Genomic DNA, 57,671 nt, shown 5'->3' with positions numbered 1-57,671 from the left:
CTGCGGTAGCAGCGATTGAGAACATCTCCATGCACCCCTTGGCCCGTGCCATCGTAGATCAGGCGAACAAGGAGAACCTTACACTTCAGGAAGCGGAGCACGTACAGGCCCTAACGGGTTGGGGTATCGAAGGAACGGTAAACGATGTGGTCTGGCGCATTGGCAAAACAAATGGATTGGAATCGATGCAGTCAGAGAAGATGAAAGACGATAAAGATGATGCTTCAGATAAACAGGGGGTTAACCCTGTAAAGGTATCTTTGGAGTGGAACGATGTACGCTCCCGTCTTGAGGGGGAGGGGAAAACTGTATCCGTTGTTATGGCTGATGGTGAATTGGTCGGGCTGATCGCCATGCGGGATACGGTACGGCCTCAGGCAGCAGCTGCAGTGAGAAGACTGGAAGCGATGGGTATTAAAGTAGTGATGTTAACAGGCGATCGAGCCAAATCCGCCTCTGTAATTGCACGTGAAACGGGGGTAAGCATGGTCTATGCAGACTTGCTGCCAGAAGATAAAGTGAAGCAGGTCCAAACGCTCCGCAAACAGTATGGTCCAGTACTAATGGTGGGAGATGGTGTCAATGATGCCCCGGCACTTGCAGCAGCCACTGTGGGTATGGGGATGGGATTATCGGGTAGCGGAACTGCACTGGAGGTAGCTGATGCGGTGTTGATGAATGACAATATCGAAGAGATCGCTTGGGTGATTGGGCAGGCTCGTCGAGCACAGCGTACCGTGAAGCAGAATATGTGTTTTGCCATCACCGTTATTCTGGCCTTAATTGCTGGTAATTTCCTCCAAGACGTCGCATTGCCTCTGGGTGTGGTAGGTCATGAAGGCAGTACAATTCTGGTTATCCTGAATGGACTTAGGCTGCTACGGTAATCAGATTTGGAGATGAAATTGATTAATCGGTTTTGCTGGTTGTATACGACTGGTTGACCGGCTCACGTTTGAACCTTGGGTCAGCGGGTAATGGTTCGAAGAGAAAGTTGCAATAATTCGAGGACAAAGGGAGCTGTGAAATATGGGACGTTATGTACAAGTAGAACCGAATGTAAAAGTATATGTTGAAGATATCGGTGAAGGCACTCCGGTTGTCTTTTTGCACGGCTGGCCTGTTAATTATAAAATGTTTGAATATCAATTGAACGTACTTCCGAACCATGGCATTCGTGCCATTGCGATAGATTTTAGAGGATATGGCTTATCGGATAAGCCTTCCACAGGATATGATTATGATCGGATGGCAGACGATGTTCGTGCCGTTATCGATGATCTGGAACTGAAAGACGCGGTACTCGCAGGGTTCTCCATGGGCGGAGCGATTGCAGTACATTATATGGCCAGACATAAGGGACATGGTGTCTCCAAGCTGGCCTTGTTATCTGCGGCAGCCCCTGTGTTCACTCAGCGCGAAGGTTATCCGTATGGATTGACCCCAGAGCAGCTGAACGAGCAGATCATTGAGCCAATCTTTGCAGATCGTCCGAAGTTGCTGGAGACGTTTGGCGGCATGTTCTTCGCGAAGAAACACAGCCAACCATTCATGGATTGGTTCCACGCGCTTGGCATGGAGGCTTCATCTTATGGTACCATTCGCAGTGCAATTGCCCTGCGAGATGAGGACTTGCGAGGTGACCTGAGTTCGATTCAGGTGCCGACAGCCATTTTGCATGGGAAAAAGGATGAGATCTGTCCGTTCGAATTTGCGGAGCAGATGCATAAAGGCATCGCTTCGTCTCAATTGATTGCTTTTGAAGAGAGTGGTCATGGTGCATTCTATGATGAATTGGAAAAATTCAATTCGGAACTGATTCGGTTTATTCAATCCTGATCAGGAGAGGGCATCATGCTCCTTACAGCCCATCCCATTAATTTCATGGAATCTTCATTTGTGGCTAAAAAAAGAACCCGGTCGACAGCTTTAGGCTGTCCGCTCGGGTTCTTTTATCTGTACTGTAAGAGGTCTTAAACAAGGTTTAACGTGCACAGTAAGTATACGTTCTTCAATTAAAACAGTTCGGTCAGACCGATCATCGTGATGAGTCCGAGTAAAAACGAGATGGTCGCCACTCGTGCATTGCCGTCACCGTGACTTTCGGGAATGAGTTCTTTATAGACAATGAACATCATCGCACCGGCTGCAAATGCCAGACCATAGGGGACAAGGCCGGATACGAGACTGCTTAATGTATAACCAATCATCGCTGTAATAATCTCTACTGCTCCGGTCAGGGTGGCAATGCCCAGTGCTTTGAAGCGGCCAATATTCTGGTTCACTAGAAAGAGGGCGACCAGGAATCCTTCCGGCGCATTCTGCAATCCGATGGAGAAGGCAATAAGATTGCCCAGGTTCTCATCCGAGCTTGCGTAGCTGACACCAACCGATAACCCCTCCGGCAGGTTATGCATGGTAATCGCTGCAATAATCATGAAGGCTTTGGCTTCAATTTTAAAAGGCATTTTCTCGGGATTCTCCAGATCGACGTGTGGAATCTTCATCTCCAGCACCAGTAGAACCAGGCTGCCAAGCATAATACCAAATGCAAGTACAAAGAGATTCGATTGGCCGAGCGCTTCCGGAATGAGATTATAAACCGAAGCTGAGGTCATAATACCTGCAGCGTATGCCAGCAAGATATCACGCAGACGGTGTGATATTTTGCGCATAAATAGAATCGGTACGGCCCCTAGGCCGGTAGACATGGCTGATATAATACTGCCAATGAGTGCATCGTTCATGCTTCCATTTTCCCTCCTGATGAAGACTTCTTCATAATCGCTGCCGAGCATTGACACCGTACATAAAAGAGATCATAATGAACAACAGATTAGAATGATTATAAATTAGAATTCCGTTTCTGCATAGGATTATTGTCATTACGCAGGCAGGTCTTGTGGACATGATCTAGGCTTTTCGTTCTAGTGTATGCAAAAGCAACAGCTTTTGATGCCGGAGGGACTAACCTTTTTGCAGAACCCGGGGGAGGAACTATACATGTATAAATCAATTATTATTGGAACAGGCCCTGCAGGGCTGACAGCAGCGATCTATCTGGCACGTGCGAACTTGAGCCCACTCGTTATTGAAGGTCCACAACCTGGTGGCCAACTGACAACAACGACTGAAGTGGAGAACTTCCCAGGTTTCCCTGATGGCATTATGGGTCCTGAACTGATGGATAACATGCGTAAACAAGCAGAACGTTTCGGTGCTGAATTCCGCACTGGCTGGGTGAACAACATCGACATGAGCGAGCGTCCATTCAAGATTCAAGTTGAAGGTATGGGGGAACTCGTATCCGAAACATTGATCCTGTCTACAGGTGCATCTGCTAAATACCTGGGTATCCCTGGTGAAGAAACAAATGTAGGGCGCGGTGTCAGCACATGTGCAACATGTGATGGATTCTTCTTCCGTAACAAAGAAATCATCGTCATCGGCGGTGGTGACTCTGCTCTTGAGGAAGCAAGCTTCCTGTCCCGTTTTGGTTCCAAAGTAACGCTGGTACACCGTCGTGAAGAACTGCGTGGCTCCAAAATCATGCAGGATCGTGCACGCAGTAACGAAAAAGTAGAAATGGCTTTGAATCGTACACCACTCGAAGTACTTGCTGGTGACAACGGCGTAACAGGTCTGAAAGTATTGAACAACGAAACAGGTCTAGAAGAAGTGATTCCGGCAAGCGGCGTATTTGTTGCCATTGGTCACACACCAAACACTGGATTCCTTGGTGGACAGATCACTACGGACGAACACGGTTATATCCTGACTACACCAGGTACATCCGAGACAAACATCCCAGGCGTATTCGCATGTGGTGACGTGCAGGATACACGTTACAAACAAGCAATTACAGCGGCAGGTAGCGGATGTATGGCTGCTATGGACACCGAGAAATACATTGAAAGCTTGGAGCACAGCGCAGTTGTTCTGTAATAGAATGAGCTGATTCCACTGATTCCAACCAAACGATAGAATAATATAAACCATATGAGGTGAATTAAACATGGAAAACGTAATTGTATATACATCAACGAACTGCCCGAACTGCAAATCCGTAAAAACATTCCTGGCTGACAAAGGTATCACGTATGAAGAGCGCAACATCGAAACTAGCGATGAATTTGCACAACAAGTATGGGACATGGGTGTACGTGCCGTGCCTTTGACTGTCATTGGTGAACACCGTATTCTGGGTATGAACAAAACCCAATTTGCCAAAGCGTTGGACGCTTAAATTACGCTGATCATCTGGAACATGATGTGTTGAAGAACGTTTCAATTCATATGAAATTCCGGTTTTCGCGAGCCGTTAGGATATAGAAAGAACCGTACCCGGAAGGGTACGGTTTTTTGTGCATAAGGCAGCATATAATTTAGAAAAAAATGCTCATGAAAGTCTGAAACACAACATATACCAGCACTCCTGACAGCATGTACATGAAACCAGCCTTCTTTTTGCTCTGGAACAATCGGAGTATGCCAAGGCTGAACAGGGGCGCAAGCACAATCAGGAACAGGAGTACGGTGACAAACATTTGCGCCGAGATATCTGAAGTATCCACGTAGGTCACGCTTCTTTTCACTCCGTTTCGTTATCGGAATTAACACAGCTATATCCACACAGCCATGACAAAAATCACATAACCCCATTATACATCTGGATTTCTTTAACAAAAAGGGAGGAAATGGGGCGAAATGATGTCAATTTTCATCTGTTATTAGACGGAAACTCTTATTTTCCCTAAAAATTGGGATATTGCAGAGTAAGCGGCACCAACACGGGTGGAACGGCTGCCCAGAGCTGCCCATTCAATCTGCAAACTGCGGCGGTGATAAGGTAATGTACGTTCTTCGACAACTTGTTTTAACGCTGTTTCAATCCAGGGACCTGCTTCAGAGAGCGGACCGCCAATGATAATACGTTCCGGGTTAAAACTGTTAACGATATTGGTAATGCCGATCCCCAGTTTGCGTCCAATCGTGTTGTATAATTCTTGAACAGCCTCGTGGCCATGCTCCGCATGATGAATAAGCTCTCGTGTGGTATGAGCAGGTAATTTTAGCTGATGATCCGGGTGCTCGTAGGCTTTTTCCGATGCGTATAACTCCCAGCAACCACGATTGCCACAGGAGCAGGGCAGACCTTCCGCTTCAATGGACATATGGCCTGTTTCTCCAGCATAGCCCCACGCGCCTTTGTATAATTCACCATCTACCATGATGCCTGAACCAATCCCCATGCCTGCACTGATATAGATCATGTGACGGACACCGATGCCTGCACCAAAATTCAACTCTCCATGAGCGCCAGCATTGGCTTCATTATCGATGGTGACAGGCAGTTCGAATTCTTCTTCAAGCATGGAGCGCAGAGCTACCTTCTCCCAGCCCAAGTTGGGTGCAAAAAGGACCATTCCTGTCTCATCGACCATGCCGGGCACCCCGATACCGATGCCAATGATACCATGTGGGGAAGCAGGGGCTGCCTCGATAAGTTGCTGTGCTGCCAATTTTAATTGCTCCAGTACAGAGGAAACGTCATGATGTTCCAATGTCACTGCGTACTCTGTAATGATGTGTCCTTCCAGATCTGTAAGCACACCCTTCAAGTGGGTCACACTGAGTTCCAGGCCGACAGCATAGCCGGATGTCCCCCGAAACAGCAACATGAGTGGTTTGCGTCCGCCGCTGGATTCCCCAGGGCCAATCTCTTGCACCAGATCATCACTGATCAGATCAGCAACCAGGTTGGATACCGTTGCTTTGTTCAGTCCTGTAACCTCGGATACCCGCGCGCGAGAGAGGGGGGCATGACGCCGGATCGTATCGAGCACGATCGACTTGTTTATTTTTTTGACCAGCATCTGGTCTCCGGTAATTTTCATATGGTTAAGGCACTCCTATTCTTCTGATAAAAGGGTTCTGACCCACATCCGAAACAAGTTATTCGACTATTATAGCGTAAACAAGCGTGTAAAAAACAATTTTATTTTTACTTTGTTTAACCAATAGACAAAGTAAATTCGATGTGATAGGATAACGGTGTAAACGATTTCTTAAAACTATTGAGGAGGCATTTTACACATGGCCTATTTTGAATCCGTTAATAAAATTTCATTCGAAGGTAAAGATTCCAAGAATCCTTTTGCTTTTAAACATTATAATCCGGAAGAAGTGGTAGCCGGCAAATCGATGGAAGAACATTTCCGTTTCGGCATGGCTTACTGGCATACATTAACTGCAGGCGGCAGTGATCCGTTTGGTGCAGAGACAGCTGTTCGTTCATGGGATAAATACTCGGGTCTGGACCTCGCGAAAGTACGCGTGGAAGCGGCATTTGAATTTTTGGAAAAAATGAATCTCCCGTTCTTCTGTTTCCACGATGTGGACATTGCACCAGAAGGCAACAACCTGCGTGAGTTCTACAGCAACATTGATACAATCGTTGATCTGATTGAAGATCATATGAAATCCAGCGGCAAAAAACTGCTCTGGAACACGGCAAACATGTTCTCGAACCCACGCTTCATGTTTGGTGCAGCTTCCACTTGTAACGCAGATGTGTATGCTCACGCTGCGGCACAGATCAAGAAAGGTCTGGAAGTGGGTAAACGTCTGGGCGCTGAAAACTATGTATTCTGGGGCGGACGTGAAGGTTACGACACATTGCTGAACACAGACATGCAACTGGAGCAAGACAACATTGCTCGCATGTTCCACATGGCTGTAGACTACGCGAAGGAAATTGGCTTTGATGCACAATTCCTGATCGAGCCTAAACCAAAAGAGCCAACGAAACACCAATATGATTATGATGCAGCAACTTCCATTGCTTTCTTGCAAAAATACGGTTTGGACAAACACTTCAAACTGAACCTGGAAGCGAACCACGCCACACTGGCTGGTCATACATTCGATCACGAAATTCGCGTTGCTCGTACCAACGGTATGCTCGGTTCCCTTGATGCGAACCAAGGCGATATGTTGATTGGTTGGGATACAGATGAGTTCCCTGTTGATATGTATGATGCGACATTGACAATGTATGAAGTATTGAAAAACGGTGGTATCGGCCGTGGCGGTGTGAACTTTGACGCGAAAGTACGTCGTGGCTCCTTCGAAGCAGACGATCTGTTCCTGGCACACATCGCAGGTATGGATACGTATGCCAAAGGTCTGAAAGTAGCAGCGAAACTGATTGAAGATCGCGTATTCGATGACTTCATCGAAAAACGTTACAGCAGCTTCAGCGAAGGTATTGGTGCAGATGTGGTTGCAGGTAAAGCGACACTTGCTTCCCTTGCTGAGTATGCACTCAACAATGAAAACCCACGCAAAAACCAATCCGGACGTCAGGAATTGCTGAGAGCACAACTTAACCAGTACATTCTGGCTGACTAATAGTGGATTAGGCAGGAGTACGTCGACCACCGACGGTTACTCAACTCATATGTGTTGGATATTAGTATCCAAACCAGCCTATACACAAGATTAGCTTGTACCATGGAACGCCTGAACAAGCATGACATTCGGACCGTCCCCGACTTTCCCTTGGGAAGACGGGGGCGGTTTTTTGGTTAAACAAACAATGAGGTTTTTAAATTGCCGATATAAATGGTTGTCTAAAATGGTGCATGCAAAACGAAGTGAGCAGAAAGGACCCGAGGAAGCGAAGCGGTCGCATTTATCCCCGGATTTCTCCCCTTGCCAAAGGGATTAAGGGAAATCCGGGGGTAACGGCGATCCAAGGGTTTTCTGATCACGGAGTGGCCACATGAGCATCAAGGGTTTCATTTATAACCAATGACGAATCAAGGTCATTGGATCAATTTTTTTGCTACAAAAACGAGTACGTTTTTACTCGTTTCATATCCATGTGTGTCCAGGATCATGCATGCAAAACGAAGTGAGCAGAAAGGACCCGAGGAAGCGAAGCGGTCGCATTTATCCCCGGATTTCACCCTTGTTAAAGGGTATAAAGGAAATCCGGGGGTAACGGCGATCCAAGGGTTTTCTGATCACGTAGTGACTTTCATGCGTACTTGGATCTTTCGTGGATATAACCTGTGATAAACGAGAGGAGTTAACCTATGAGTTACGTAATTGGTGTCGATCTGGGAACCAGTGCGGTCAAAACCGTGTTGGTCAATCGTGAAGGAAAAGTGGCATTTGAAGCATCCGAGGCGTACCCGCTTTACCAGCCCAAGGCTGGATACAGTGAACAAAATCCCGAAGATTGGGTAGAGCAGACGATTGTTTCCCTGCGCAAATTGCTCGAAGTGTCTGGCGTACAGCCTTCGGAAATTGAAGGTCTGAGCTTCTCTGGACAGATGCATGGACTGGTCTTGGTAGATGCTGAAGGTAAACCGCTGCGGAATGCAATCCTGTGGAACGATACACGCACAACGGCTCAGTGCCGCCGGATCGAAAAAGTGCTGGATGGCAAGCTGCTAAGCATTGCCCGGAACCGCGCCCTTGAAGGTTTTACCTTGCCAAAAATTCTGTGGGTTCAGGAGAACGAGCCTGAACTGCTGCAGCAAGCATCCTTATTCCTGTTACCCAAAGACTATGTGCGTTATCGCCTGACAGGGGATTACGCCATGGATTATTCCGATGCAGCGGGTACCTTGCTGCTGGACGTTGCAGGCAAGCAGTGGAGCAACGAGATTGCAGAAGCATTCAAACTGCCGATCTCCCTATGTCCACGTCTTGTGGAATCGTTTGAGGAAGTGGGCACCTTGTTGCCTGAGATTGCGGATCAAACAGGTCTGGCAGCTGCGACAAAAGTATATGCAGGTGGCGCGGACAATGCATGCGGTGCCATTGGCGCAGGCATTCTGAGTGAAGGACAGACGATGTGCAGCATCGGAACGTCCGGGGTAGTGCTTTCCTACGAAGAGCGTAAAGATCTCGATTTTGAAGGCAAAGTACATTTTTTCAATCACGGCGAGAAAGATGCTTTCTATATTATGGGGGTAACACTTGCCGCAGGATATAGCCTGTCCTGGTTCAAGGATACGTTTGCAGCGGACAAATCATTTGATGTGCTTTTGCAGGGCATTGATCAGGTTCCGGCGGGCAGCAACGGATTGTTGTTCACACCATATATCGTTGGGGAGCGTACACCTCATCCGGATGCGAATATTCGTGGCAGCTTCATCGGTATGGATGCAGGACACAAGCTGGAGCACTTTGGACGTGCGGTGATGGAGGGCATTACCTTCTCGCTGCGTGAATCCATTGATATTCTGCGCGGCGCAGGTAAAACCGTCAATGAAGTCATCTCCATTGGTGGTGGTGCCAAAAATGAAGCTTGGTTGCAAATCCAGGCGGATGTCTTTAACGCCACGATTGTGAAGCTCGAGAGCGAACAGGGTCCGGCGATGGGGGCAGCAATGCTGGCTGCCTATGGATGTGGCTGGTTCCCATCTTTGCAGGAGTGCGCAACAGCGTTCATTCGTCCGGCGAAGTCCTATGAGCCCAACCCGAAAACGGTTGCTGTCTATGATGAATTGTTCGCACTGTACCAAGAAGTCTATGGACAGACACGTAGTCTCAATGATCGTCTGGCAGCATACCGTTAATTCATCGCATTAAACATTTATATCATACATGCAGAAGCATCCGCACAGGCGGGTGCTTTCTTGTCGTTCAACAAGATTAACCCCATGAAAGGTTTCCTTGTCCTGCATATCCGCATTCCGGCTCTGCATAGATTGAGAATAGAGGATTGTGATCCGTCCAGGCATCGTGTGTCCGACGTTTTTAATAGGAAGAAGCTTGAGAATGGGGGGGTGAAGCTTTGGATGAACATGAGGAACATGGAAGACCACATATTACCTTGTCGATGATCGTTCGTAATGAGGAGAATCGGTATCTCAGACAGGCTTTGGAGACACATCGCCCCTGGATCGATCGCGCGGTAATCATTGATGACGGAAGCACGGATGGAACGGTTGCGATGTGCCGGGAACTTCTGGACGGTATTCCACTTGTATTGGTGGAGAACTCTGCTTCACGTTTTGCAGACGAAGTAAGCCTGAGGAAACAACAATGGGAAGAGACAGTGGCGACCGATCCGGAGTGGATTTTGAATCTGGATGCGGATGAGATTCTAACCAGTGACTTTGGGGCTGTACGCGATCTGTTGCTCAGTGGCAACGAGGATGCGATTTATTTCAGATTGTTTGATATGTGGAGTGATACGCATTACCGGGAAGATGAGTTCTGGCGGGCGCATGCCTACTATCGGCCATTTCTGATTCGTTATCACCCGGGGATGAGCTATGAATGGAAGGAAACACCTCAGCATTGTGGGCGCTTTCCGTTAACGATCCAGCATTGGACTTATGGCTGTCATGCTCCCCGGGTGAAGCATTATGGATGGGCACGGGAAGAAGATCGCATCCGCAAATATGAACGCTATCAAGCACTGGACCCTGAAGCAAGATACGGCTGGAAGGAACAGTACGAATCGATATTGGATCAAGAGCCACGACTGTTGGCATGGGTCGAATAAGGAGAGGGGAGTGAGCACGTTGAAGAAAGACCCGTTACACCAATCGCAAGAGGAATCCAAACCTCCATTAGAGCCGAATTCCCAAGAAAATGAGAAACAGAAAGAGAAGCAACATCAAAACCAACATGAAAACCAACATGAAAACCAACATGAAAACCAGAAAGAGAGCCAGAGTAATCATCGACCGTCCAGACGTTCTGCTATATCACAGGAAACCCGCCAAACGGAAAATCTTGAAACGTTTGTCCAGGAAAGAATACTCATCGCCAGCCCGGTTCGTCAGACAACTCCAGTGCTCCGTGAATTTCTGGATTCTCTGCATGCACTGGATAGAACAACAGTGAAGACGGATTATCTGTTTGTCGACGATAACGAGGAAGAAGCTGCGTCGAATATATTACGTGAATTTGTGATCCAGCATGAAGGGACCGTTATTCAGGCAGATGAACATGACAGTGATAATCCTGACAACAAAGGGGCGTACACCAAGGATGAGGGAGGCCACTATTGGCAGGATGAACAGATTTGGCGTGTAGCTGATCTGAAAAACCGCATTTTGGACTATGCACGCGACAACGAGTACGATGCTGTTTTCCTGATAGACTCTGACCTGGTGCTGCATCCGCGTACATTGGAACAACTTGTATCGAGCGGCAAAGATATCGTATCCAATATCTTTTGGACCCGATGGCAGCCGGGGGCCAGGGAAATGCCTCAAGTCTGGTTGCAAGATGAGTATGCTTTGTATCGTCGCGGCGGCAAATCATCAGCCGGGAATGAAGCTGAAGACGAGGGCGCGCAAACGACTGCTTTTCTGAATCAACTGCGGATACCAGGTTGTTACGAAGTTGGAGGGTTGGGGGCATGTACGCTCATTCGCAAAAATGTTCTGGCAGCCGGGGTTTCCTATGACCAGATTCCGAATGTATCCTTCTGGGGTGAAGATCGTCATTTCTGTATCCGTGCGCAGGCACTTGGTTTTCGCCTTTTCGTTGATACGCATCTCCCGGCGTACCACATCTATCGCTTGTCTGAACTGCCGGGGGTAGCTGCCTTTAACCGCAGAGCCAGACGTGGCGAAGAGACGATCAGCATTACGCTCTGTATGATTGTGAAAAATGAAGAAGCTTCCCTCGCCAGATGTCTGGACTCGGTCAACGGCATTGCCGATGAGATTGTGATCGTTGATACCGGTTCAACGGATCGTACCCGTCAGATCGCTTCCAGATATACGGATCGTATCGTTGATTTTGAATGGGTGGATGACTTTGCAGCAGCACGCAACTTTGCCTTCGATCAGGCGAAGAGCGAATATATTCTATGGCTGGATGCCGACGATGTATTTGAAGCGGAAGATCGGGCGAAGCTTATTGCCCTGAAACGTTCGCTGGACCCGGCTGTTGATAGTGTCACGATGGATTACAATCTGTCATTCACGGCAGAAGGCAAAGTATCCTACAGTCTGCGCCGGAATCGCCTGGTGCGTCGGGACCGACAATTTCGCTGGATTGGCGCGGTGCATGAATATCTGGCTGTAGCAGGCAATCTGCTGCATAGTGATATAGCGGTTACCCATAAGAAAGATAAGGAATATACCGATCGGAATCTGCGGATCTATCGTAAAAGGGAACAGGCCGGAGAGGAATTCTCACCGCGTGACTTGTACTATTTTGGCAATGAATTGAAGGACCATGGACAGCATGAGGATGCGGTGAAGTACTACGAAAAGTTTCTGGACACCGGGCTGGGTTGGGTGGAAGATCAGATTGCTGCTTGCCAGAAAATTGCGGATTGCGAAGCCGCACTTAAACGATCGGAACAGGAAGTAACAGCGTTGTTCCGATCGTTCGCCTATGATTTGCCAAGAGCCGAGATTTGTTGTCGATTGGGTGGTTATTTTGCCGACCGTGAAGATTATCGCAAAGCCCTGTTCTGGTACGAACAGGCGACTCGCGCTGTACGTCCTGATGATCCTATGGTGGTGCTAAATGAAGCAGCCTGGACCTGGATGCCGCATCTGCAACTATGTGTATGTTATGACCGGATGGGTAACCGTGCCAAGGCCCGAGAACATAATGATATCGCACTCGCCTATCATCCAACACATCCGAGCATGTTATATAACGATCGTTACTTTAAAGATCTGGAGAAGGATAACGTATTGGAAAATGCTTAGCATTACGGTCGCAATGATGCCTCTTTCGTGGAATTGAATGGGTGAATCATCCCCATTTCCATGGAGAGGTTTTTTTACGTTGTCATGCAATGACTTCATAGTATCCATCGAGGACGGATTCACTTTGGAAATGGATTAATGTATTTCATCCAGGGGAGGATATGCTTTACAATAATGAATAACGGAAAAGCGGTGAACATGATTACCTGTCTTCGGCTGCCGAATTGATGAAGCAAGGGGAACTGAGTATGAATCTGACGGAAGTACTATTGGAGTCGAGGCTGGTCGCGATTGTGCGCGGTATTAGCCGTGAAGCGGCAGTAACAGCTGGACAAGGCATGACGAGTGGTGGAATTCGACTGATGGAAGTCACGCTGAACACACCTGGAGCACATGATATTATTGCAGACTGGCGTGAGCGGCATGAAGGAAAGGCTTATGTTGGAGCTGGTACGGTACTGAATGTGCAGATGGCGAAGGAAGCGGTCGCTGCAGGAGCTCAGTTTCTGGTGTCCCCCAATGTCGATCTGTCTGTCATTGAATATGCTGTAGAACATGGTGTCGAGATCTGGCCTGGAGCCATGACACCTACGGAGATTGTCGCTGCCCATGAAGCGGGAGCACGTGTTGTGAAGCTGTTTCCGATGGCGAGCCTGGGCATACCGTATCTGCGGGAGATTAAAGCTCCGCTGAACCACATCCCGCTGTTGGCAACAGGCGGCGCCACACTGGAGAATATTGCTGACTACTATGCAGCAGGTGCTGCTGCGGTAGGTCTGGGAAGTGCACTTTTACCACGCGAAGCCCTTGTAACAGGAGATCATGAGCAGATTGCAGCATGTGCACGGAGATTTGTGGAAGCAGCTGAAGCCTAGACTTCAGCGAAAGATGAGGGATATGTACATTTGGGTATATATTAAGGTAGCTTTAGATCAATTGTTGGATTATTCGTTATCATAAAAAACGATGTCGTTTAACGTGCCGTTCATTCTAGTGTCTTATGATGGATATATGCCAGAATTCGGAGAGGAGAGATGCCCTGTGAAAGCTAAAACAATGATTGGCGGCATGCTGGCCGTTGCTGCAGTAACGGCAGGTGGATTATGGAAGGCGGCGGTAAAGAGCCAGACACCCAAGAAGATTCCGATCACTCTGACACCTCCAATGCCATTCGAGGATGTGACCTTTGACAGTGGTGGAGGTCGGGTGCATGGCTGGTTCATCCCGGCCAGAGCCGATATTCTAAAACCTTGGCCGCTCGTGATTATTGCACATGGCTGGGGTTCCAATCGCTCCCGTGTTCTTCGTTATGCGAGGCCGATCTGGGAAGCAGGATATGCCCTGTTTATGTATGATGTCCGCAGTCATGGGGCCAGTGATCCGGTTCGTGCTGCATCTGCCTATCTGTTCCGGGATGATCTGCTGGCGGCATTGCAGTATACGACTGCACGACCAGAGATTGATGCGGATGCTATCGGAGTACTTGGACATTCGTTGGGTGGACTGGGTACGATTCTTGCAGTGACGGAAGGAATTCCGGTATCAGCAGTAATTACGGATTCCATGCCATCCCAATTTGAGGTTATCGTCAGTTCGGAGCTGAGACGCCGGCGTCTGCCTCTGTTTCCCCTGGCCCAGTTAATTCCGAGAATCTGGTTCTGGCGATTGGGTGAATCTCTGAAATCCTATCGTCAGCGTGATCCGGTGATGATGCTGAATGAACGGCGCAGGGGGATGCAACTCCCGATGCTCATGGTGCACTCCAAGGGAGATAATTTTATTCCTCCGAGTGAGCTTGAATATTTTATGTCTAAAGCCGATCCGCCTGTGGAACATCTATGGGTTAATAGCGGAGGACACAGTTGTTCCGAGGAAGATCCCGCGTTCTGGGATACCATTATTCCATTTTTGAAAACCCATGTTCATGGTCAGACGAAGTCGAATGATTCGTCTATAGCGAGCAGTTAACAGAGTGAGAATCAGCCTACATAAGAGTGCAGGCTAACAGAGAAACGCCAACATGATTGGCGTTTTTTTGCTGTTATGAGCAATATGCAGAAATTCACAATTGTAAAATTGACGGGAAAAGACGATTAAAAAGGAAGCTTATGGTATTATAGAATAGACTGGCAATATTCATGCGAGGTTATTTGTTATGCTTCTTTGTATGAAATTGAAGGGAGAGGTCCAGATTTGAGTTTGAATTGGAAGTTCAATGTACGTATCAAAATGTTCGCAACCAAAGTAACAACCGCAGCGATGGCAACACTGCTGCTCGCTACGCAAACACCAGGTTTTGCAGGCAGCGCATCAGCCGCGCAAGCAGAGCAGGTGAACGAAGCGACAACGGGGGAAAATGAACAACTAGACGCAACCAGCAATGACGTGCCAGAGGGAGCGAAAATCTCATCCAGGCAAGCCAGTGAAAATATACTTAGATTATTTCCATTGTTAAAGAAAGCAACGATCTCATCTGCACGATTCGATTCACCGAATTCCTATCCACCGCCAGACTACAAGGCATGGGAGATTGGATTCCAGATTACACAAGGCAATCATACATCGGGATTCAGTGGGACTGTACATGCAGGCACAGGGGAAGTGTTAAGTGTACATCTACCATCGGATATTCTGGATAAACATGTCTCGGGATCGGATGTTAAGCTAACGAAAGCGGAAGCTGAAGAGAAGGCTGTTGCACTGTTGTATCAAGCGATACCAGGCTTGAAGGATACGGAGTATGCTCCGCTAGGAGATCTGTATTCTTCCATCGAACAAGAGTCTTTGTTTGGCAGAACAGAATATCGATATGCTTACCAGTTAAAACATGACGGATTGTTATCTGACGCAGAGACAGTCTACATCAATGTGGATGAAAGTGGTTTGGTGACAGGTTACTCACGAGGTACTACCGCTGCTAAATATCCTTCATCGAAACCGGCAGCTTCGGAAGAGAAGGCCAGACAGCAGTTTGAAGAACAGTTTGATGTAGAGCTGGCTTATATCTCCAAAGATCGGTCGTCTTCCAAACAGGGTCAGCAGTACTACCTTGGATATACACCGAAGAATATCAGTATTGTTCCGATTGAAGCCAATACGTTGGAACGGATTAATACATTAACAGGCAAAGCAGTAGACGAGGATTCTTTACAGCAGGATACGAAGTTGCAAGGGGACGTAACGCCTTTTGTTCCGACCAATGGTACAAGATTAAATGTACAGCAGGCCGCCAATCGGGTGGTAACGAACTTTGATATTCCCAAGGGTTACAAGCTGGAGCATAGCCAGTTAAGCAAAGGTTTTTTTGCAAGTCCGAACAATCAGGTATGGAGTCTGAGCTGGAGCGATCGAAGTGCCAATACGTCCTATATGTTCATGCGGGATATTTCAGCACAGGTAGATGCAGTGACTGGTCAGATCTACAGCTATACGATGATGCAACGCATTGGACCAGAGCAGGAAAAGCAGACTGAAGAGAAAACAGGCAAATTGATTACCCGGAAGCAGGCTGAGAAACTGGCGATGAACACGGTGATCGCGTTAGTTCCAGATGCAACGGAGCAATTTCGATTGGCTAACGTTATTGAGATAGACGATGCTCGTACGTTTATGTTCCAACGCTATCTGAACGGAATTCAGGTGAAAGATGATACGGCACAAGTGCAGGTGTTGAACGATGGAACCGTGAATGAGTTCTATACACGCATTGCCGCAACACCTGAACAATTGCCAGCAGATGATAAGCCAGCCATCGGTTATGAAGAGGCCAAGGCACTCTATCTGGAGGAGTTCAAGCTGATCCTCGCATATTCCCGTTATGGCGGATACGGTCTGAACAACGGTCAAGTTATTCCGGTGGGGGTTAACCTTGCTTATATGCCAACCCGTGATGAGAATTCTATCTATGGCACTTATGAAGTACTGGATGCTAACACGGGAGAGTGGAAGCTTCAATACGGGGAGACAGGTGCTGCAAGCAAGACAGAACCTACGGATATCTTGGGCCATGTGGCCGAAGCTGCGCTTCGCAATATGACACAGCATGGTGTGTTGCTTGCGGATGAGCAGGGACGTGTATTCCCGGATCGGGTGATCACCCGAGGAGACTGGTTTAACTATTTGGCAAGAGCGATTAACCCGAATATGGATCTCTACTATAGTGGGGACGGAGATGACAAGCTATACGCTGATGTGACGCCTGACAGCCCTTATTATAAGGCAATCAAGGTTCTAATCGATCAACGCTGGCTTGCCGGAGCAGACCCGGAACAGAATCTGAACCCGCAAGAAGAGATGACGCGTGAAGAATTGGCGGTGCTGCTTGTACGTATACTGCGCTATGAGAAGCTGGCTGGATTCTACACTTTGTCATCCGATCTTCCCAACATTGCGGATGCTAGTGCCATTACAAGTAAAGGGGCGGTATCCCTGAGCTTGAAGCTGGGATTACTTCCTTCGATTGAAGGACGATTCATGCCTGCACGCAAAGTGACGGTAGCTGAAGCTTCACAGGTATTGGAACGGCTGGCGAAACTTCAAGGTAAGACAGATACGTTTATGAGTGGTAATCGTCTGTATTAGACGAGGAATTACTCATATTATGCCCGTACGAATCATAGGCTGAAGATAACGGGTACTCGTGATTTAATGAATTGAAGATCAAAGGGACCTTCCACAGAAGGTCTCTTTTGATTTGCTTTGACTAAACTAGAATGACGACAGAGCCTTTTGTGATACAATAGGGCGTGAGAACTTTGCAAAGAAGGGTGGGTTCCTTTCATGGGTAAGAACGGGAAACGAATTATCACCATACTGCTGGCAGGCTGTTTGATTGCTGTAGCGTTACCACGTACGGTTGATCTGGATCAACTGTATGCTGCATCAGGGACATCGGATATATCCACGGCAACAGATTTGCGGCAGACCTTGCTTACCGCAATGTCACAGCGGACGGAGGAACTTGTTTTTACATACAAAGGCAATGTGAAAGGCCTCAAAAAACAATTACAAACCTCCATCGATGAGGCAATGAAGAGTGACCCCTATATCCAATATACCGTTAAAAGTTACGCATTTAATTATAAAGGCTCCAATGTATCCGCCGAAGTACATGTGACACTTTCCTACCGGGAGACCAAGGAACAGACCGATTATGTGAATCGTAAAGTCACGAATGTGTTGAAAGAAATCATCAAACCCGGCATGACGGATCATGAGAAGGTCAAGGTCATCCATGACTGGATTGTGCTTAACCTTTCCTACGATACTTCGCTCAAGAAATATACGGCCTACGACGGGCTTGTTACAGGCAGTACCGTCTGTCAGGGATACTCATTGCTGGCTTATCGGATGCTGGAGCGAGTAGGCATCGATAACCGGATTGTGGAAGGTACAGCAGGCGGGCAGCTTCATGCCTGGAATATCGTGAACCTGGACGGCAAGTGGTATCACATGGACACCACCTGGGATGATCCTACCCCTGACCGAAAAGGTAAGGTAAGCCACAGCTATTATTTGTTAAGCGATGATGAGATGGCACGTGACCATATCTGGACAGGCAAAAGCAAGTACCCCGCTGCGCCAGCCCCATATCGAGAAGCTTTATTGAAGTTGGTGAAGGCTGGAGATAGCAAAAAGGCCGCTTATCAGAAGCTGTACCATGCTCTGGACTATTCCCTGTATGATGAACAGGATGCCGTTAAAGGCCATGCTGCGTTGAAGACCAAGGTTCAAAGTACACTGAAGGAAGGCGGAACCTCGCTCACGTTCAGGTACAAGGGTACGGAGGCTGGACTGATTGAAGATTTGCAGGATTTGTACCAGCTTGGCATGAAATCGATATCTTATTATGTGTCCAAAATGGAAGGTACTACGGATCTGCGCGTCAAAATTAACTGGACACTATAACAACCGTTTGAACAGGATGCTCCGCTTGAGGAGTATCCTTTTTTGCGTTCAATTTGTGTTCAACGACGAGGGTTTTAGTGTTGTCTATTTTTTGTATATGTCGCTTTGCTATTCTATTCTTCGGCGCATGCCAACACTACGTACGAGGAGGATATGCAAAAAATGAGGAAAAAAGTGAGCATAGTGATCATTGCTCTGTTGCTGGTCACACAAATGATGCAGGGTTGGATATTAACACCAACGATGCATGCTCAGGATGAATTAACTAATTTGCCAGCTAGTGCAATGAGCGATACAGCGGTAGAAGACGGTGCGGCAGGTTCGGGAGAAGTGAAAGAAGAACCTGTCATTCTGGAAGAAGATAAGGATGCCAGTACTCCAGAAGATCAGGAGGAAAATACGATGCATCTGCTTGATGCAGCTGCAGGTCCGATAATTACAGATCAATTGATTACCAGTGTGCAGATGTACAATCAGGCACCGCAAGACAATGGAAATGGAACGATTGAAATCAAAGGCGATAAGATTGAGGATATTCGTCCACGTATTCAGGATGAGGTGGCTGTCGTCTTTACATGGGGACTTGCAAATGACACCCACAACTATAGCGATGGTTCCACGTTTACCTTTAACTTGCCGGATAAATTCATTATTGGATCGCAGCTTAAAGGTAATCTGGATGGCGGTGTTGGGGAGTATGTGGTGAATCCAGATGGCACAATCATCTTTACCTTTAATGAACTGATCGAGCATGCGCAGCTGGAAGGCAACTTCTACGTGTGGCTTAAGTTCGATGAGAGCAAGATGGAAGATGGCTTGAAACAACAGATAGACTTTAGCTCCGTGGGGCAGCGCATCATCGATGTGCATTTTGCCAACACGGCCATAGATAAGTTGAAGAAATCGGGAAGCGCGAACAAAAACAACTTCAACTCGGATGAGATTAAATGGACCGTAGATTTTAACCAAGGCGAGAAGGCTATGAAAAATGCGGTTCTTTCAGATACATTGCCAACGAACCTTGAACTCAAGGGCAATATTGAAATTCGCGAATTAGAAGTGCAATTGAATGGATCTGTAAAAGAAGGTCCAGTCGTTCAAACAGAACCACAGTTTCCAATTCAATTGGGAGACACAGACAAGGCCTATCGTGTAACCTATACGACGAGTGTTAAAGCACCAACCACTGCTCCGTTCACCAATGTGGAGTATCAAAACCAGGTTGAGCTTACAACGGATCAGAGCGAGCATAACGAAACGGATATTGGCCGAGTTCGTGTGAGTTTTAATGAGCCCTTGAACAAATCAGGGCAAGATAGTGCGTATGATCCGGTGACACAGACAATCACATGGAAAGTGCAATATAACTACAATCAGCAAGAAATCATGCAAGCAAATGCATGGATTGAAGACCGTTTTGATACGGCCAAACAGCAACTGATCAATAATTCCGTCAACGTGTACCAAGTTGATATTAATGCGAGCGGAGCGGCTTCGAACAGAACGCTGGTGAATCCGAATGAATACACACTTGAAGCGGTGAATACAGGGTTCGATGACGGCTTCAGATTACATTTTAAGAACGACGTTACCAAGGCCTATGAGATCGAATATGATACACAATCCATTCATCGTGTATATACCAACGATACCATTACGAACACAGTGAACATGTATGATGGCACTTCCAAAACAGGCCGGAAAGACATTCGGGAAGTCATTTTTGCCAAAAGCGTGAAAAGTGAAAACTTCAACAAAAAAGAAATCGAATGGCAGATGGTGTTGAACCGTGATTTGCAGGACATGACGGATATCGTCATCACCGACAATTATGAAGGCAGACACATGAAGCTGATTCCGGGTAGTCTTCAAGTGAGTGGGGTTAACAAAGACGACTTCGAACTGACTCCAGACCCGGCTGATCCAACGTATGAAAAAGGATTCTCCGTTCGCCTGAAGGACGGCGTTACCATTAACACGGAACATGTCATAACCTATACGACAAGCTTTGATCCGACGGCAGGTATGCCAACGGATAATGAATATCGCAACTCGGCCAAGATCGATTGGGAAGAGTCTGATGTAGCACAGGCTGCGATTACCAAATCGGCTATGGTCAAACCGCAAGAGTATACCATTCAAAATGGTAACAAGAAGGGCGAATACAGCGCCAAAGACAAAACGATCACGTGGACAATTGATGTAAATTACAACTTGTTCGATATTCACGAAGCCATCCTCAAGGATGCCTACACAGGTAACCAATCTTTTGTAGACGGTTCATTGAAGGTTCATGAGCTGGTGTTGCAGGGAGAAAATAATGTTACTGCAGTCGGCGGCGAGGTTGCGCTGACAGATGGACAATTCCAGCTGAACACGGACGGTAAAGGTTTCACATTGGATCTGGGGAACATCGGCAAAGCAGCTTATCGCATTCAGTACCAAACAAGTCTGGATGGACCTTATTCCGTCGAAGGCACGTATGCCAACCAGGCTGTCCTAACCGACGGTGAAGGCGGTGAAGTGCGCTTTAACAGATCAGCGAACGTTACGCCAGCTCACGGTGGTGTGTATGTACAAAAAACAGGTCAACAGATCGGTACAACGGATAAAGCATCATGGACGGTAAATATCAATCCAAGTCAATCTTATGTTCCAGCGGGTTCTCCATTAACAGATACCCTGTCGGAAAACCAAATCTTATTGGCTGATTCATTGAAATTATATGCAACGAACCTGCCTGCCAACAATTCAGGCAATGTATCCAACAAAGCTGGACTGGTTGATCCGGCTGATTATGAATTGATCGTGGAAGGCAATACATTTACCTTCACCTTTAATAAAGATATTCATACGGCATTTATTCTGGAATATCAGTCCTATATTAATGCCGATCATGGCGCTCGAATTGAGAATAAAGTTGAATTCGCAGGTCAGTCTTCTTCAGTGGTGGGCGAAGGCAATCAGGTGGGTATCAAAGTTTCATTGGCTGGAGCAGGTGGAGGAGCCTCCACAGGTTTAGGCAAAATCAGAATTCATAAAGTCAGTGATACAGGCGTTCCGCTGGAAGGAGCCATATTCGCAATCTATAATGCGTCTGGGACTACGCTTCTGGAAACATTGAAACCAACGGATGAGAATGGAGTAGTTGAAAGCTCCAGGAACTATCGGCTGAACAATCTGACGAATGGCGTGCCTTATAAGTTAAAAGAATTATCTGCACCCGCAGGATACTTGGTTGATCCAGAGTATGGCTCTGCCTCAGGTAAAACGATTGAATTCAAGGATGCGGATATCGCCTTTGAAATTGAAAATAAAAAGATTCGTCAAGGCTTCGAATTAACTAAGGTAGATGCAATTGACTCATCCAAGAAGCTCCAGGGTGCAGCGTTTGAATTGTACTTGAACAACGGTGCAACCCGAGAGAAAATAGACGAGTTAACGACAGGGGAAGATGGGAAAATCGCCAAAGGAGATCTCTTGCCTGGGGATTATGAATTGGTCGAAGTTGTGGCACCTGAGTTTTATCAGTTGGATGCTACCCCGATCCCCTTCACCATTGTAGAGAATCAGACTCAGATTATTACACTGACGAAGTCGAATGCAATGGGGACGGGTGGTAAACTTGTCGTTACCAAAGTAAATGCCAAGGATCACTCCGTATTAAGCGGGATTGAATTCGAGCTGCATGATTCTTCTAATATAGTCATCGATACAAAAGTAACGGACCTGAACGGGGTCATTGAATTTGACGGGTTGACCTATGGTTCGTATACATTGGTAGAAACCAAGGCAGAAGGATTTGTTATTGAACAACCTGAGACGGTTGTATCTATTACTAAACCGGAAACCCGATTGACCATTGAAAATAAAGAAAATGATCGTTCCGTGAAATTGATTAAAACCAATGCGGGTCGAACTCAGCATCTACAAGGTGCAGTATTTGAATTGTGGGCTCAGACGAACTTGATGGATGCGGACGGAAACTGGAAATTTGACGTCGTTACGGGAATTGACCAAGCGCTCCTGACAACGGATCTCCATGGTGAGCTTCAGTTGAGCGATCTGCAACCTAACACATATCGCTTGATTGAGGTTAAAGCACCGAACGGATATATCTTGGACACAGCACCTGTACCATTTGAAATTACGAATATACAAACCGAAACCGTAGTTGTGGAAAAGACAAATCAGGCTATCCCAGTATCGGGCGGTGGATCGAGTGGACCTTATAATCCGGGAACACCTACTACGGGTGTAACACCGGATCCGGAGAAACCAGTAACACCAGGACCGGAAACACCAGGAACGTCTATCCCAGGCACAGTGATTACTGGACCTACTGAACCTGAAGACGGAACCGAAATTCCAACAGATGAAGATAACGGAGTAACTCCTCCTTCGCCTGGCGTTTCCAACGGTGACGACACTGCACCTCCAGTTGGGGGTACAGATACAACGGATGGGGATAGCGCACTGGCACCTTCTGCGGGAACGGATACAGATGGATCGCAGGGGACTGGGAATTCTGCATCACAGGGAATGCTGCCGAAGACTGGCGAAGAGAGCACATGGGCTTTCACTGTGGCAGGCATGATGCTGATGGCACTAGGTAGTGTGGGCTACGTTTACTTCCGAGGTAGACAACTGCTTCAGCGTTAGATCGCACGCAGCACGTAATGCAGGAACAGATCATATTCAGATAAAAACACCCTCTAGCTTCACAAGTGACCCAGAGTCACCGTGTGAATATACTAGAGGGTGTTTTATTTTGTTTCAACTGAATCATAAGGAAGATCAGAACCCAGCAACGTCCGGATTTACTTTAATAGCTCTTACAATTAGCCGATGTGTTGGATTGACGAGTGGATCACAGGTAATCAAGGTAAGGACCTGTCCAAGTCCGGGGTCTTCCAGCACAGATAAGTCATTTGGCTCCACAACGGATATCTGGTCTACCTTATATTTCATAACCGTTCGATCTGCCAAGGTGACTTCCATTGAATCGCCAATCTGGAGTTCTCCCAAGCGATTGAACAGTCGACCTTTTCTGTGCGCGCGATGAGCGGCTATGGCGGCATTACCTTTGTTACCGATTCTAGTGGTCTCGACAAGATGGGTTGCAGCTACCTTCATGTTTTCTTCCGTTGCACCCTCCAGAATCGGTAAGCGGACATCAATCTTGTCAATCGATAGTACACCCAACGTATTCGACGATGCCTCTTGCACTGGATCTGTATTGTTAGTAGTCGGCTCGGCGGAAGCCGCATCCTGTATGCCTTGTTCGAAGGAGTGATTAAGCTTGGACAAGCCGTTTTGCAATTGCTCCAGATCGTTCATAACACGGGTTTGCTGCCAGTCATAATACGTCTCCCGCAGGAAAGGAAAGCTGATGATCAGAATGCCCAGTAGAATGAGCAGGATAGAGAATTTTTTCATTATACGTCAACTCCCGTTGTCCAAGAAAAATAGTATACCTTTCTCTATTTTACTTACGGACCTATACAAAATATGGACAGCGACGTAAGGACGTACAGGAATGTGCGAAGGGGAGGGCTGACCCAAAACAAAACCTCCCGGTGTCGCTACAGTAGGAAACTGCAACGCCAAGGGGAGGTTTTATTATATAAAGTCAATTGTAGCTGTAGATGATAGTACGTTGGAGCTACTATTTGTTACTTGGTGAATCGGTAGGTGTAAAATCACATTCTTTCAGCGGCACCACTTTAGTTTTTTTGATCCATTTGTAACCGAGCCACAACACCAGGAACAGTGGTACGCTCAGGTAGGCAACGATGGCGCCACTCCAGTCGATCTCGTCACCCGTAAATGCCTGATAGTTCTGTCCAATAATCACGATAATACACAGGACAAAGGCAAAGATCGGCCCAAACGGGAACCAACGTGCCCGGTAAGGCAGATCGCTCAGGTCCCTGCCTTGTGCAACGTATGCACGACGGAAGCGATAATGACTGATAGCGATACCTAGCCAAGTAATAAAACCACACATACCGGATGCATTCAGCAACCAGGTATACACAATGCCATCGCCGAAGAGGGAGGCAAGAAATGCTAACATGCCAACGGCTGTGGTAAGCAGCAAGGCATTCATGGGAATGCCTTTTTTGTTCAACTTACCGAGGAAACGAGGGGCTTTACCGTCTCGGGCAAGGGCATAGAGAACCCGGCTCGACGCATACATGCCTGAGTTTCCGGCAGAGAGTACAGAAGTCAGAATAACGGCATTCATGACGGAAGCCGCAATGGCGAGTCCAGCTTTCTCAAACACCAGTGTAAACGGGCTGACCCCGATATTTTCCAGATCTCCTTTGAGCAGATTCGGATGAGTATACGGGATGATCAGACTGATCACGGTAATCGCCAAAATGTAAAAAATCAGAATGCGCCAGAATACCTGACGAATCGCACGAGGTACATTTTCGCGCGGATTTTCACTTTCCCCGGCGGCTACCCCGATAAGCTCGGTACCCTGGAATGAGAATCCCGCAGCCATGAATACGCCTAACACGGCGAAGAATCCGCCATGAATGGGCGCATCACCGATGGTGAAGTTGCTGAAACCAACGGCTTCTCCGCCCATAATACCAAAGATCATAAGCACACCAACGGCCAGGAAGATGATAACGGTAGCTACTTTAATAATGGCGAACCAGTATTCGGACTCCCCGTAGCCTTTGACGGAAAGTACATTCAAGGCAAAGATCAGCACGAGGAACAGTAAGCTCCATAACATGGACGAACTGTCGGGAAACCAATATTTAATGAGCACTGTAGCGGCAGCAAGCTCTGCTGCAATGGTTACCGCCCAGTTGTACCAGAAGTTCCAGCCCATGGCGAACCCGAGGGCAGGATCGACAAAACGTGCGGCATACGTATTAAATGAACCGGAGTCCGGCATAAAGGTAGCAAGCTCACCAAGGCTGGTCATGAGGAAATAAACCATGATGCCAACGGCCGCGTAGGCAATTAATGCGCCACCAGGGCCTGCGGTTGAGATGGCGGTACCACTAGCGAGAAACAGCCCGGTGCCAATTGAGCCACCGAGGGCGATCATCGTCATATGGCGTGCGCGTAATCCTTTTTTCAGGGAAGGTCCAGTTGTTGTTGTTGTTGTTGGGTTACTGCGGTCTTGCATGGAAACACTCCTTCATTCGATATACTGATGTTTGCGATAATTGCTTCCTAAACAAAAAGACCACAGGCATCAGCCTGCGGTCTTTAATATTTCAATGTCCGCACCATGTCCCAGATGATTAAGATAGCTCAACACAGAAGAATTCATACCTTTATACAAAGGAAATGTACTTCCGTGACAGTTCTGCGCCTTTCGACAGCAGCCCCAGCCCACCGGACCGTATAAGGAACGTCCAGTGAGCTTCGGCGGGTGCACCTTTCGGCTGATCTCATAAGCGGCTCCTTAGCGCCTCCTTCAGCGTACTGATCGCACCCGCGACCTCTACCTCACCATTCATGAATGAGGTGTATCTATTGTCTATGAAATTATGAACAACACAACTTAACACGGTATGTTCAGTTTAGTAAACAGACAATCAGTATAACGCGCATGCTTTTCCAGTGCAATAACAATTGTTGGATGTGAGGTTTGAGGGACGACTATTCCTCTTTTTTGTTGCGGCCGGCCATCTGTTGCCATACCGTTCCGGCAGCTTGTTCGCCGGATTCGATTCGTTCCAGAGCCATCTTGGCTTGCAGGCTGACTTCGAATTCGGGATCATCGGCTGCAACTCGCAACGCTTGCTCTGCTTCTTCTGTACCGACCTCATATAGAAAACGTGCAGCACGCCAGCGGACAAGTTTACTTTTATCCAATAATGTTGCTGTCATGGCTGGTGTAGCGGCAGGATCGCCGATATCAGACAAGGTATCTCCGGCCGTACGGCGTACTGCAGGTGAACTGTCCTGGAGCGCTTCATATAACAGTTCCATTGCTTCCGGTGTACGAATGTCTCCCAGGTATACCACGGCCAAGCGCCGGATCTGCATTTTGTCATCATGCAGAGCTTGAGCCACAAGTGGTAATCTTTCTGCCGTAGGCTCCATACCGTCCAAGGCAGCATAGCGAACATTCCAGTCTCCGTTACGCAGGGCCTCTTCGAGTTCGGCACCATCCAGTTCGCGACGACGCTCAATAAATTCTTCGGAGTTGGTGCCATGTTCAATCGCCTGTTGGATGACCTGCTCCAGTCGTTCTGGCGGATAGGCCGCTTCCAGCTCCTGCTCAACTTCCCGTGCGATGTCCGGTAATTCGCCGTAACGAACGCCATAATCACTCAGTTTACGTTCTTTGATCATCGTTGCACTGGCAACTTCCGTAACGGCTTTGACAAAACGATCCGATAGCGAGATTCGTTCTTCTTTGGCTCCGGCTTTAACCCTGATTTGCATGGGTACGCCTCTGAAGAACTGAACGAATACCTGTGCTTCTCCGAAGTGTTCGCCAGATCCATCTTCGGACTCAATCCAGTCCAGATCGATGCCTTGCTGTCCGAGACGATTCTGGACTTCGCCCAAGATAACGGACCAGTCGGCATTCCCTTTACGATCAAGTGCCACAAAGTCTGTTGTGTGGAACACACTTTTTACGCCGGGAATATGGAGCATCTGGCGAATGAACGCCGGGGCGGATCGTTCGTTGTCCAGTGTATATGTTCTGCGAATTCCGTCCTCCAGACGTTCATCGAGATGCAGCATCATCGTATTTGGACTCGGTGTTGGTTCAATGGAAACAATATTCATCAGTGTAACCTCCTATAATACCAAATTCATCCTTAACCTCCCGTAAATTAAATCACACGGGTATTTCTCTATTTTACATCAATGTGTGGAATCTGCGAAATTATCGAGAAGCGATATGGGCATATCTGACACTTAATGTGAAGAAGTACGAAATTTGTTAACACTTCTTTCATGTTCACACACAAACATTTTTAAACGAAAATTGGCACAATAATAAGAAGAAACAACTGGAGGTTATACTTATGGAACCCATTACCGTGCTCTCGGATGGAAAACGTCGTATTGCATATGAGAATATTGTTCAATTGTTCAGGAACTGGATGGAGGACTCAACATCTGGTTTCGCGATAGAAACACATCGGGGAAGTTGGGAAAATGCCCGTTATTGTATTGTTGATTATCAGATTGCCGAAGAAGCGGTGTCAGCAGCGAATGCCATTCGGGCTTTTATGCCACAACTTCCGTTACTGGTTATTACTGATTTCAAATCCCTTATTCGGAAGCGCCACCTGCAACAGATTACAGGTACAGGTGAGATGAAGATGTTTCTCTGGAACGAGCAAGACCCGGATCATCTTATCAAAGATATGGAGAGTTGGTTTCATTCGTCGTCTGTCTACAAATCACAAATAGCCATACCGCCTATCTTATCCATGAGATAAAAGAGGGATATGGCCAAAGTTTTTAATTTGAATCGTTACGATCGTTATTAGATCACATATTTATAGCCTGTTCCCCAAACCGTCTTAATATAACGTGGGTTTTTGGGGTCAGGCTCAATTTTTTTACGCAGACTCGAGATATGAACATCAATGGTACGATCCAGATAGGCGCGTTCGGAGCCTTTGATTCGATCCATCAGTTCATTGCGGGTGAACACTTTACCCGGATTTCGGTACAATTCCTTCATAATCTCGAACTCAATATGAGTGACCTCGATTTCAACGCCATCCACAAACAGGGTTCTTCTGTACTCATTCACATTCACATGCCCAGTAACCTCTGCCTGCTTGTCTTCCTTTACCGGTTTATCCTGATAGGAAATGATTGATCTTCGCAGCAGTGCTTTAATCCGGGCATCCAACTCTTTCAAACTAAATGGTTTGCATAGAAAGTCATCCGCACCATTATGCAATGCGCGAAGTCGATCATTCAGCATGGTGCTTGCCGAGATCATCAGAATGGGCACAGTGGAGTGCTGCCGAAAGGCTTCTACGAGATCATTTCCATCCATTTCAGGAAGCATGAGATCCGTTACAACAATATCCGGCTGGAATTGTGGAAACAGTTGAAGTGCCTCGCGGGCATGATGAACCCGTTCAGTGATGTATCCTTCCTCCTCAAGAAAGAAAGCAATCATGTCGGCCAGATTTTTCTCATCCTCTATAAGAAGTACTTTGATCGTCATAGGGTCACACTCCTGGTGAAAATAATATGTTAAGAAAATACTAAAAAAACAAGGTGAATTGCGAATAAATGCCGCAAATTATTTAATGTTTGTATTCCAAAATATAGGATGTATATGTAGAGAAGCAATAAGCTTTTTTTATTGAGCTTCAATATCTTAGCATGAATGCAGTTGGGTTGCCGATCACTCAGAATTTCCCAAATCTACACCAACTACTAATTACAGTATAATAGATCAGAACGAGTTAAGGGGAAAAAAAAGTAGATTGTATCCGCTTAAGCTTATAGGGGGAACCAACGTTGTTGTTGAAAACAGAAGAAAAATTGATCCATGAGGGCAACTGCTTATGGATCATATAAAGAAGATACAGATGCCGGATTGGGTGATTTCGAAGTTGCAGATCCCCTGGATTGGGACCTGCGTTTTAATTATGCTGGGCTCACTAAGCACTATTTTTCCACTGACGTTATTCTATGGTGTGCAAATTATGGTAGGCAGCGCAGCAGTTCTCATTGCTCTTCGTTTGCATGGGGCTATCTATGGATTGATCACCTTTACAGTCATCCACCTGTTAAATAACATCGTTGCCGGCTTCGAACCACGGAATTTAACCGTAATGATGGCGCATTTCATTGAATTGCTCTGGATGCTCGGTTGGCAGATTCGTTGGAAGAACGGAAGCCTAATCAAGGCGAATGCTGTCTTCTGGGTAGTGATGTTACTTCCGGTTATCTATTGCGGGCATTATGTATTGGGATTGGATATAGAAGATTTGAAGTATGAGTATATGTATATTGCCGTGATTGGCATGGTGAATGCTCTGATTGCAGGTATTGTGGTGGATTTCTGGATCACTATGGGTGAGCAAAAATCAAAGCGCACGGGAACCATTCCGCTCACAAGGATTGCTTTTAAATACGTAGTCGCCTTCGTGGTATTTGTTTCTCTCGTATTGTTATCCGCCGATAGCCGAAGACAGTTGAGTCAGATGAATGATGCCATATTACGTGAGATGAAATATGCATCGAATGCGGTTGTTCAGGATCTTGATGAAGAGTATGTTACTGCTGAGAATATGGAACAAAATATGACGCGTTATCATCATCTACTGGGTGTGAATGTGATTCTGCTTAATCGGAATGATACAGTCGTCGCTTCTGGTTTGAATGCACTTCACCCTGGTGAGTACCTGGACATGGACAGGTTCAGTCTTCTGAAGTCGAGGGATAACCTTATTCTGTTTAGTTCTGCAAATATCCATTACAGCGATGTATTGAATCATTGGAAACAAGCCTCTTTTATCTATGAAGCAGAAATGACAAATATAACACCTTATCGGGTATTTATTGTGACTGACTCGTCCAAGTATTACCCCCGAATTGAATCGATCTATCTGACCACACTGCAATCCCTGTTCATCATCATCGTGGCTTCTATGATTGTAGCGGCTCCTCTCAGCAGTAAGGTCGTTAGCCCGTTGTTAAGACTGACCAGGATGACAGGCTCTCTGCCGAGAATATTGTTTCGAAATGGGAAGCTGGAGTGGCCTACCAGCCATGTAACCGAAGTACAGATCCTGATTGGTAATTTGCGTAAAATGGCTGATGTGCTGCTGGAACAATTCGAACAGATTCGTCATGACAAGTTAACGCTGGAGGACAGGGTCATAGAACGCACCAAGGAACTTAAGAATAGTGAAGAGGTCAAACGTGCAATTATTGAATCCTCTATTGATGCCATTATCGCTGTGGACTCCACTGGGCAGATCATCGAGTTTAATCCGGAGGCTGAAAGAATGTTTGGATTGCGTCGGGAAGAAGTGATCCTGCATAAGGAAGCGCCGTCTCTTTTCCAAGGGGCAAGCTGCATGGAGATCAAGAAATTGTTGGAGCGATTCGAATATGTTGAAGGTAAGAGATACACGATTGTAGATGAAATTTCAGGGATTCGCCGGGATGGTTCCGTCTTTCCGATTGAGTACAAAATTGTAGAAATTCAGCTTGGCAAGAATGAGACGTTATATAATCTGTTTATTAAGGATATTACGGAGCGGACCAGAGCAGAAGAAGATCGTGTGCGTCATGCCCTTGCGCTGGAGAAGCTCAACTCGGAGTTGTTCAATGAAAAGATTGCTATTCAGGAACAGCGAGATATCAGTGAGCAATTTATTGAATCCGTACGAGAAGGGCTCGTGATGTCTGATCGATCAGGGACCATAACCATCGTCAACCGAAGGATCGAAGAGATGTTTGGTTTGGGTGATTTTCTGGGCAGATCTATTGAAGATTTGGCGCAGGCGATTGATACGATGGTACTAACGGACAACTTCAATCTGATGGAACAGACTAGAGCATTTCTGAATGGAGAAACAGCGTTTATCGAAACCGAATTTATATTCAATAATGTGGATAAAAGTGTGTTTTCCTTGTACATGAAACAGATGGATGTCCCGGGTAAAAACCATGGTTTTCTGCTGGTGTTCCGTGACCGGACAGGAGAAGAACGGCTGGATCGGATGAAAAATGAACTGATCAGTGTGGTATCTCATGAGCTGCGAACGCCTGTAGCCACCATTATGGGGTATGTGGAATTAATGATGATGTATGACCTTCCGGCAGCTCAGCAGCAGGAATTCATGCAGACCATCGCTTCCGAGGGCAAGCGGCTGAGCAGTCTGCTCGATGATGTGCTTGATATTCAGCGCCTCGATAACGAAGGCATGGCTTACCATATGACGTATGTACCGCTGGTTGAGTTGGTAGAAGGGGTTGCCGAACAGTGGAATATGAAGTCTACCCAACGTATCTACGTGCATACGTTTAATGGAGACTTTTTTGCTTATGCTGACCAGAACAGGATGGTTCAGGTTCTGCATAATCTGGTGGGCAATGCAGTCAAGTATTCTCCAGGAGCCGATCGCATTGATGTTACGTTGTGGGAAGAAGAAGAATGGTTATGTCTTGATGTGCGTGATTATGGAATAGGGATTGCGGAGCAAGAGAAGGACATGTTATTCAACAAATTCTATCGAGTGGATAATTCGGACCATCGGCAGATTGGTGGAACAGGAATCGGGCTGTACATTTCCCGTAAAATTGTAGAGGATCACAAGGGAACACTGACCTTTATATCTGCACCGGACAAAGGAAGTACATTCAAGGTACGACTGCCCAAGCAGGACGTATTGGTTTAAATGTAATGATGGATGAAGAGATGCATTTCTCTCTTTTATGATCAATATTTTATGTATGATACCTACGAATAGAGCCTTTACCCTTCAGCGCGTAAGCGTGATAAGGAGAAAGGCTTTTTTTGTTTTTCAATTTTCCCGGATAAAAAAACAACTTCTTTTGCAAACTGTCTATAGAGCCATAATTTGCATCCCATGCAAAAGGAGGACGGCAGGTATATGTTCCGTAAACAAGAGAAAACACTCATCATCGTCTGTCTGGTTGCAGCTGTGGTTGTGCTGTATGCCGTTGTGAAAAGCATCATCCGAATCATGAGTTATTGAGATACACGTTCAAGCAGAGTAACTGCTGTTGTACATAACGATTATGTGAAAGAGGAGTGTAACCATGTCATCCCTGGACCCTGTTTTGCTCAGCCGGATACTAACCGGTCTTACCTTGTTTGTGCACATTATTTTTGCCTCTATCGGTGTAGGTGTTCCCCTCATGATTGCATTGGCCGAGTGGCGAGGACTACGAACCAATGATATGCATTACACCTTGCTGGCACGGCGGTGGGCACGAGGGTTTGTCATCACCGTTGCCGTTGGCGTCGTTACAGGCACCTCGATCGGATTACAGCTCAGTCTGTTGTGGCCGATGTTTATGCGGGTAGCGGGTCAGGCCATCGCCCTGCCGCTGTTCATGGAGACGTTTGCCTTTTTTATCGAGGCGATCTTTCTTGGAATTTACCTCTATACGTGGGATCGTTTCAAAAAGAAATATACGCATATGCTGCTGTTGATTCCGGTAGCTCTTGGCTCATCTGCCTCTGCGATTTTCATTACGACGGTGAACTCCTTCATGAATCAGCCACAGGGGTTCACCCTGATTAATGGCATCATGAAAGACATTCATCCGATTGCTGCCATGTTGAATCCGGCAACACCAACCAAGGTGTCCCATGTACTTGCTTCATCCTACACTCTGAGTGCAGGTATTCTGGCGGGGATAGCCGCCTTCAGTTTGCTCCGGGGACGGGATCATGTGTATTACAAAAAAGCACTGAAACTCACAACGGTATCTGCGCTTGTCTTTGCCATCAGTACGGTCATGATCGGGGACTCTTCCGGTAAATTCCTGGCGAAATATCAGCCGGAGAAGCTGGCTGCCGCAGAATGGCATTTCAAGACGATGAAAGAGGCACCGCTTGTCTATGGGGGCATTTTGGATGAGAACAATGAAGTGAAATACGCGATTGAGATTCCTTATGCACTTAGTATTTTGGCGGGGAATCGACCCGATACGGAAGTGAAAGGTCTCGAAGAATTTCCAGCTGATCTGAGGCCACCGCTGTCCATTCATTATATGTTCGACCTGAAGGTCACCACCGGAGTGATTATTCTGATGATTCCTGTGTTATATGTACTGCGTCGTTGGTTGCCAGGGCGCAAGCCATATCCCAAATGGCTGTTGCTCGGCATTGTCTTGCTGGGTCCTCTGGCCATGATTGCAATCGAGCTTGGGTGGATGTTCGCTGAAGTTGGCAGACAGCCTTGGATCTTACGCGGGTATATGAAGGTGTCAGAAGCGGCCACCACGTCAACTTCGGTAGGATGGATGCTGGTGTTGTTTATTTTGCTGTATCTGATTCTATGTTTCTCGTGCATTCGGGTGCTCAGCAAGCTGTTCCGCAACAAGGAAGCAGAGAAGGAACTGGAGTCTCTGGGGCTTGAAGGAGGGATCGTACATTGAGTTTCGAAATTGCAGGCATCGCAATATTGTGGACGTTTTTGTTCGGTTACCTGATTGTCGCTTCGATTGATTTTGGGGCCGGGTTCTTCAGCTTTTACAGCATATTGACTGGGCACGAGAACAAAATTCATAACATCATTCAGCGCTACCTGTCTCCTGTGTGGGAAGTAACGAATGTGTTCCTGATCTTTTTTGTGGTCGGACTGGTTGGATTTTATCCGGACAGCGCCTTTTATTACGGGACAGCTTTGCTGGTGCCGGGTTCCCTGGCCATTGTACTGCTTGCTATCCGGGGCGTGTATTACGCTTACAATACCTATGGCAACCACGGGCAGAACAGCCGGATCTACATGGCATTGTACGGAGCGACGGGTTTGCTGATTCCGGCGGTATTCTCCACCATTTTGGCGATATCCGAGGGCGGAATCATTGAGCAGGTAGGCGAAGAGGTGTTTTTTCGCTGGCGTGAATTTTTGACGAATCCCTATACCTGGTCGGTTGTTTTGCTTGCACTGGTCAGTGTGCTGTACATCTCGGCGATGTTTCTTTCCTATTATGCCAACCGGGCAGGGGATGAGCCGGCATTTGAGGTGCTTCGAGAGTATGCATTGCTCTGGAGCTTGCCTACCATTTTTGCGAGTTTTCTGGCATTTCTGCAGATTAACAAACAGAATCCCGCACATTTTGAGCAGATGGTGAATATCTCATGGATGTTCATTTCTTCGTTTATCTGTTTTGTCATTGCGGTGTCGCTGGTGTGGAAACGCAAATATCTGGGCTGGTGTTTTATCGCTGTCATGCTTCAGTTTGCCTTTGCCTGGTATGGTTACGGGCGATCCCACCTTCCGTATATCCTGTATCCCTACATTAATATTTATGACAGCTTTACAAATCGTACGATGGGGATTGCGCTTATTACGGCGTTCAGCCTGGGGCTGCTTGTACTCATTCCGTCGCTTGTGCTGATTATGAAGCTGTTCCTGTTTGATGCCAATTATGTACGCGGTAATTCTGGTAAAAAGAAAGGATGAGTCTGTTCATGCTGCTGAACATGTTCTTACTCATGATTCCCTTGCAGTATGCACTATCTACTGAGGGAGTCACGGGGATACCCGGTATAACCGGATTGAGCTTTTTTGAGACATTCACGATTATGTACGCCCCACCACTCATTATTATGGCTGCGATTGTCTTTCTGTTCATATATCTGGCCGTATGCAAAAATCCGAAGGATTGATTAACTGGTACGTGCATTCCCATTTGGGGTAATCTGTTGTTAAGAAATGAGGAAGGGAGGATGACCCTTTCATGCCTAAAATCCGTTATAACAACATTGATAATGTAAGTACGGACAAAACGCTGAAGGAATTCAAGCAATGGAGGGAGCAGCGGCGCAATAAAGTGAAGGACTACTCCTACACCGTGCCCAAACACCCGCCTGAACTCGATTATCTGCATGCCAATCGAGATGACACGAGTATTACCTGGATTGGTCACTCCACGTTTTTCATTCAATATTATGGATTGAACATCGTGACTGACCCGGTATGGGCTGAAAAAATGGGATTTCAACGAAGACTCGGTGCCCCGGGGATTCCGATTCAGGATATTCCACCATTGGATGTCATTCTGATATCCCATTCCCACTACGATCATCTGCATCTGGCTTCCCTGCGTAAGCTGATTACCGCCAAGACATTGCTGATCGTACCCGATGGTCTGAAGCGCAAGATGATTCGTAAAGGATTCCATCGATGCCAAGAGATGAAGTGGTGGGATCATATGACACTTGGCGGAGTTAAAATCACTTTTGTTCCAGCGCAGCACTGGACACGCCGAACGCTGTTCGATACCAATACATCCCACTGGGGCGGTTATGTGTTGGAACCAACCCATTCGGCGGCAACATCAGCAGGGGAAAGTGCTGCAACTCGAAGTGATCAGAAGGATCAAACAACTACAGCATCAGGGAAGAACGAAACATCCAGAGAATCAGACGGACCGCCTGTGTTGTATTTTGTAGGGGATACAGGTTACTTCCAGGGTTTCAAGACGATTGGAGAGCGCTTTGACATCGGTATTACCCTGATGCCCATTGGTGCCTACGATCCGGAATGGTTCATGACTTCTCAGCATGTGACACCTGAAGAAGCACTGCAGGGGTTTGTTGAATCCGGCTCGCAGCTCATGGTGCCAATGCACTATGGCACATTCAAGCTGGCAGACGATACGCCCAAGGAAGCCCTTGATCGGCTGGAAGTTGAGCGTGAACGGCTAGGCATTAGTAAAGAGCGTATTCGGGTGCTTGGTCATGGTGAAACACTCCGCATTCACCACGAGGAAGGTAAACAGGACTAACAAAAACGAGCCAAATATGTTAATGTAGGGATATGCCTGCATGAACAGTGTATTTACCAAATCTTTAATAAGTAAAAAGCGGCCAATTTTCGAATTTGCCGCTTTTTTGTGTTATAATATGGTGCCAGAATAGGCATCGGGATATTGAATCCATGATTTACGCAACTTGCTATTCATGCAGTATGCAGATTAACCAATAAAGGATGGTATGCTTAATGATCAGTACAAGCGGCATCACGCTCCGCTACGGAAAACGTGCACTTTTTGAAGATGTAAATATCAAATTCACACCAGGAAACTGTTACGGCCTCATCGGCGCCAATGGAGCCGGTAAATCAACATTTTTGAAAATTTTGTCCGGTGAAATTGAATCAAACTCGGGAGAGGTGCACATCACCCCGGGCGAACGTATGGCCGTTTTGAAGCAAAACCACTTTGAATATGATGAGTATCCGGTTCTCGAAACGGTAATTATGGGTCATAGTCGTCTCTATGCCATTATGAAAGAAAAAGATACGCTGTATGCCAAAGCGGACTTCACTGAAGAAGACGGCCTGCGTGCAGGTGAGCTTGAAGGTGAATTTGCCGAGTTGAATGGCTGGGATGCTGAGCCGGATGCAGCGGCACTCCTGATCGGTCTGGGTATCGACCGTGACATGCACGAGAAGAAAATGAATGAATTAAGTGGTAACGAAAAAGTTCGTGTCCTGCTTGCACAAGCATTGTTTGGTCGTCCAAACAACCTGTTGCTCGATGAGCCTACCAACCACTTGGATCTCGAATCCATTCAATGGCTCGAGAACTTCTTGATGGACTATGAAGGTACTGTTATTGTAGTATCCCATGACCGTCACTTCCTGAACAAAGTATGTACGCACATTGCGGATATCGACTTTGGTAAAATCCAGCTGTACGTAGGTAACTATGACTTCTGGTACGAGTCCAGCCAATTGGCACTTGCTTTGCAACGTGATGCCAACAAGAAAAAAGAAGAGAAGATTAAAGAGCTTCAAGCCTTTATTCAACGTTTCTCCGCGAATGCTTCGAAATCGAAACAAGCAACTTCCCGGAAGAAACAACTCGACAAAATCACGCTGGATGACCTTCGTCCATCGAACCGTAAATATCCGTTTATCAACTTCAAACCTGAGCGTGAAGCCGGTAAACAATTGTTGACCGTAGATCGCATCAGCAAATCCATTGATGGTGTAAAAATGCTGAATGATATCAGCTTTGTCGTGAACAAAGGGGATAAAATTGCATTTGTTGGCCCGAACGGAAATGCCAAGTCACTCTTGTTTGATATCCTGATGGGTGAAACGGAATTGGATAGCGGCGAATATACTTGGGGTGTAACTACAACTCAAGCTTATTTCCCGAAAGACAACTCCAAATATTTTGACGGTGTAGACATGACGCTCGTGGATTGGCTCCGTCAATATTCCAAAGATCAGGATGAAACGTATCTGCGTGGATTCTTGGGACGTATGCTGTTCTCTGGTGAGGAATCCTTGAAAAAGGCAAGTGTACTCTCCGGGGGCGAGAAAGTTCGCTGTATGCTGGCGAAAATGATGCAGACGGGTGCTAACGCATTGATTCTCGATGAGCCTACGAACCACTTGGATCTCGAATCCATCACAGCGCTGAACAATGGTATGATTGATTTTGACGGCACAATGCTGTTCACATCCCATGACCATCAGTTCATTCAAACCATTGCTAACCGAATTATCGAAATTACGCCGAATGGCATCATTGATCGCCAAATGAGCTATGACGAGTATCTGGAAAGTGATGAAATCAAAGAACTGCGCAATAAAATGTATCCGGTAGAAGCTTAAACGAAGCATCATCTACGGCGCATTATCATAGCAACACCAAAGAACCGCAAGCCTCTGTGAAGAGGGCTTGCGGTTCTTTTTTGTAATCCAATGGGTTTTTCTTCGGCTTTAAGACCTAAGATCCACCAGTACGGCGACGTTGGTTGTTAGGCTTCTTGTTGTTTTGACTCTTCATCGCTTTAGGTCCGCCTTCAAAGTAGGCGCTGGATTGGTTACCGGAATTTGCCTGTTCTTTCTTTTGCGCCAGCTTTTGGCGTATAGCATCCTGCAAACTGACCTTTTTCGGTTCGTTATTTTCGCTCATCGTTATTTCCCTCCCGGTCTTACAGTAAGCCGTCCAGATTGGACGGGATGTACCTATTTTATACGTTTTATAAAAGCCCCACAAGGGCAACCTGATAAAATGCTCAAAACCTTTGATTTTACCCAGGCCAACATTTTTTCTCAATAACTACAGCCCTGCCGTCTGGCAACTTTGTTTCGGCTTGCCTACAGCAATGCAGCCTCGCAACACTGTTTCTGTAGACCCACACGCTCCGCATTTGGTAACATGGAAAAACCGTAATACGAAACGTTAAAGGAGTGTCGCCCGGTTTGAACGCTTATGAAGAAATTCGAAAAGGGGAGCGAGGGGCTTGGGTGAGTATTGTAGCCTATCTCGTCTTGTCCGCCTTTAAGCTGATCTGTGGATATGTATTTGCTTCCAGCGCCTTGTTGGCCGATGGTTTTAATAACCTTACGGATATTGTGGCATCTGTTGCTGTATTGATCGGGCTTCGGATCTCCCAGAAACCACCTGATTCGGATCATGCCTATGGTCATTTTAGAGCGGAGACTGTTGCTGCCTTGGTGGCTTCATTTATTATGGCTATGGTTGGGTTGCAAGTATTGGTTGAAGCCATTCGCTCCTGGTATGAAGGAGCCTTTGTTGCTCCAAACCTCTGGGCGGCTGCAGTGGCTGTAGTCTGTGCTGTGGTGATGTTAGGCGTATATCGTTACAATCACCGTCTGGCTAAACAAATTAATAGTCAGGCGCTGATGGCAGCGGCGAAAGATAATCGTTCGGATGCCTGGGTCAGCATAGGCGCTGCCGTTGGAATTATAGGTGCGCAGTTCGGACTACCATGGCTGGATAAAGTAGCTGCCATTGCTGTAGGTCTGTTGATCTGCAAGACGGCTTGGGAGATTTTTCGGGATTCTACACATCGTCTTACCGATGGATTTGATCAGAAGGACTTGACGGATCTCAGATCCTCCGTAGCTCGTGTTCCAGGTGTTGAAAAGATCAAGGATGTAAAGGCACGTGTGCATGGAAGTCATGTACTTGTGGATGTGGTTATCGAAGTGGACGGAGGCTTAAGCTTGATTGAAGGCCATCAGATCTGCGACAGAGTGGAAGAGCGTCTGAAGCGATCGCATAACATCATGCATGTACATGTACATGTTGAACCGAAGACGGAAGAAGTCACAGGGAACCTTTGAACAGGGAGTGAACATCCTGGAAAATCAAAAGAGGACAGCCGCGATTGTGCGTGCTGTCCTCTTTACTTATCGTTAGAACGATTATACGATGTTACTGAATGGCAACGTGGATCCACGCTTTGCCTTTCCAAGTGTACACTTGCACCCACTCGCCACCGTCGAATCCGTCAACCACTTCACCTGTTGTATCGATAACTTGGGAGCTCAATGCACCGATTGGTTTACCGTTAGGTGCATCATAGAACCAAGTGCGCTCCAGAAGGTTCAGCAACATTGTAGGTACCAGTACTTCATCGCCTGGTTTTACAAGTGGCTCTTCAAACATTTTATCATCTGTAGTCGTAGCTGGAGTTTCAGTTGTTGTTGAAGTACCTTCTGCACCTGTAGTGTCTGTTGTTGTACCGGTTACTGTCTCAGCAGTACCTTCTACTGTGTCTACAGCCGGTTTGTTCACTTCAACAGCCGGAGTTGTTGTCGTTGTTGTAGCTTCAGTTCCTTTTTCGGGAGTCACCGTTCCGGTAACCGCTTCCTCTGCACCAGCAGCGGCAGCCATCGAACCCATCAACGTTAAAGCAGCGGCAAAACTTACGATTTTTTTCATTTGTTTTTCCTCCTCGGTTAGGTATGTAATTTGTTGTCCTGTGTTTAAAGTAACCAAGCAAGCTCACCTATGAATCACAAATTATAACAATATTTTCTTGCATTCTCCAGTGTCAACTGGCGCATATGTGGGTATATAGGAAGCCTGTAAAAATCATACTTCGGTGGGATAAAACCGGGTTGGCTATCTCAAAAAGGTCCTGTTTTTTGAAATTCATGGGAGAGCAGCTTGGAATAAAGCAGGAGGGAGTGCAATACATAATATAGAAAAGTTGACCTATGCCTAAACGCACAAAAGCCAATCGGCTTGGTAGCACGATCGGCTTTTGTATGTATTCGTTAATATTACTCAGTCAGAGCTGAGGTTATCGCATTCGGCTGCGTCCCGTAATGAGGGAGATGACGAACAGTACTACAAAGATGAAGAAGAGTACTTTCGCGATTGAAGCAGCTGCTTCAACAATACCGAAGAATCCAAAAATACCTGCTACCAGTGCAATAATTAGAAATAATACAGACCATTTCAACATAAGGTTTCATCCTTTCGTATACTTGATTGTTGGGTGAGTTGTGTTCACCTCACCGCCTTGTGTAGTCTAACTTTAACCGGGGGCTATCCAGTTGAAACATTGGTTTTTTTTCCAAGCGAGAGCATATTTGAAGTAACATGTAATTTTGTTTCGTCCGGGAAATCGCCGGGTAACTATAGCAATAACAAACTGATGCACATATGGAAAGTGAGGTTCTTCTATGATCTATCAAATTAGCGTGGCCCTGATTGCAGTGGCATTTGCAGTCCTTGTTTTCTTCTTAATTCGTACCTTGAAATCCGCTCAGGGTTCCTTGGACAATGTCTCACAGACATTGCAGGAGGTACAGAAGACCATTGATGAACTTAGTTATGAAGTCAAGCAAACGGTAAGACACGCCAATGATATTACGGTGGATGTACAGCACAAAATGAAAAAAATTGATCCTGTAATGGAATCTGTTGAAAATCTCGGAGAAGTGTTGAACGAGGTGACGGCGGCAGCCAAGCAAGTCTCCACGACGCTGATGGCCAGATTTCAGACGAAACGAAACCATGCCGCAGATACAAAGCACGCTGAACCGTCTCATGTAACAGCACCACCTGCTACATCAACGGATCGTACCCTGCAATCCTATGAAGCTACATATAATGGTGATGCTAAGGGCGGGAAGAACTGGATGAAGTATGTGGATGTTGCGGCGAATGTATGGCAACGAATGCGTAAATAACATGATCGCTTTGTAATCCATAAAGAAACCTTCAGAGCGGTGATGAACCTGATGAAAGGGTGAGAATCATGATGAAACTACTGCTTGTGATGTTTAGCGTAATTTCTCCCTTTTCCGTTCAACCGGCAGCGGTACCCGCTGCTCACGATATGCAATGGACGGCAATGGAAGAGAAGGCGTCAGAGGTGACTCTGGCTGTTGATCGATCCGAGACTTTCCAGCATTTTCGGACTCTGAATGGCATTTCTCTGGATGACACCATGGACGATTTGGTGGCCAAGAAGGGCCAACCGGTGAATAAACAGGAAGATCCTTATCTGGGATGCCCTGAATATCATTTTCGTGATGTGAAGGTTGGCTTGTGTGAAGATACGGATGTCATTCAATATGTGCATATCGATGCGTCTGAAGATCACATTGTGTTAAACGGAGAGAGAATTGAGATGAAGATTGAAGCGATCCATCATGCTCTCGGGAAACCTTATTATGTGGCCGAGGATGGAGAAGTATTTCTCCGTGGAGATCAGGCGCTAAAGGTATATATAAAGTCAGGCTCTAACCAGATTGATGGCATTGATCTTTTTGATGATACCGTATCCTGATATTGGTTATTACTAAATCGTTTCAACCCCATATAGTATGGTTATATATTAAGTAGCTCGATACAGAAGATTAAATCAGAGGAGAGTGGAAACGATGAATTCAACCAATGAGCAAGCTTATGCAAAAGTGGTAGAAAACGGAGTCCAGGCGGTAGAAGCGGTGAAAGAATTGCAGATTACCGGATACCTTGCTGATCAAATCTTTGTTCTCGCCCATGAGAAGGATCGTACAGATCGAATTGCCGATACAGCAGATGCCAAAGAAATTGGCATAAAGGAAGAAGGCGTATTTGATTCCTTGGCGAATCTGTTCCGCTCACGTGGTGATGAACTCCGGGCCAAAATTGTTTCGATGGGCTTTACCGAAGCCGAAGCTGACTTCTACGAGAGTGAGTTAGACAAAGGTAAAGTACTCGTAATTGCCAAAAAGAAAGATTGATCAATATAACGGTGCAACTTGAAGTTTGCTGAATATGGACAAGCTTCTGAATCACTTAGGTAAAATGCTTAATCAAAAACATAGATAAGGAATGGGGCTTTCCCCATTCCTTATCTATGTTTTTGCAAGTTTGGAAGCGGGATCAGGACGCTGCAAAAACAGGGCGAAAAGCGGTGAACATTACCCGTGATGGTGCCATTTACTGATAGAGTTTTTTTGGTTTTACCATTATAGTTATACTAGGAATTATTATGTCTACTGCCGTTTTGTATGCAAAATATGTAAAATCAACGTTCGTTTTTACCTAATAAGAATCGACAAACCCGGACGCCACAGATAAGGAGATATCAATGAGAATACTTATTGTTGACGACAATCCGACGAATGTCATTATCATTCGAGAAATTCTGAAAAAAGAGAACTATCGTGACATTGTAACGGCGAGTTCCGCCATGGAAATGTTTGAAGTGTTGGGAATTGGGGAGGAAAGCAATGAACTTCGTCCAAGACCGTCGGATATTGACCTGATTTTGCTAGATATGATGATGCCCGAGATGGACGGTATCGAAGCCTGCAGTATTGTGCAGAAATTTGAAAATTTGAAGGATATACCGATTATTATGGTGACTGCCATCGGGGACTCCAAGAAACTTGCCGAAGCATTGGATGCAGGTGCATCTGACTATGTGACCAAACCGATTAATAAAGTCGAACTGATGGCCAGAATTCGACTTGCACTTCGTTTGAAACAGGAAAAGGATTGGCATAAAGAGCGTGATCAACGTATTCAGGATGAGCTCAAGTTGGCAGCAATGGTTCAAAATGCCGTATTAAGTCCGGCAATTCGGGACCCGTTGTTCCAAGTGCATGCCATCTATAAACCATCTTTTGAGCTTGCGGGTGATCTATATTCTTGGTATCCCCTTGGGGAAGGTCGTTACGGAGTACTGCTGCTCGACATGATGGGACACGGGATATCTTCATCCCTGTTTACCATGTTTATCGCTTCTGTCTTGAAGGATACGGTTACCACTTATGTGGATCCAGAGAAGGTCATTCAGGAGTTGAACCGGCGTTTTAACCAGCTCCATCTGGAGAAACAATTGGTACAGTATTATTTCACGGCAATTTATCTGGTCGTGGATACACGGATGAAGCGCATTGATTATGTTAACGCAGGGCACCCACCTGCTTTATTCTTCCGAAACGACGGCAGTGTCACCACATTTGACAGTGTCTGCTGTCCTGTTGGGTTATTTGACAAAATGGATATTGAACCGCAAACCATCCATTACGAGGGTGACGGCCATATTGCACTCTATACGGATGGACTATTGGAAGCTGTTCAGGGCGGGCAGGAGGAACAACATGAATTCCTGATCGAAAAACTGACCGGCTCACATCAGTGGAATGAAGCTGCCATGCAGGCCATGTTTTTTGACGACGAAATTCCCCAGGAGCGGGATGATGATAAATGTCTGGTCTGGATTACTTTAGATAAAGGGGCGGGCGATGAATGAAGATCAGGAATAAACTGCTGATTGGGTTTACCGCTCTGATGGCTATTTTGATCGTACTCACGTTTGTGAGTTATGAACGCCTGAACAGTAGCAATAAGCAGATTGATCAGATGTATCAAGAACGTTATCTCAAAGTAAGGTTCACCTCAGCTGCACGCGGCGAGGTTAATGACATTGCCAAAGTGCTGGCTAACTTGTTATTAAACCCAACCAACTCCATTGGGGCAGCAGATGGGGATTTGAAAGCGATGAAAGAGCGTGGTGATCGTAACCTCGAGGAAGTGAGAAAAAGGGCAGACAGTGCACCTGAACATCAGCTGGTGGATCGTGTCAATACGGCATGGGAGGCTTATAACAACTATGCTACCAGACAGATCAGCCTGATGTCCCAAAACCGGGTGGAAGATGCGAATAACTACCGTAATGCAACAGGACTCGCGGTGCAAAAAGAAGCTGTGGATAGTTTGAATGCTCTTTCCCGGTATCAGGACCAAGAGATTGATGCCGAGATCAAGAATGCTAACGCAGCGTATACAAGAGCAGTGCAGATCACGATAAGTATTATGATTGCGGGGCTGTTACTTGCACTGGGCGTCATTATGTGGGTGCTGCCGAGCATTACGCGGGGTCTGAACACCGTATCCATGATGATCACCAGTTTTGGCAAAGGCCGTTACCGCACCATTAGACGCATACAGATCAAATCCACAGACGAAATTGGTCAGATTGCCAGTGTGTTCAAAGATGTATCCAGTGATTTGGAAGAAAAACTGGAGATCGAGAAGGCTTATGTACAGGCTCAACAGGATCAGAACTGGATGAACTCTAACATCGCAAGAGTTCCAGAGCTACTTCGGGGGATTGGATCCATTCGCCAAATCTCACAAATGTTTATCAGCGAGTTTACACCGGTTCTTGGTGCTCAGCTCGGTGTCGTCTATCTGATCGATGAGGAGAAACATCCCGACGAACTGAGACGTTACGGTGCATATGCATTCGAAGAGAATGAAGACGTTGGCAAGGAAATGTACCGGATCGGTGAAGGCCTGATTGGTCAAGCCGCGCTGGATATGACACCGATTATTCTGGAAAATACACCTGAAGATTATGTGCATATTGGTTCAGCTTCAGGCTCAACACGTGCTGCGGGTATCATGATCTATCCTGTCGTGTTTGAAGATGAACTGATTGGCGTAGTTGAGTTGGCTTCCTTTGAAGGGTTCAATGAACTTCACAAGCAGTTGTTCACCCAACTGATTATGAACCTGGGCGTAATTTTGAACAACGTTCGACGTCGTTTGCGTGTGGAGGAGTTGCTGCGTGAATCCCAGGCACTGACTGAGGAACTGCAGGTTCAATCGGAAGAATTGCAGACACAGCAAGAAGAACTTCGTCGTTCCAATGAGAATCTGGAGGAGCAGACAGAGGCGCTTAAACGTTCCGAGGAATTGCTGCAGCGTCAGCAGGAAGAACTGGAGCATTTCAATACGGAGCTCATTGCCAAGACGCGGGCGCTTGAAGAGCAGGTGCGTGAAGTCGAAGAGAAAAATGACGAAATTGAGAAAACGAAGACACAGTTGGAACAACAAGCTACACAGCTGTCGATGACAAGCAAGTACAAGTCCGAATTTTTAGCGAATATGTCACATGAACTCCGTACACCATTGAACAGTTTGCTCATTTTGTCTCAGTTATTGTCGGAGAACAAGGGTGGGAATCTGACTGACAAACAGCAGGAATATGCGCAAACCATCTACATGTCGGGTGCGGATCTGCTGAAGATGATCGATGAGATTCTGGATCTGTCCAAAGTGGACGCCGGTAAGATGGATATCAATTATGAGACGGTTCGAATGGAAGAGCTGACCAGCTTTGTTCAGCAAAACTTTGGACCAATGGCGAATAAAAAAGAACTGAACTTGAACATCGAATTCGACAACGATTTACCGGAATGGGTGTACACAGACAGTCATCGCGTCAAACAGATTTTGCGGAACTTGTTGTCGAATGCATTTAAGTTTACCAATCGAGGCTCAGTTAGTCTGATTGGACGACGGATGAAACCGGAAGAACTGCCGGGTTATATGAACACCAATCAGGAATATCTCGGATTCAGTGTGAAAGATACGGGCATTGGCATTCCTTCGGACAAGACGGATCTGATCTTTGAAGCATTCCAGCAAGTAGATGGGACCACAAGTCGGAAATACGGCGGTACTGGCCTGGGATTGTCCATTAGCAGAGAGTTGGCACGTTTGCTAGGTGGCGCAATACAGGTGGAATCATCCGAAGGCGAGGGTAGCTGCTTTACCTTATACCTGCCGGATAATCATGAAGAGGAAGCACTGGCGGAGGAAGGGGCTTCAAGAGAAGCAGCTGTATCCTCAGAGGAGCTTTATGAACAATCCAACGAAACACGGACCATGCTCTCAAGTCATCAGTCCATCTTATCTCCTGATCCGGAGCGGAATGTGGGTACAGATCTGTCTCCTACCAATACTCCAGATGTCACGCAGATCGAAGATGATCGGGAGAACCTCATGGAAGGTGACAAAATCCTTCTCATCATTGAGGATGATGTGAACTTTGCACATATTTTGATGGATATGGCGAGAGGAAGAGGGTTCAAAGCACTTGTTGCCCTTCAAGGTGACAAAGGTCTTGAAACGGCCCGTCAATATCTGCCGGATGCCATCATCCTTGATATTCAACTGCCTGTTATGGACGGTTGGACCATTCTGGGTGAACTGAAGAGCAGTTCGGCAACACGTCACATCCCGGTACATGTCATTTCAGTCATTGATGATATGAAGCAAGGTCTGATGATGGGCGCCATTGCTTATCTGAAAAAACCTTCCAGCAAGGATTCACTGGATAAAGCTTTCTCGCATATCAAATCATATACCGAGAATCAGTTGAAACGATTGCTGATTGTGGAAGATGATGAAATTCAGCGTAAAGCTATTATTGAATTGATTGGTCATGATGATGTTGCAATTACGGCAGTATCTACAGGTAGCGAGGCATTGAATGAATTACACAGCCAACGTTATGACTGTATGGTCCTGGATCTGATGTTAACGGATATGACCGGTTTTGAGTTGCTCGACCAGATTCGGGATGACGAATATCTGAACGATCTGCCGATTATAATTTATACAGGCAAAGAACTGGATTCCAAGGAAGAAATGAAGCTGCGCAAATATGCGGAATCCATCATTATCAAGGATGTGAAGTCGCCAGAACGTTTGCTGGATGAAACCACATTGTTCCTGCACCGGGTAGAAGCCAATTTACCGGAAGACAAGCGTCGCATCTTGCAGAAGTTGCACAACAAAGAGACGTTGTTTGAAGGCAAGAAGATATTGCTTGTTGATGACGATATCCGTAATGTATTTGCTCTTTCAAGTGTCCTTGAAGGCTATCGTATGGATGTAACGTTTGCAGAGAATGGTCGTGAGGCTCTGGAGATTTTGGAGAAAAATCCGGAATTTGATCTGGTATTGATGGATATGATGATGCCAGAAATGGACGGTTATGAAGCGATGACACGAATCAGACAGATCCCTCAGTTTGAAAAATTGCCGATTATTGCACTCACGGCAAAAGCGATGAAAGAGGATCGCGGCAAATGTATTGAGGCCGGAGCATCTGATTATGTGAAAAAACCGATCCAGACAGATCAATTGTTATCCTTAATGCGCGTATGGCTGTATTCGTAAGTTCATTATTCGTATGTTCATTGTTTGGGTAATGAAAGACAATACGACGAATACGCAAGTAACAAATGAAGAAGTGGAGAGAATTTATGACACCGTGGGAACCTACCGAGACGGGGGCAGATTTGGTCCGTATGCCGCAAGATGAAGAACGCGAGCTGATCGAGATTGAGTTGCTGTTGGAAGGCATGCACCGTTTATATGGATATGATTTTAGAAACTATGCGTTGCCATCCCTGAAACGAAGAATCTGGCATCATGCACATGCTGAAGGGGTTAAGAGCATATCCGGCTTGCAGGAGCGTGTTCTTCATGACCGTTCTGCGTTTGATCGTTTTGTACAGAACTTATCCATCCCTGTAACCGAAATGTTTCGAGATCCTTCGCTTTTCCGAATGTTTCGGGAAAAGATTATTCCTATCCTGAGAACCTACCCGTATATCCGAATATGGCATGCGGGTTGCTCTACGGGAGAGGAAGTCTATTCCATGGCGATCATGTTGCATGAGGAAGGACTGTATGACAAGGCAAGAATCTACGCGACGGATATGAATGATCGCTCTTTGCAACAGGCCAAAGAAGGCGTATACGGTATTGAGAAGATGAAACTATTTACTACAAATTATTTGGAGGCAGGGGGTACCAGAGCCTTCTCCGAGTACTATACAGCGAAATACAATTCGGTGATATTTCATCCTTTCCTAAGGAAGAACATCATTTTCGCCGAGCACAATCTGGCAACAGACCGGTCATTTAATGAGTTTAATGTTATCTTTTGCCGTAATGTCATGATTTATTTTAATGATGAACTGCGGAACCATGTGCATGGGCTGTTTCATGAGAGCTTGAGCCACTTTGGTATTCTGGTTCTGGGGTCGAAGGAATCGATACATTTTACAGAGTTCAGTGATACCTATGAGCCGTTAGACCGGACCGAAAAAATATACCGGAAGATCAAATAGGGGGTTAGGGTTAGCCATGGGGCTCAATGAACCAATCCACATATTGTTGGTAGATGACCGCCCTGAGAACTTGCTTGCTCTTGAAGCAGTTCTGGAATCGGAACAATATAAACTCGTTAAGGCAACTTCCGGAGAAGAGGCACTCCGCTGTCTGCTAAAAGACGAATTTGCGGTTATCGTTCTCGATGTGCAGATGCCTGGTATGGACGGAATTGAGACAGCAAAGTTAATTAAGGCACGGGACAAGTCCAAGGATGTGCCGATTATATTCATCTCTGCGAATAGCAGAGAAGCGGAGCACTTGTTTGCCGGATATTCAGCCGGGGCCATTGATTACATGGTTAAGCCATTTATTCCTCAGATTTTGAAATCCAAAATCGAGGGCTTTGTGGAGATGTTTATCACCAACAAACGACTGAAAACCCAGACGATGCTGCTTCACCAGAAGACACAGGAACTGGAGAAGATGAACCAACAACTCATTCAGGCCAAGGAAGAAGCAGAAATTGCAGCTAATGCAAAGACCGAGTTTCTGGCAATGATGAGTCATGAGATTCGTACACCGATGAACGGAGTTATCGGCATGGTGGATCTGCTAATGGAGACGGAACTGAAGGAAGATCAGAAAGAATATGCAGATATCGTTCGTCGCAGCGCGGATGCACTTGTCACGGTCATCAACGACATTCTTGATTTTACCAAGATGGAATCAGGCAAAATGGAACTTGAAGAGCATCCTTTTGAAATTGTCTCCTGTATTCGGGAAGTGTTGGGATTGTTTGCTGCAGAAGCAGGCAAAAAGAGTTTGGAATTGGATTATTTCCTGGAAGATTCTGTCCCTGAATTAATTTATGGAGATATGGCAAGGCTGCGTCAGGTTCTCTTGAATCTTATTGCAAATGCGATCAAATTTACCGATCAAGGTGGAGTATATCTGATCGTGTCAGTTAAGGAAGAAAAAGACGGACAAATGGCATTGGAATTTGCTGTTAAAGACACCGGGATAGGTATCGCTTCAGACAAAGTTGACCGCCTGTTTCAGCCGTTTTCCCAGCTGGATACATCAATGACACGTAAATACGGTGGAACTGGCTTAGGACTGGCAATATGCAAGACTCTGGTTGAAATGATGGGTGGACAGATCTACCTGGATACAACAGAGCAACGTGGAGCGACGTTTGTATTTACAATCCAGGCGAAGCGTTATGTAGAAACCGAACTGGTCCAGATGAATGGGGAAGAGAAGCTGACGGATGTGAAGAATGAGAATAAATACCCGACGGTTTTAATTGTGGATGATCATCCTATCAACCAGAAATTGATGGCGATTATGCTCGGTAAACTTGGGTTGCTCTCAGACATTGCTGAAGATGGGCAGAGCGCACTCGATATGGTAAATAGTAGCCGCTATCCCTATGACTATGTGTTCATGGATCTGCAGATGCCTGTTATGGACGGTTTGGAATGTACAAGGCGGATTCGAGAGAGCCTGTCTCAGTCCGATCAGCCGGTCATTATAGCCATGACTGCCAACGTGATGGAAGGTATTCAGCAACGCTGTATTGCTGCAGGCATGGATGATTATATTAGTAAACCGGTGAAAATGGGCAATGTAAAACAGAAAATAGCCCAGTTTCAGAAACAACGAAAAATGCTAAACTCAGGCCCTTCTGCCATGAATCAGGCCAATTGAAACATTTTCCAAACTTCTTTCTGTTTCACTCGTACTGAAGTTGGGTTATTAGGTAAGGAAACCATTGATCAGGAGAGAGATGTCTAATGAATACAAACAAAAACGAAAAATTCAATGCAAGAACCGAAACACAGGACGGCGTGTGCACGGTGTATCTGACTGGCGAACTGGATTTGTCGGTTGCTCCTGACTTCCGCTTGGTGATGGAGCCGCTGGTAGATAACAAGGAACAGGATCTTGTGATCAACATGAAAGAATTGAAGTATATCGATAGTACAGGGATTGGTATCCTGTTATCTGTTCTGAAGGCAAGACATGGAATGGAAGCTCGCTTTGAAGTACAGGAAGTTCCTGCGCAAATCCAGAAACTTTTTGATATGACGGGCATCGCCAAATTCTTTGTCACACAGAAGAATTCCCAATAGGAAAGGATCGAAAAAGGAATGAATGCAGAAGTTCAAAGAGTCACCCTTAATTTACCGGCGACAGCTGATTACGTTGATATTGTAAGACTTAATCTTTATGGAGTAGCATCCAAAATGGGATTTTCTTATGAAGACATTGAGGATATGAAAGTTGCTGTATCCGAGGCCTGTAACAACTCTGTACTGTATGCCTACTCACACGAAGGCGGCATGGTTGAAGTTGTATTCGAAGTCGAAGGCGAAACATTGTCCATTACTGTTAAGGACGAAGGTGCCAGCTTCGAGAACATGAACCCTGCTGTGTCACGTGCTGGTCTTCACGACAAAGAACTGACAGAAGCACAGATTGGCGGACTTGGGTTCTACCTGATGCAAGCCTTGATGGACGATGTCAGTGTGGAAAGTGAGACGGGCAAAGGTACGAAAGTAGTACTCGTAAAACGTCTTGCAAGAAGTGAGGAGAAAGTATGAGTGAAAAAGTGACTCCCCCAGAGTCCATGTCTGAAGCTATAGGTTTGATCTGGGAATACCAGCAGACCCAAGATAATGAAATTGCAACAGTTCTCATCCGTAAATATGAACCGATGGTTAAGATGGCAGCAGGTAAAATTGCTCGGAATCGCCCCGATCTATACGAAGACTTGTATCAGACCGGGCAGATGGCCTTGATTCGTTTGCTTAAGCAATACGATATCAACCTAGGTATTCCGTTTGAACCTTATGCTATGAAGAGCATGATCGGTCATATGAAGAACTATTTGCGAGACAAATCCTGGTATATTCAGGTGCCCCGGAGGATTAAGGAAAAGGGAGCACTTGTGCAACATGCCATTGATGAGTTAACCGTGAAGCTGGAGCGCTCACCCGGTGTGAACGAAATTGCTGAATACCTTGATTTGACTGCAGAAGAGACGATTGAAGTTCTGGCTGGTCGGGAATGTTACCACTATGTGTCACTGGATTCTCCTTTATCTCAGGATGACAGTGCAGCAACATTGGGTGAACTGATCAGTGCAGATGTTAATGACTATGATTCAGTCGAAAAACGGATGGACTTGCAACAGGCATTGGGACAATTGAAGGAACAAGAGCAGCAGGTACTTATTCTAGCCTTTCAGGATGGCCAATCTCAACGGGCAATTGCCCAGAAGCTTGGTGTTTCACAGATGAGCGTATCTCGTATTCAGAAGCGAGCTACAGAGAAATTGAAACAGATCATGTCTAATGCTTCAATGTTATGAAAAATGGAACCCTAATGTTGTTGAGTACGGCATAAATAAGGACACGTCATTGCACTGAAATGCATACGTGTCCTTTTTGGGATCAAAAAAGATGAGTGTGCAATGAACGAACATGAGTGCAGGAGTGGATAAAGTGATTGTGAACCAAATCAAGTTGGAAACTCGCCGTGACAAGTTATCTTGCTCGGATCATTGGCAATGGTGGGATTGGGTTGCACCCGACACCAATAGCATGAACAATGCTTTGGAGGAGCTGACAGAGGCATTTCCGGATATGCAGTATTGGCTTCATAAAATTCCAGAAGTCGAATCAAATTATCTGTCCGTCCGCTTCGTGAATGGTACAGAGCCAGTCATATTTGGTTGCTTGTTGTATGCGATCAAGAATGAGAGAGATGACCAACGCCAAGATAATCAGATGTTTTTCTATGTCGATCGCAATCACCTGGTTACTTTAAATATGGATGACAATACACGAGGAATTATGAAGACGGATGAACGCACCCATATGTTACAGCAATGTAGCGAGGCCAGGGACGGGATGTTTGTACTTTTTCGAGCTATACTGCATTACTACCATGTGGGAATGGATCATTTTGAGATGAACCTGCGTGATCTGGAACGGAAGATGGAATCCCGCAATGCTCGCACCTTGATGGACCAGATTCTCGCCGCTCGATTTGAATTATTGTATTGGAGTAATCTGTTCATCCCTTACTCGGAACTGATGGCCGCTTCACATGAGGCTTACCTTGATGAAATAAATGAAAATCGATACTTCCAACAGCTTCAACATCGAGTAGAGCGTATGGAACGATTGTTTAGTCATTATGAGAAAGAGATTGATACCTTAATCTCCATTGATAATGCGATCTCCGGTGTACGTGGCAATGAGATCATGAAAACACTGACTATTGTCACCGCTGTGTTCATACCCGCTACGGCAGCTGGCGCGATATGGGGGATGAACTTTGAGAACCTGCCCTTTATCGACAAATCATGGGGAGTTGTACTGGTCCTTGTTGTCATTATCTTAAGCATGATCAGCATGTATGTATGGCTGATGATGAAAGGATGGACAGGGGATTTGCTGAAAGTCAAATCCTCACAGCCTTCAGCTGAAGAGACTGAGAAAAAAGGAGAAACGAAAAAACGTAAGGGATAGCCTACGGTTGGTTAGTCCCCTTAGTTTTTGTAATCTTCAATATAGCCAAGCAAGTCAGCGATATATTGTCCGACAATCGGCATATTGACGAATTGACTGAGAATGAACGCGAGTAGACCTAGAACAACAAAGGTCCCTACGGTCAAACCGAGTCCTCGTGCCATACCTGCTGTGAAGTTGGTAATAATCCGCTTTTTGGGACTGCTGTAGTTCTCAATAATATCTTTGATCTGTGCTCTCTCCAGACTGTCCGCAATCTGGTCCAGACGTGTGTTCAATCGCTTTACCTCGTGTCGCAATTCAAAAGGATGCTCGCTTGTATCATACTGCTGTGCCGGTGTTCCTCCCGTAATTGGAGTATTACCGTTAATTGTAACTTTACTCATGATTATTCCCCCTCAACTCGCATTGGATAAAAAATAGCCAGCTGGAGTGCAGCTGGCTATTGGTCACTCGATCTGTATCGCCTTACAGGCTAGTCGAGTTAAGTTCTTTACGTGCATCTTCCTTCGCTTCTACGGAAGCGGCAGCCACTTCTTCAGATGCACGGGAGGCTTCGTTAGCCACATCAGCGGATGCTTTTCTCACAGATTCCATGACATCATTGCGGCCTTGATTCACTGTTTTTGCAATGTCGGAAGTTTTGGATGAGACCGTTTTAGCCAGTTCAGATGCTCTATCGCCTACAACGGTTGCAACTTCTTTTGTGCGGTCAGTAACCATGCCTACTTTCTCGGAAAGGTCACCACGCAATTCACGTCCCGGTTTAGGCGCAAAGAGTAGTGCCGCAGCAGCTCCCAGCAAACCTCCGATGAAAATCCCTTTGGCGAAAGTCGAACCCGTCTGTACAGGATATTGCTCTTCTGCTTTATTCATGTCTAATCACTCCTTCTTCAAATTAAGAAACAAATACGAAACAACGAACACCTTGTTGCCCGAATCAGGCAGCCTGTCTTAGCAGTCTGGACACAAGCCCCAGCAAGAAAACAAAGAGCGCTGTACCAATGATGGCAGGGATGATGGCAAAGTTGCCGATAACGGGTCCCCAGTTACCAAGCAAAAGTGCTCCCAGCCAGGCTCCGGCAAATCCGGCAATCATTGCACCGATTATGCCTCCAGGCATGTTGTGACCGGCAAGTGCGTCTCCGATCAATCCGATGATGACAGCCATCACAATGCTGATAATGATGCCCCACATAACAACCGCCTCCTTTAAACTTGATGTAGGATGTTGTCTGTTCGCGTTTGCTTACTTCGTATATAAACGCCGTGCAACCCTGTGAAACAATAAAGATGAGGATGAATGAACTGGAAATCAGAGGAATTCATTCTTTAGCGGCTCTGTTTAATGCCTTTAATCATGCAGAAGATCCATGCCAATCCAGCGGCAAATCCCGTAAATACATCCGTAGGATAATGAACGCCCAACATGATGCGGCTGAGGCCAATCAAGAAAATAAAACTGATTCCGCATAGAACAGGAAGCCACACTCCGGAAGAGTTATGTCGCTGTTGCTCAATGGCCCAGATTACAAAGAGCATGCCGTAGAAGCCCATGGAGATCATGGCATGTCCGCTGGGAAAGCTGTACCCGTGAACGACCAGCAGATGATCCAGTTCAGGTCTGCTTCGTCTGAAAAATTCTTTCAATAACGTGTTCAGAATCCACATCATGGCAAAACTTCCCGTGATCGCATATCCATATATAACAAACCTTGGGCTGCGTTGTATGAAGAAAAGAAGAGCAAAACCTCCTGCAGCTACAGCAGAGATTTTGAATGAGCCCAGCGCGGTTATGAATGCAGTGTAAGGCAATAGATAAAGACGTGAATCTGAATTCAGATAAAATAATTGCTGAATTTCATCATCCAGACGAATAATAGAATCATGGCCCAACCAGGCACCCAGACCTGCCAGGATGAATACAACCGTAGCGCTGATAACCATACCAGCCAAACTCCAGTTGAAGAGGGGGCGTAACGACATGCCAGGGGTCGAACCTGATGAGGATGGTGTAGACATTTTACGTGGCATAGTGAGTTTCTCCTTCAGTATGGTAGTCATGAACATAGATGATAAAGCTATACCCGAAATGCCTGTCGAAAAAACTGTAAAAACGTCGCTTTTGTACTATACTATTTAAGATATCCCATGCGGCGTCGTGACGCAAAGCAGAGATGAAATCGGGAGCACAAAGGAGAGAACTCGCATGGAGAGTGCCTTGTTAATTAAAGAATACCGTGCAGGCGTCATGGAATGCGCCCATTACGGACACATAAGTATTACGGATGAGTATGGCCGAATTGTATACTCGGCTGGCGACCCTCATTTTAGAGCGTTCACTCGCTCATCTGCCAAACCTTTTCAAGCTATTCCAGGAATCCGGGCAGGGATTGCCGGTCACTATGGCCTTTCCGCACAGGAGATTGCCATTATGTCCTCTTCGCATCGTTCGGAACCGGAACACATTCGGGTGCTGGAGCAGTTATCCGGTAAAATCGGATTGGGTGAAGAATGCCTGATCTGTGCACCAAGCTACCCGCTTAATGAAGAAAGCCGTAATCAATGGATACGTGGACAAGGAGAGAAACGTCGCATCTTGCATAACTGCTCCGGAAAACATCTGGGAATTCTGGGGTACAGTCAGATGAAGCAGGTTGATTTGGGTAGTTACGCTGAACCGGATCATCCGGTGCAACGTGAAATTCTCGAAACGTTTGCCGACCTGGCAGGTATTGAGGAAAAAGAGATTAAGCTTGGGACGGATGGCTGCGGCTTTCCGGTATTTTCTTTGCCTTTGTCGGCATTGTCGAACGCCTATCTGAAGCTGGCTTGTCCGGACCTTATCGCCGATTCTTCTACAAGAACAGCTGTAGAGACGATTACATCAGCTATGAATGAACATCCGTTAATGGTAGGTGGCACGGAGCGTGTAGATTCAGTGCTGCTGGAAGACGATAACATTGTCGCGAAAGGTGGATTCAAAGGGGTATTCGGTTTTGGTCTGAAAAAAGAACGATTGGGAATCACCTTCAAGGTACTTGATGGTTCCGAGGAAGAGTGGGCCTTCATAACCCAATCCATCCTGAAACAGATTGGTTATTCCAATGAGAGAACCCTTGCACGATTGGCTGAAGTGTTCCCTTCCGACATCCGAAATGATGAGGGTACCCTTGTAGGTCATGCAGATAGTGAGTTCATTCTCCACTCACTTGAAGATAGCGTATAACCTTAAGAAGGGGCGTGATTAGAGTTGCCGGCCCCCGGGTAAAGATGACATACCAACTGGTATTTATCTAAACAATTCATATACACGCATGGACTGCCGTACTAATGTGGCAGCTCTAAACCCTTGGAGGTGGATGAACATGATTAAAGTGGTGACATCGGAAGAAAGGCACACGTCGGATCGAGGTTGGATACACAGTGAATTCAGCTTTTCCTTTGCGGATTATGATGATCCGAGCAACGCCCATTTTGGCTGTCTGCTGGCTCATAATGAAAACACGCTGATGCCGCAAGAAGGCTTTAAGAAACATCCACATCATGATCTTGAACTTGTCAGTTATGTCATATCAGGTACACTCAAACATACGGATAGTATGGGAACAGAACAACTGCTTGAACCGGGTACGGTCCAGGTGATGAGTGCGGGAACGGGAGTGGAACATTCCGAGACTAATCCGTCAGCGGATGAACCGGTACGTTTCCTCCAAATGTGGTTTTTGCCATCGGAGCGTATGCTGAAACCATCCTATACGAATCGGAGAATAGAGCCGCAGGAGTATTTGAATCGTCTATGTCCGATTGTATCCGGGCAAGGGGGCGAGGGAACCGAAGGCGCATTGCCTATTTCTCAGGATGTAACCTGTTACCTCTCCCATTTGGAGTCTGGGAAGAAGTTGATGTACCCGCAACACGAAGATCGACGGACACACCTTTTCCTCATCCGTGGACATGTAGAGATTCAATGTTCGGATGGCAACTTCAACCTCAAGCCGGGGGATGCCGCACGAATTCGTAAAAGCTGCGATCTGCAAATTACGAGTACAGACAGTGAACCTGCCGAATTTGTTCTGGTTGACCTGCCTTAAGGATTAGAGGTATTCCGTAAAAGATCGTCTTGAAATATAAACATGCAAAAAGGACCTGTTGCCACGTTGATGTGGAAGACAGGTCCTTTTTTGCTTACTTTTGAATAGGCAATCATTGAAGTCGCATATGACCAAAGCAATACTTGGACTAGGATTTACGAAGTTTACCCAGTTCCGAAGCGACAGCTTCCACTTCAGAGATACTGAGATGTTCCTTGCCCAAAATCATTTCATACAGGTCAAACAGATCTTCATATTTCTCAAGTGGGAATGACGAAGCTTGCATGGCGGCACCGCTTGCCATACGAAGTTTAGTTTTGATCGCTTCAATCATATATTCCATATTGGCTGCTGTTGCTTGTGTTAAATCCATCGTTAAGTTCATCCCTTCCGTATCGGAAACTCTTGTTATTGTATCATGATTGGAAGTGCCCAGGCCAATGCTTTTGCGGGGAAACCAAGCATCGGTTACAATGATGGATACAACAACAGGTTTTCATGGAACCCTGAGTGTACTGGAGGGAATACAGCTTGGCAGCGTATAA

General features: G+C 46.2%; 50 protein-coding genes and 1 riboswitch (2 of these 51 cut by a window edge). Of the genes, 35 read left to right on the top strand and 15 right to left on the bottom strand.

The window, feature by feature from the left end; genetic code table 11:
* Positions 1-887: the final stretch of a heavy metal translocating P-type ATPase gene (locus tag NKT06_RS27030; RefSeq protein ID WP_253440967.1), read on the top strand. Its footprint begins 1,129 nt before the window's first position; 887 of the gene's 2,016 nt are visible here — the last part of the coding sequence; its start codon lies off the left edge, out of view; it ends in the stop codon at positions 885-887.
* 142 nt (positions 888-1,029) lie between these two features.
* Positions 1,030-1,839, top strand: a complete 810-nt coding sequence (locus NKT06_RS27025) for an alpha/beta fold hydrolase (RefSeq protein ID WP_017692232.1) — start codon at positions 1,030-1,032, stop codon at positions 1,837-1,839.
* 176 nt (positions 1,840-2,015) lie between these two features.
* Here the strand turns inward: NKT06_RS27025 and NKT06_RS27020 are convergent, their stop codons facing one another.
* Positions 2,016-2,747, bottom strand: a complete 732-nt coding sequence (locus NKT06_RS27020; protein WP_253440965.1) for a ZIP family metal transporter — start codon at positions 2,745-2,747, stop codon at positions 2,016-2,018.
* Positions 2,748-3,003: 256 nt separating this feature from the next.
* Here NKT06_RS27020 and trxB point away from each other — a divergent pair, with 256 nt between their 5' ends.
* Both trxB and NKT06_RS27010 read left to right on the top strand, forming a co-directional pair.
* Entirely contained in the window at positions 3,004-3,945 is a 942-nt protein-coding gene (gene trxB / locus NKT06_RS27015; protein ID WP_253440963.1) for a thioredoxin-disulfide reductase, read from the top strand.
* A 70-nt stretch (positions 3,946-4,015) separates the two neighbouring features.
* A complete protein-coding gene (locus tag NKT06_RS27010) occupies positions 4,016-4,246 on the top strand; it encodes a glutaredoxin family protein (RefSeq protein WP_253440961.1) in 231 nt (76 codons plus the stop codon).
* 139 nt (positions 4,247-4,385) lie between these two features.
* On the opposite strand, the gene NKT06_RS27005 is transcribed toward NKT06_RS27010, so the two are convergent.
* Positions 4,386-4,583, bottom strand: coding sequence for a hypothetical protein (locus tag NKT06_RS27005; protein WP_053779005.1), 198 nt, complete (start codon positions 4,581-4,583; stop codon positions 4,386-4,388).
* 147 nt (positions 4,584-4,730) lie between these two features.
* Complete coding sequence (locus NKT06_RS27000; RefSeq protein WP_253440959.1) at positions 4,731-5,897, bottom strand: ROK family transcriptional regulator; 1,167 nt, start codon at positions 5,895-5,897, stop codon at positions 4,731-4,733.
* A gap of 199 nt (positions 5,898-6,096) precedes the next feature.
* Between NKT06_RS27000 and xylA the strand changes: the two genes are divergently transcribed.
* The 9 genes from xylA (at position 6,097) to NKT06_RS26955 (ending at position 23,276) form a co-directional block, all read left to right on the top strand.
* Positions 6,097-7,413, top strand: coding sequence for a xylose isomerase (gene xylA / locus NKT06_RS26995; protein ID WP_253440956.1), 1,317 nt, complete (start codon positions 6,097-6,099; stop codon positions 7,411-7,413).
* 689 nt (positions 7,414-8,102) lie between these two features.
* Complete coding sequence (gene xylB / locus NKT06_RS26990) at positions 8,103-9,596, top strand: xylulokinase (RefSeq protein ID WP_253440955.1); 1,494 nt, start codon at positions 8,103-8,105, stop codon at positions 9,594-9,596.
* Between the two features lie 218 nt (positions 9,597-9,814).
* Entirely contained in the window at positions 9,815-10,531 is a 717-nt protein-coding gene (locus NKT06_RS26985) for a glycosyltransferase family 2 protein (RefSeq protein WP_253440954.1), read from the top strand.
* A gap of 1,105 nt (positions 10,532-11,636) precedes the next feature.
* A complete protein-coding gene (locus tag NKT06_RS32030) occupies positions 11,637-12,707 on the top strand; it encodes a glycosyltransferase (RefSeq protein WP_442034212.1) in 1,071 nt (356 codons plus the stop codon).
* A gap of 248 nt (positions 12,708-12,955) precedes the next feature.
* The gene (locus NKT06_RS26975) at positions 12,956-13,582 is read left to right on the top strand and encodes a bifunctional 4-hydroxy-2-oxoglutarate aldolase/2-dehydro-3-deoxy-phosphogluconate aldolase (RefSeq protein WP_253440952.1); all 627 of its coding nucleotides are present in this window, start codon (positions 12,956-12,958) and stop codon (positions 13,580-13,582) included.
* Between the two features lie 166 nt (positions 13,583-13,748).
* Positions 13,749-14,675, top strand: coding sequence for an alpha/beta hydrolase (locus tag NKT06_RS26970; RefSeq protein WP_253440951.1), 927 nt, complete (start codon positions 13,749-13,751; stop codon positions 14,673-14,675).
* A gap of 225 nt (positions 14,676-14,900) precedes the next feature.
* The gene (locus tag NKT06_RS26965; protein ID WP_253440950.1) at positions 14,901-17,288 is read left to right on the top strand and encodes an S-layer homology domain-containing protein; all 2,388 of its coding nucleotides are present in this window, start codon (positions 14,901-14,903) and stop codon (positions 17,286-17,288) included.
* 198 nt (positions 17,289-17,486) lie between these two features.
* Positions 17,487-18,614, top strand: a complete 1,128-nt coding sequence (locus tag NKT06_RS26960) for a transglutaminase domain-containing protein (protein ID WP_062836448.1) — start codon at positions 17,487-17,489, stop codon at positions 18,612-18,614.
* A gap of 162 nt (positions 18,615-18,776) precedes the next feature.
* Complete coding sequence (locus tag NKT06_RS26955; protein WP_253440949.1) at positions 18,777-23,276, top strand: collagen binding domain-containing protein; 4,500 nt, start codon at positions 18,777-18,779, stop codon at positions 23,274-23,276.
* A gap of 135 nt (positions 23,277-23,411) precedes the next feature.
* On the opposite strand, the gene NKT06_RS26950 is transcribed toward NKT06_RS26955, so the two are convergent.
* The 3 genes from NKT06_RS26950 to NKT06_RS26940 all read right to left on the bottom strand — a co-directional run bounded on the left by NKT06_RS26950 (position 23,412) and on the right by NKT06_RS26940 (position 27,392).
* Positions 23,412-24,053, bottom strand: coding sequence for a class D sortase (locus NKT06_RS26950; RefSeq protein ID WP_253440948.1), 642 nt, complete (start codon positions 24,051-24,053; stop codon positions 23,412-23,414).
* A 229-nt stretch (positions 24,054-24,282) separates the two neighbouring features.
* On the bottom strand, positions 24,283-25,770 hold the full coding sequence (locus tag NKT06_RS26945) for an amino acid permease (RefSeq protein ID WP_253440946.1): 1,488 nt from the start codon (positions 25,768-25,770) through the stop codon (positions 24,283-24,285).
* Between the two features lie 116 nt (positions 25,771-25,886).
* A riboswitch (Lysine riboswitch) is annotated at positions 25,887-26,102 on the bottom strand.
* A gap of 147 nt (positions 26,103-26,249) precedes the next feature.
* Complete coding sequence (locus NKT06_RS26940; protein WP_253440944.1) at positions 26,250-27,392, bottom strand: virulence factor; 1,143 nt, start codon at positions 27,390-27,392, stop codon at positions 26,250-26,252.
* Positions 27,393-27,634: 242 nt separating this feature from the next.
* On the opposite strand from NKT06_RS26940, the gene NKT06_RS26935 reads away from it, so the two are divergent.
* Positions 27,635-28,054, top strand: coding sequence for a hypothetical protein (locus NKT06_RS26935; RefSeq protein WP_253440942.1), 420 nt, complete (start codon positions 27,635-27,637; stop codon positions 28,052-28,054).
* 47 nt (positions 28,055-28,101) lie between these two features.
* On the opposite strand, the gene NKT06_RS26930 is transcribed toward NKT06_RS26935, so the two are convergent.
* Positions 28,102-28,800: a response regulator transcription factor gene (locus tag NKT06_RS26930; RefSeq protein ID WP_017692253.1), complete on the bottom strand. Its 699-nt coding sequence runs from the start codon at positions 28,798-28,800 to the stop codon at positions 28,102-28,104.
* Positions 28,801-29,146: 346 nt separating this feature from the next.
* Here NKT06_RS26930 and NKT06_RS26925 point away from each other — a divergent pair, with 346 nt between their 5' ends.
* The 6 genes from NKT06_RS26925 (at position 29,147) to NKT06_RS26900 (ending at position 37,924) form a co-directional block, all read left to right on the top strand.
* Positions 29,147-31,993 carry a PAS domain-containing sensor histidine kinase gene (locus NKT06_RS26925; protein ID WP_253440940.1) on the top strand — a complete coding sequence of 949 codons (2,847 nt, stop codon included), beginning with the start codon at positions 29,147-29,149 and terminating at the stop codon, positions 31,991-31,993.
* Between the two features lie 385 nt (positions 31,994-32,378).
* Entirely contained in the window at positions 32,379-33,725 is a 1,347-nt protein-coding gene (locus tag NKT06_RS26920) for a cytochrome ubiquinol oxidase subunit I (RefSeq protein WP_253440938.1), read from the top strand.
* Positions 33,722-34,756, top strand: coding sequence for a cytochrome d ubiquinol oxidase subunit II (locus tag NKT06_RS26915; protein ID WP_253440936.1), 1,035 nt, complete (start codon positions 33,722-33,724; stop codon positions 34,754-34,756). Before NKT06_RS26920 ends, NKT06_RS26915 begins: the two co-directional genes overlap by 4 nt.
* Before the next feature lie 8 nt (positions 34,757-34,764).
* Positions 34,765-34,962 carry a cytochrome bd oxidase small subunit CydS family protein gene (gene cydS, locus NKT06_RS26910; protein WP_253440934.1) on the top strand — a complete coding sequence of 66 codons (198 nt, stop codon included), beginning with the start codon at positions 34,765-34,767 and terminating at the stop codon, positions 34,960-34,962.
* Positions 34,963-35,033: 71 nt separating this feature from the next.
* Positions 35,034-36,083 carry an MBL fold metallo-hydrolase gene (locus tag NKT06_RS26905; protein ID WP_253440932.1) on the top strand — a complete coding sequence of 350 codons (1,050 nt, stop codon included), beginning with the start codon at positions 35,034-35,036 and terminating at the stop codon, positions 36,081-36,083.
* Between the two features lie 215 nt (positions 36,084-36,298).
* Positions 36,299-37,924 carry an ABC-F family ATP-binding cassette domain-containing protein gene (locus tag NKT06_RS26900; protein ID WP_253440930.1) on the top strand — a complete coding sequence of 542 codons (1,626 nt, stop codon included), beginning with the start codon at positions 36,299-36,301 and terminating at the stop codon, positions 37,922-37,924.
* Between the two features lie 115 nt (positions 37,925-38,039).
* Here NKT06_RS26900 and NKT06_RS26895 read toward each other — a convergent pair whose 3' ends face one another.
* Positions 38,040-38,228, bottom strand: coding sequence for a hypothetical protein (locus NKT06_RS26895; protein ID WP_017692261.1), 189 nt, complete (start codon positions 38,226-38,228; stop codon positions 38,040-38,042).
* 290 nt (positions 38,229-38,518) lie between these two features.
* Between NKT06_RS26895 and NKT06_RS26890 the strand changes: the two genes are divergently transcribed.
* Positions 38,519-39,406 carry a cation diffusion facilitator family transporter gene (locus tag NKT06_RS26890; RefSeq protein ID WP_253440928.1) on the top strand — a complete coding sequence of 296 codons (888 nt, stop codon included), beginning with the start codon at positions 38,519-38,521 and terminating at the stop codon, positions 39,404-39,406.
* 91 nt (positions 39,407-39,497) lie between these two features.
* Here the strand turns inward: NKT06_RS26890 and NKT06_RS26885 are convergent, their stop codons facing one another.
* Together NKT06_RS26885 and NKT06_RS26880 are read right to left on the bottom strand one after the other, a co-directional pair.
* Complete coding sequence (locus tag NKT06_RS26885) at positions 39,498-40,007, bottom strand: hypothetical protein (protein WP_253440926.1); 510 nt, start codon at positions 40,005-40,007, stop codon at positions 39,498-39,500.
* 364 nt (positions 40,008-40,371) lie between these two features.
* Complete coding sequence (locus NKT06_RS26880; protein WP_017692264.1) at positions 40,372-40,536, bottom strand: DUF1328 domain-containing protein; 165 nt, start codon at positions 40,534-40,536, stop codon at positions 40,372-40,374.
* A 220-nt stretch (positions 40,537-40,756) separates the two neighbouring features.
* Here NKT06_RS26880 and NKT06_RS26875 point away from each other — a divergent pair, with 220 nt between their 5' ends.
* The 11 genes from NKT06_RS26875 to NKT06_RS26825 all read left to right on the top strand — a co-directional run bounded on the left by NKT06_RS26875 (position 40,757) and on the right by NKT06_RS26825 (position 53,032).
* Positions 40,757-41,266 (top strand): DUF948 domain-containing protein, encoded by a 510-nt coding sequence (locus NKT06_RS26875; RefSeq protein ID WP_253440924.1) that lies wholly within the window; start codon positions 40,757-40,759, stop codon positions 41,264-41,266.
* 68 nt (positions 41,267-41,334) lie between these two features.
* Positions 41,335-41,868, top strand: coding sequence for a hypothetical protein (locus NKT06_RS26870; RefSeq protein ID WP_253440922.1), 534 nt, complete (start codon positions 41,335-41,337; stop codon positions 41,866-41,868).
* Between the two features lie 94 nt (positions 41,869-41,962).
* Positions 41,963-42,307 (top strand): YflT domain-containing protein, encoded by a 345-nt coding sequence (locus NKT06_RS26865; RefSeq protein WP_017692267.1) that lies wholly within the window; start codon positions 41,963-41,965, stop codon positions 42,305-42,307.
* A gap of 350 nt (positions 42,308-42,657) precedes the next feature.
* Positions 42,658-43,827, top strand: a complete 1,170-nt coding sequence (locus NKT06_RS26860; RefSeq protein WP_047841574.1) for a PP2C family protein-serine/threonine phosphatase — start codon at positions 42,658-42,660, stop codon at positions 43,825-43,827.
* Positions 43,824-47,549, top strand: coding sequence for a response regulator (locus tag NKT06_RS26855; protein WP_253440920.1), 3,726 nt, complete (start codon positions 43,824-43,826; stop codon positions 47,547-47,549). Before NKT06_RS26860 ends, NKT06_RS26855 begins: the two co-directional genes overlap by 4 nt.
* Before the next feature lie 86 nt (positions 47,550-47,635).
* On the top strand, positions 47,636-48,508 hold the full coding sequence (locus tag NKT06_RS26850; RefSeq protein ID WP_017692270.1) for a CheR family methyltransferase: 873 nt from the start codon (positions 47,636-47,638) through the stop codon (positions 48,506-48,508).
* 16 nt (positions 48,509-48,524) lie between these two features.
* Positions 48,525-50,201, top strand: a complete 1,677-nt coding sequence (locus NKT06_RS26845; RefSeq protein WP_253440918.1) for a response regulator — start codon at positions 48,525-48,527, stop codon at positions 50,199-50,201.
* Between the two features lie 86 nt (positions 50,202-50,287).
* Positions 50,288-50,626, top strand: coding sequence for an STAS domain-containing protein (locus NKT06_RS26840; protein WP_036606989.1), 339 nt, complete (start codon positions 50,288-50,290; stop codon positions 50,624-50,626).
* Positions 50,627-50,644: 18 nt separating this feature from the next.
* Positions 50,645-51,097 carry an anti-sigma B factor RsbW gene (gene rsbW, locus NKT06_RS26835; protein ID WP_076212654.1) on the top strand — a complete coding sequence of 151 codons (453 nt, stop codon included), beginning with the start codon at positions 50,645-50,647 and terminating at the stop codon, positions 51,095-51,097.
* Entirely contained in the window at positions 51,094-51,867 is a 774-nt protein-coding gene (locus tag NKT06_RS26830; RefSeq protein ID WP_253440916.1) for a sigma-70 family RNA polymerase sigma factor, read from the top strand. Before rsbW ends, NKT06_RS26830 begins: the two co-directional genes overlap by 4 nt.
* 139 nt (positions 51,868-52,006) lie before the next feature.
* Positions 52,007-53,032 (top strand): magnesium transporter CorA family protein, encoded by a 1,026-nt coding sequence (locus NKT06_RS26825; RefSeq protein WP_483311634.1) that lies wholly within the window; start codon positions 52,007-52,009, stop codon positions 53,030-53,032.
* 20 nt (positions 53,033-53,052) lie between these two features.
* Here the strand turns inward: NKT06_RS26825 and NKT06_RS26820 are convergent, their stop codons facing one another.
* The 4 genes from NKT06_RS26820 to NKT06_RS26805 form a co-directional block, all read right to left on the bottom strand.
* Complete coding sequence (locus NKT06_RS26820; protein WP_017692276.1) at positions 53,053-53,418, bottom strand: DUF5665 domain-containing protein; 366 nt, start codon at positions 53,416-53,418, stop codon at positions 53,053-53,055.
* An 82-nt stretch (positions 53,419-53,500) separates the two neighbouring features.
* Positions 53,501-53,908 (bottom strand): YtxH domain-containing protein, encoded by a 408-nt coding sequence (locus NKT06_RS26815; RefSeq protein WP_074096444.1) that lies wholly within the window; start codon positions 53,906-53,908, stop codon positions 53,501-53,503.
* Positions 53,909-53,972: 64 nt separating this feature from the next.
* On the bottom strand, positions 53,973-54,230 hold the full coding sequence (locus NKT06_RS26810; RefSeq protein ID WP_017692278.1) for a GlsB/YeaQ/YmgE family stress response membrane protein: 258 nt from the start codon (positions 54,228-54,230) through the stop codon (positions 53,973-53,975).
* Between the two features lie 134 nt (positions 54,231-54,364).
* The gene (locus tag NKT06_RS26805; RefSeq protein WP_253440912.1) at positions 54,365-55,066 is read right to left on the bottom strand and encodes a phosphatase PAP2 family protein; all 702 of its coding nucleotides are present in this window, start codon (positions 55,064-55,066) and stop codon (positions 54,365-54,367) included.
* A gap of 175 nt (positions 55,067-55,241) precedes the next feature.
* Between NKT06_RS26805 and NKT06_RS26800 the strand changes: the two genes are divergently transcribed.
* The gene (locus tag NKT06_RS26800; RefSeq protein WP_253440910.1) at positions 55,242-56,261 is read left to right on the top strand and encodes an asparaginase; all 1,020 of its coding nucleotides are present in this window, start codon (positions 55,242-55,244) and stop codon (positions 56,259-56,261) included.
* A gap of 139 nt (positions 56,262-56,400) precedes the next feature.
* On the top strand, positions 56,401-57,126 hold the full coding sequence (locus NKT06_RS26795; protein ID WP_253440908.1) for a pirin family protein: 726 nt from the start codon (positions 56,401-56,403) through the stop codon (positions 57,124-57,126).
* 148 nt (positions 57,127-57,274) lie between these two features.
* On the opposite strand, the gene NKT06_RS26790 is transcribed toward NKT06_RS26795, so the two are convergent.
* On the bottom strand, positions 57,275-57,499 hold the full coding sequence (locus NKT06_RS26790; RefSeq protein WP_253440906.1) for a DUF1128 domain-containing protein: 225 nt from the start codon (positions 57,497-57,499) through the stop codon (positions 57,275-57,277).
* A 158-nt stretch (positions 57,500-57,657) separates the two neighbouring features.
* Between NKT06_RS26790 and yyaC the strand changes: the two genes are divergently transcribed.
* Positions 57,658-57,671: the start of a spore protease YyaC gene (yyaC, locus tag NKT06_RS26785; protein WP_253440904.1), read on the top strand. 544 nt of this gene lie beyond the right edge of the window; 14 of the gene's 558 nt are visible here — the first part of the coding sequence; its start codon is at positions 57,658-57,660; its stop codon lies off the right edge, out of view.

Origin of the sequence: Paenibacillus sp. 1781tsa1 (genome assembly GCF_024159265.1) — a bacterium.
GTDB lineage: Bacteria > Bacillota > Bacilli > Paenibacillales > Paenibacillaceae > Paenibacillus.
The sequence above is the reverse complement of the archived record's forward strand: the minus strand, read 5'-3'. Positions and strand labels throughout refer to the sequence as shown.

Coding starts and splice junctions, on each gene's coding strand:
- NKT06_RS27025 (WP_017692232.1), top strand. CDS start 1,030: ATGGGACGTTATGTACAAGTAGAACCGAATGTAAAAGTATATGTTGAA.
- NKT06_RS27020 (WP_253440965.1), bottom strand. CDS start 2,747: ATGAACGATGCACTCATTGGCAGTATTATATCAGCCATGTCTACCGGC.
- trxB (WP_253440963.1), top strand. CDS start 3,004: ATGTATAAATCAATTATTATTGGAACAGGCCCTGCAGGGCTGACAGCA.
- NKT06_RS27010 (WP_253440961.1), top strand. CDS start 4,016: ATGGAAAACGTAATTGTATATACATCAACGAACTGCCCGAACTGCAAA.
- NKT06_RS27000 (WP_253440959.1), bottom strand. CDS start 5,897: ATGAAAATTACCGGAGACCAGATGCTGGTCAAAAAAATAAACAAGTCG.
- xylA (WP_253440956.1), top strand. CDS start 6,097: ATGGCCTATTTTGAATCCGTTAATAAAATTTCATTCGAAGGTAAAGAT.
- xylB (WP_253440955.1), top strand. CDS start 8,103: ATGAGTTACGTAATTGGTGTCGATCTGGGAACCAGTGCGGTCAAAACC.
- NKT06_RS32030 (WP_442034212.1), top strand. CDS start 11,637: ATGATTGTGAAAAATGAAGAAGCTTCCCTCGCCAGATGTCTGGACTCG.
- NKT06_RS26975 (WP_253440952.1), top strand. CDS start 12,956: ATGAATCTGACGGAAGTACTATTGGAGTCGAGGCTGGTCGCGATTGTG.
- NKT06_RS26960 (WP_062836448.1), top strand. CDS start 17,487: ATGGGTAAGAACGGGAAACGAATTATCACCATACTGCTGGCAGGCTGT.
- NKT06_RS26955 (WP_253440949.1), top strand. CDS start 18,777: ATGAGGAAAAAAGTGAGCATAGTGATCATTGCTCTGTTGCTGGTCACA.
- NKT06_RS26950 (WP_253440948.1), bottom strand. CDS start 24,053: ATGAAAAAATTCTCTATCCTGCTCATTCTACTGGGCATTCTGATCATC.
- NKT06_RS26945 (WP_253440946.1), bottom strand. CDS start 25,770: ATGCAAGACCGCAGTAACCCAACAACAACAACAACAACTGGACCTTCC.
- NKT06_RS26940 (WP_253440944.1), bottom strand. CDS start 27,392: ATGAATATTGTTTCCATTGAACCAACACCGAGTCCAAATACGATGATG.
- NKT06_RS26935 (WP_253440942.1), top strand. CDS start 27,635: ATGGAACCCATTACCGTGCTCTCGGATGGAAAACGTCGTATTGCATAT.
- NKT06_RS26930 (WP_017692253.1), bottom strand. CDS start 28,800: ATGACGATCAAAGTACTTCTTATAGAGGATGAGAAAAATCTGGCCGAC.
- NKT06_RS26925 (WP_253440940.1), top strand. CDS start 29,147: ATGGATCATATAAAGAAGATACAGATGCCGGATTGGGTGATTTCGAAG.
- NKT06_RS26920 (WP_253440938.1), top strand. CDS start 32,379: ATGTCATCCCTGGACCCTGTTTTGCTCAGCCGGATACTAACCGGTCTT.
- cydS (WP_253440934.1), top strand. CDS start 34,765: ATGCTGCTGAACATGTTCTTACTCATGATTCCCTTGCAGTATGCACTA.
- NKT06_RS26905 (WP_253440932.1), top strand. CDS start 35,034: ATGCCTAAAATCCGTTATAACAACATTGATAATGTAAGTACGGACAAA.
- NKT06_RS26900 (WP_253440930.1), top strand. CDS start 36,299: ATGATCAGTACAAGCGGCATCACGCTCCGCTACGGAAAACGTGCACTT.
- NKT06_RS26895 (WP_017692261.1), bottom strand. CDS start 38,228: ATGAGCGAAAATAACGAACCGAAAAAGGTCAGTTTGCAGGATGCTATA.
- NKT06_RS26885 (WP_253440926.1), bottom strand. CDS start 40,007: ATGAAAAAAATCGTAAGTTTTGCCGCTGCTTTAACGTTGATGGGTTCG.
- NKT06_RS26880 (WP_017692264.1), bottom strand. CDS start 40,536: ATGTTGAAATGGTCTGTATTATTTCTAATTATTGCACTGGTAGCAGGT.
- NKT06_RS26875 (WP_253440924.1), top strand. CDS start 40,757: ATGATCTATCAAATTAGCGTGGCCCTGATTGCAGTGGCATTTGCAGTC.
- NKT06_RS26870 (WP_253440922.1), top strand. CDS start 41,335: ATGATGAAACTACTGCTTGTGATGTTTAGCGTAATTTCTCCCTTTTCC.
- NKT06_RS26865 (WP_017692267.1), top strand. CDS start 41,963: ATGAATTCAACCAATGAGCAAGCTTATGCAAAAGTGGTAGAAAACGGA.
- NKT06_RS26860 (WP_047841574.1), top strand. CDS start 42,658: ATGAGAATACTTATTGTTGACGACAATCCGACGAATGTCATTATCATT.
- NKT06_RS26855 (WP_253440920.1), top strand. CDS start 43,824: ATGAAGATCAGGAATAAACTGCTGATTGGGTTTACCGCTCTGATGGCT.
- NKT06_RS26850 (WP_017692270.1), top strand. CDS start 47,636: ATGACACCGTGGGAACCTACCGAGACGGGGGCAGATTTGGTCCGTATG.
- NKT06_RS26845 (WP_253440918.1), top strand. CDS start 48,525: ATGGGGCTCAATGAACCAATCCACATATTGTTGGTAGATGACCGCCCT.
- NKT06_RS26840 (WP_036606989.1), top strand. CDS start 50,288: ATGAATACAAACAAAAACGAAAAATTCAATGCAAGAACCGAAACACAG.
- rsbW (WP_076212654.1), top strand. CDS start 50,645: ATGAATGCAGAAGTTCAAAGAGTCACCCTTAATTTACCGGCGACAGCT.
- NKT06_RS26830 (WP_253440916.1), top strand. CDS start 51,094: ATGAGTGAAAAAGTGACTCCCCCAGAGTCCATGTCTGAAGCTATAGGT.
- NKT06_RS26820 (WP_017692276.1), bottom strand. CDS start 53,418: ATGAGTAAAGTTACAATTAACGGTAATACTCCAATTACGGGAGGAACA.
- NKT06_RS26815 (WP_074096444.1), bottom strand. CDS start 53,908: ATGAATAAAGCAGAAGAGCAATATCCTGTACAGACGGGTTCGACTTTC.
- NKT06_RS26810 (WP_017692278.1), bottom strand. CDS start 54,230: ATGTGGGGCATCATTATCAGCATTGTGATGGCTGTCATCATCGGATTG.
- NKT06_RS26805 (WP_253440912.1), bottom strand. CDS start 55,066: ATGCCACGTAAAATGTCTACACCATCCTCATCAGGTTCGACCCCTGGC.
- NKT06_RS26800 (WP_253440910.1), top strand. CDS start 55,242: ATGGAGAGTGCCTTGTTAATTAAAGAATACCGTGCAGGCGTCATGGAA.
- NKT06_RS26795 (WP_253440908.1), top strand. CDS start 56,401: ATGATTAAAGTGGTGACATCGGAAGAAAGGCACACGTCGGATCGAGGT.
- NKT06_RS26790 (WP_253440906.1), bottom strand. CDS start 57,499: ATGGATTTAACACAAGCAACAGCAGCCAATATGGAATATATGATTGAA.